The organism is Aneurinibacillus aneurinilyticus ATCC 12856, assembly GCF_000466385.1.
In the GTDB taxonomy this organism is placed as follows: Bacteria; Bacillota; Bacilli; order Aneurinibacillales; family Aneurinibacillaceae; genus Aneurinibacillus; species Aneurinibacillus aneurinilyticus.
The window spans coordinates 1-57,041 of sequence record NZ_KE952802.1; the positions used below are offsets into that span (position 1 = coordinate 1).

Here is a 57,041-nt window from a genome sequence, read left to right on the forward strand (position 1 = left end):
TGTTACTGTTCAGTTTTCAAGGAACTTTTCTTTCATACTTCACCGCGTCTCAGCGGCGACTTCTTTATCTTATTACGGATAACCTTTTTTGTCAACAACTTTTTTATTTTTACTTCTCAACAAAATTTTATGTGCCGCTCTCAAAAGCGACTTAACCAATATATCATGCGGACAAGCTGAAAAGCAAGCCTTTATTTTTATTTTATTAATAAATAATTTAGTCCAGGCAACATCTTTTCTTCTATAGCTACATTCCAAAAAAGAGGCAAGCTTTTACACTTGCCTCTCTTCTATACCATACTATGATTCTTCTGTAGCTTCTTCTTCTGCTTCTTCCTCCGCTACTGTGCGTTCACGCATGAGCGGGAACAGCAGCACATCACGAATCGACGGAGAATCAGTAAGCAGCATTACCAAACGATCAATCCCAATTCCTAATCCACCTGTTGGAGGCATACCATATTCCAATGATTCCAGAAAATCCTCATCCATCATGTGAGCTTCGTCATTTCCGGCTTCCCTCTCCAAAAGTTGCGCTTCAAATCGTTGACGCTGATCGATCGGATCATTTAACTCAGTAAATGCATTAGCATGCTCACGTCCTACAATGAATAGCTCAAAACGGTCTGTAAAGCGTAGATCTTCTTCGTTTTTCTTCGCAAGCGGCGATACTTCAACCGGATGTCCATAAATAAACGTTGGCTGAATAAGCTTTTCTTCCACAAAATGCTCGAAAAACTCATTAACAATATGACCATATTTAGCTCCTGGCGGCACTGGAACATTGTGTTTTTTCGCAAGCTCCACCGCTTCTTCATCGCTCATTTGTGGCCAGAAGTCTACACCTGTCACTTCTTTAATGGCTTCTACCATATGAATTCTCTTCCACTGAGGCTTCAACTCTACTTCATGTCCCTGATAATTAAATAGCGTTGTACCAAATACATCCTGCGCAATATGCGCAACCAATTCTTCTGTTAAGCGCATAATATCTTTATAATCCGCATATGCCTCATACAACTCAATTGAAGTAAATTCCGGATTATGGCGTGTAGAAATTCCCTCATTCCGGAAAATGCGACCAATTTCATATACTTTTTCAAGGCCTCCCACAATCAAGCGCTTTAGATGTAATTCTGTTGCAATACGCATATATAGACGCATATCCAAAGCGTTATGATGTGTAACAAAAGGACGTGCCGCAGCTCCCCCCGGAATGCTGTGCATAGTCGGTGTTTCCACCTCAAGATAACCACGCTCGTCCAAATAGCGACGCATTGATTGCAAAATTAAGCTACGGGCGATAAACGTATCCTTTACGTTCGGATTCATGATCATATCGAGGTAGCGTTTACGGTAACGAGTTTCCACATCTTTTAGTCCGTGGAACTTCTCGGGCAACGGACGAAGAGACTTACCCAATAAAGTGACTTCTTGTGCTTTAACACTTGTCTCTCCGGTTTTTGTTTTAAAAATAATTCCAGTTACACCAAGAATATCTCCAATATCACACAGCTTAAACATATTGTAAGCTTGTTCTCCAATCTGATCCTGCCGTACATAAATCTGAATGCGGCCACTTTGATCCTGTAGATGGGCAAACCCGGCTTTTCCTTGACCACGCTTCGCCATCATCCGGCCTGCAATCGACACTTTAATCCCTTGCTCGTCCAACCGTTCTTTCTCAAGCTCTCCATACGTATCTATGATCTCTTTGGCTGTATGGGAACGTTCAAACTTTTTGCCGAACGGATCCACTCCGTTTTCACGCAATGTATGTAGCTTTTCACGCCGAATTTGTTCCAGTTCGCTTAATTCTTCTTGTCGAGACATGCTTACGTTCAACTCCTCAAAGTCTTTTACCTTCATTTTAGCCTAAAACTGGCTAAAAGCTCCTACGAAATCGAAGGAGCTTAGCCAAAAACAGACATTTAGTCTACTTTAATCTCAAGAATTTCGTAGCGTACAACGCCTGCGGGAACGTTTACATCAACCGTTGAGCCTTTTGATTTGCCAATCAAAGCCAATCCAACCGGCGATTCGTTGGAAATTTTGTTTTGCATCGGATCAGATTCTGCAGAACCTACAATCTTGAACTCCATTTCCTCATTGAACTCCAGGTCTTTTACCCTTACGGTAGAACCAATGCTCACTATTCCAGTATCCAGTTCTTCGCCGGTAATAACGCGTGCGTTGCGCAGCATTTTTTCCAGCGTGATAATGCGTCCCTCAATGAAGGCCTGCTCATTCTTTGCTTCTTCATACTCTGAGTTCTCAGACAGGTCTCCAAAGCTAATCGCTTCTTTGATACGTTCAGCTACTTGACGGCGTTTCACCGTCTTTAACTGTTCAAGTTCTTCTTCGAGCTTCTGCAAGCCCGCTGCTGTTAAAATTACTTCTTTTTCAGCCATCTTCGCATTCCCCCATCATAATCCATTCTATTGTTTTCGTACGCCTGATGTATCGTAGAGTGTATGATAAAATTGTATTTTTTATGCAATTAACAAACATATATGAAACTGCCAGTGCATGCACTGGCAGTTTCTCATGCAGATATGAAGGTATTATATGGTAGCCTTTGACTAAATGTCAAATCCTACGGTTATACCGCCTCTACCTTCTCCTGCTGACGTTTGCTTTCATATTCTGCGGCCTTCGCTTCCACTCTTTCAAGATAGGATAACAAAAGATTAGCCATACCTTCCCGCGTTTCCTGTACATTAACTTCATCACGGATATGCGCTGATGCCGGTAAGCCTTTGAGATACCAGGCCGCATGCTTACGCATCTCCAGAACAGCAACCTTCTCACCCTTCACCTTAATCAGGCGATCAAGATGCAGCAACGCTATTTCAATCTTTTCACGTGGCGTTGGCTCTGTCGGCAGTTCACCCTTCGTAAGATACTCAACCGTGCGGTACAGCATCCACGGATTGCCCAGGGCTGCACGCCCAATCATCACGCCATCACAGCCCGTTTGTTCAATCATGCGCTTTGCATCTTCCGGTGTGGCTACGTCTCCGTTACCGATAACCGGTATGCTAACAGCTTCTTTCGCCTGACGGATATAATCCCAGTTCGCAGTGCCCTGATACATCTGCACACGCGTTCTGCCATGAACGGCGATAGCCTGACCACCTGCACGTTCTACCGCTTTGGCATTCTCCACTACGTAGATATGGTCCTCATCCCAGCCGATACGCATCTTTACCGTAACTGGCTTCGATACGTTCTCCACTACGGCAGATACCATTTCTTCGATTTTACCCGGATCAAGTAACCATCGTGCTCCGGCATCACAACTAACGATTTTCGGCACTGGACAGCCCATATTAATATCGATAATATCAGCATTTGTATGATCATCCACGTACTTCGCCGCTTTCACTAGCGTTTCTCTGTCACCGCCAAAAATCTGTAAGCTCAATGGCTTCTCGCGCTCATCTACATACAGCATCTCAAGCGTCTTCTTATTTCCGTGAACAATTCCTTTATCGCTAACCATCTCAGCGCAAACCAGTCCCGTTCCGAATTCCTTGGCAATCAGGCGAAAAGCCGGATTACATACACCAGCCATCGGAGCGAGTACCACGTTATTCTTAAGCTCGACGTTTCCAATTTTTAGGTTAGCCATATTTCCACCTTCCACATATACTTTGTGTAAAAAGCACGGGCTATTCCTTGTATAAGCAAAAAAGCCGTTAATTATTTCCCTATTTTATCATACGTTTTTTTCATTTCAACTATTTTCATCCTTTTCGTTCTTCAACCACATGTTTCCAGACAAGCTTTCCACACTGCCGCACACCTTCTGTGTCCTCCAGCTTCTCTAGTGCATCCTCTACACTTGTATAGCGAACTTCTTCCCCCGTTTTGTATGCAATGGGGGCTTCTGGTGCAATCTCAGCGAGTGGAACTAAAACAAACGCGCGCTCCATCATCCTCGGATGCGGAACTTGTAAATCTCCATGGTGAATATACTCATGTCCATACAACAGAATATCAATATCCAACGTGCGCGGGCCCCAGCGAATCATACGTGTTCTCCCCAGCAATGTTTCAATTCTCTGCATATGAGTCAACAATTCCTCCGGGGGTAGCGATGTCTCAATTTCGATTGCGATATTCAGAAATACGTCCTGCTCTGTATACCCCACCGGATCGGTTTCATAAAGGGAAGAGCTTTGCAGAACCTCTATCTCGGTTACTTGATGAATCAGATGCACTGCTCTCCCAAGAGTATATTTCCTATCACCAATATTTGAACCCAGACCTAGAAATGCCCGGTTTAGCCGATTATGCATTATGTCCCGCCCGACTGCGCCGAATCTCTATTGCTACAGATTCGTAATGACCTGGTATTGGAGGATCCGGCTTAGTTACACGGACAAGCACTTCATCAATTATCATATAGCCATCAAGAATTTTCGTTGCCAAACGCTCCGCAATAGCTTCCACCAATTCGTATTTTTCCTTCTCAACAATCTGCTGCACCGTCTTATAAATATCCGCATAGTTCACTGTATCTTCCAGATTATCACTACGGCCGGCCTTCGATAAATCAAAATAAAGCTCCAAATCTACATAGAAGCGCTGTCCAAGCTTGTTCTCTTCCTTGAAAGCGCCATGATAGCCCCAGAACTCCATCTTATTAAACAAAATCTTGTCCATTTAGCCTCACTCCTTCTGTTGCTGCCAGCCATATAGCATCGCATCCATCATGCGGCAGACACGCACGATCGGCTTTACGTCGTGTACCCGAACAATGCGGCACCCTCGTTCTACACCGAGCGCCACGGTCGCCGCCGTTCCCTCCATCCGCTCCGTTACCGGCATATCGCCAAGCGCTTTTCCTATAAACATTTTCCGTGATGTTCCCAATAGCACCGGGTATCCAAGTGATACAAGTTTGTCCATATGATACATCATTTCAAGATTGTGTTTGTATGTCTTCGCGAATCCAATACCTGGATCAAGAATGATATTATTATGTTCCACACCTGCTTCTTTCACCAGGTCAATGCATTCGTTTATATCATTCAGCACATCATTGACAAAATTCGTATATTGTTTATTATCACGATTATGCATCAATATGACTGGAAGGCCAGATTCTGCCATAACCTTCGGCATCATGGCATCAGCTTTGCCCCCCCATATGTCGTTAATAATACGCGCACCGGCATGAACAGCCTGACGAGCCACCTCAGCTTTATATGTATCGATAGATAGTGGAATATCTATTTCATCTGTTAACCTCTCAATAATTGGAATGACACGTTCCAGTTCCTCTTCAACGCTTACCGGATCATGACCAGGGCGCGTTGATTCGCCTCCAATATCAATAATATCGGCTCCGTCCTTTACCATCCGACGGGCATGTTCGAGCGCACGCTCCAGCGTATGATGATGACCTCCATCCGAAAAAGAATCCGGTGTAATATTGAGAATGCCCATAACCAGCGTTCGTTGATGGACAGGCAATTCATACGAGCCTGCCTGTATTCCTTGCTGCATACTTCTCCTTCCTCTCCATTGCGCTTTTGCTATCAGACAATATGTCTCCGATACAACTCAAGCAGTTGTTTGGTAACCGTTCCTATTGTACCCTGTCCAATTCTTGTTTCATTCACTGTATGAATCGGCACGATTTCCTGTATAGCATTCGTGATGAATACTTCATCTGCTACCATCAAATTTTCGATATAATACCAACCTTCCTGCACGGTAAAATCATGGGCTTCAGCCAATTCCATGACAAAGTTTCGTCTCGTTCCAGGCAGAATTCCCGTCTTCACATCAGGTGTGTAAATGACGTCTTCCACTACAAAAAACAGATTAGACACAATTCCTTCTGCAAGGCATCCATTCTCCGTAAGGAAAAGTCCTTCCACATCCGGTTCAGAACCAATTTCCATTTTACCGAAACGATTATTCATGTAATGGTGGGACTTGAAACGCCTCTCCCCTTCCGGTGAATTGCGCGGCCGCTTTAGTACCTGTAGCTTCTTTCCTGCTTCATACAAGGACGGAGGGAACTCAGGCAGCGGTTTGACGAAAATTAGCCAATGAGGCTCATCATACACCCCTGCATACGGACCCAATCCTTTATCCCCTGCTGTCAGATCAAGCCGCACATATGCATCGCTCAATCCGTTTGCGCTTAATGTTTCCAATATCGCAAACCGTAAATCCTCACGCGTCATCGTCACAGCAATACCCAGTTCTTCTGCCGCTTCGCAAAGACGATGATAATGTTGTTCCAAAAGCGCGATATGTCCTCCATATACCCGCATTGTTTCAAATAAACCCAGACCATAAAGAAAGCCGTGATCAAAAGGCGAGATCACAGCTTGCGTACTATCCATAATGCGCCCATCGAGAAATATTTTCACGATTCGCTCCTTGCTCCTTTATCTATATATTCTTAAGCGGGGCATAATGCGTCAAAAAATTGCGCAATAATTGTTTGCCATGCTCCGTCATAATTGATTCCGGATGGAATTGTACTCCTTCCACCGGCAATTCACGGTGACGAAGCGCCATAATTTCACCTTCTGCTGTCTCTGCCGTAATCTCCAGACAATCAGGCAGACTTTCCCGCTCCACAATAAGCGAATGATAGCGAGTCGCACGGAATGGATTAGGCAATCCTGCAAAAATACCTTTCCCGTTATGGAAGACCTGCGACGTCTTGCCGTGCATCAATCGCTCCGCACGAATAACGTTGCCACCAAATACTTGAGCGATGGACTGGTGTCCTAAGCAAACGCCAAAAACTGGAATCTTGCCTGCAAACCGCTCTATCGCTTCGAGACTAATTCCTGCTTCATTCGGTGTGCATGGTCCCGGCGAAATCATAAGATAGGAGGGTGCCAGCTCAGCAATCTCGTCGCACGTAAGCTGATCGTTGCGCACGACATGCAGCTCCTCTCCCATTTCCCCTAAATACTGTACCAGATTGTACGTAAACGAATCATAGCTATCAATCATTACAATCATACTCGACTCCCCTCTCTCATACTCTTCTCAACTCTTCGTTTGGCTTCAGCTAAAGAAAGCGACTTCCATAACACTTCCGCCTTCTTTAATGATTCATAATACTCTGCTTTTGGCGTGGAGTCAATCACAATTCCTGCTCCAGCTTGCACATGTGCCTCTTCATCTTTCAGGATTAATGTTCGAATAATAATGTTGCAAACAGCATTGCCGTCAAAACCCAGCACACACATAGAACCCGTGTATGGCCCTCTTGTCACCCTTTCCAATTCCTCAATAATTTCCATCGTTCGTACCTTTGGAGCCCCAGTAATTGTACCACCTGGAAATGCCGCAATAATTGCATCATACATATCCTTATCTTCCATCATCTCACCTACAACATTGGAGACAATATGCATAACATGCGAATACTTTTCCACCGCCATAAGCTCATCGACGTGTACCGTTCCGAAACGACTCACACGTCCTAAGTCATTTCGTTCCAAATCAACCAGCATAATATGTTCAGCAACTTCCTTCTCATTTTCCAACAATTCCCGTACGAGGGCTGCATCCTCTTCCTCCGTGCGACCACGGCGACGCGTACCTGCAATCGGACGTGTGCTAAGCCGGTTTCCCTTTACCTGTAGCAAAAGTTCGGGAGATGCGGAAACAAGCTGAAACTCTGGAAACCTGATTAATCCCATATAGGGTGATGGGTTAATGGTGCGTAATACTTCGTATATTTCTTCGGCTTCCGCATCTGTTTTCCTTGTCTGGCGAACCGACAAATTTACTTGAAATACATCACCTGCTGCGATATATTCCTGTACCCGTCTGACAGCATGTTCAAAATCCGCCTGTTCAAATGATGTGGTTACTTCTCCTAAAAAATCCTCTTCCATTTCTTCAATATGCAGCACAGGAGACTCTTCTATTTTACCTTTTGTTACCTCAAGCATTTCTTTCATTTCCCGCAGCCGTTTTTCTGCTTGTTCGATCATACCCAGACTAGCCCGCTCTCCAACGTGAACGATAATAAACACATCACCTGTCTCATGATCAAAAGCGTATAGCTGTTCCACCAGCATCAAATAAACGTCCGGCAGTTTTAGATCATCTTCTGCCGCGCGGGGCAACATCTCATAGTAACGTCCCATATCATAGCTTATATAACCAACCGAACCTCCTGTCCAATCCGGCAGTCCAGCCTGGGCCATCTCCCCTGCACTTGGGGAGAATTCATGTCCCATCCACCGACGTACCGTAGCCATCGGATCCGACAGCACAGGAGAAAAGGATTTTCCGTTCTCGCTTACTTGGCCATTCTTGTATGCCAGAGAAGCCACTGCATCCATTCCTACATACGTATAACGACCAATCCTTCCACTTTCCAGAATAAAAGCGTATGCACTTTGCTTCTGCAAGCTCTTATATAGCCGCCATGGGTCCTGACTCGTCCACTTTATTTTTTGCCACAGCGGTACGCGTTCATATTGTGTAAGCCATTGCTTAGTCCATTCTTCAGGCTTTCTCACTCATTTCCCTCCATCTGTTATCCCTTGCGCAAAATAAGCCCTTGCTCCAATGAGACAAGGGCTTTCTCTCTTTATTATACTCACTCTTCGTCAAATTGATAAAGAGGGGTGCTTAAATATCTTTCACCGTTGCTTGGGATGATGACAATAACATTTTTACCAGGCCCCAGCTTTTTTGCTACTTGCTTGGCTGCATAAATAGCCGCACCGGAAGAAATACCACCAAGGATTCCTTCTTTTCTAGCCACTAAACGGGCTGTAGCAAACGCATCTTCATTCTCCACTTTAATGATCTCATCGTATATTTCTGTATTCAGCGTATCCGGTACAAATCCTGCGCCGATGCCTTGAATTTTGTGTGGCCCAGGCTTTCCACCGGATAGTACAGGCGATGCAGCCGGTTCGACAGCCACAATACTAATATCCGGATATTTCTCTTTCAATACTTCACCGGCACCAGTAATTGTTCCTCCAGTACCGACTCCCGAGATAAATGCATGAGCGCCTCCAATTTGCTCAGCCTGCTCTAACAATTCTTTACCGGTTGTCTCGCGATGAATCTGCGGATTGGCGGGATTCTTGAACTGCTGTGGAATAAAGTAGTCTTTATTCTCACGAACCAACTCTTCCGCTTTGCGAATAGCGCCTCCCATTCCTTCTACACCCGGTGTAAGCACCAGTTCCGCGCCATATGCGCGAAGCAGGTTGCGTCGCTCCATACTCATTGTATCCGGCATAACCAGAACGGCACGATACCCTTTTGCCGCTGCTACCATCGCAAGACCAATGCCTGTATTACCGCTTGTCGGTTCTACAACGGTCATACCTTCCTTCAATGCGCCCTCTTTTTCCGCCGTCTCAATCATTGCCAGAGCGATACGATCTTTTACACTACTGCCCGGATTAAAAAATTCTAGCTTTAAGTAAATGTTTGCTTCATCTGCTTCTGTTACTCGATTCAACTTCACTAACGGTGTATACCCAATTAAATCGGTAATGGACTGAGCTACCCGCATCAAAACTCCTCCTCACCAAATCCCACTAATTAAATAGGTTTTATAAATATTATATCAATCGACCTATAGAAACGTCAATTGTCCCTTACAAATTTGTGCGAAGATTCCTTAAGTCCTCTTCATTCAGATGGTATCTTTCATTACAGAAATGACACGTAATCTCTGCCTCTCCTTGCTCCTCTATCATGGCGTCGAGCTCTTCTTTACCCAGGCTGATGAGCGCCCGATTTATCCGTTCGAGCGAGCAATGACAGCTAAATACGACTTCATGCTTATCTAGCAGGGTAAATTCTGTGCCCAGAATTTCGTGCAAAATCTCCTCTGGAGATAGCCCCTCATCAATCATAGTGGACACTGGGCGAATAGAGGAGAGTGTATTCTCCAACTTGGCAATGATGTCTTCCGGTGTGTTAGGCATTAACTGAATAATAAAACCACCGGAGGCTTTCACTGTGTTATCAGGATTCACCAGTACACCAACTCCGACAGCTGAAGGAACCTGTTCGGATACCGTAAGATAATATGTTAAATCTTCTCCAATTTCACCAGATACAATAGGACTTGTACCTTGATATGGCTCTTTTAGTCCCAAATCTTTCGTAACGGTAATACTTCCTTCTGTTCCCACAACCCGCCTGACATCAAGCTTGCCCTTCTCATTCATCTCATCATAATGAATATGCGGATTGTGCACATAGCCACGTACCTCTCCTTTTGCGTTGGCATCCGCTACAATTTGTCCCGCTGGTCCATTCCCTCGCACTACGATGGTCAGGCGTTCATTACCTTTTAGCATTGCTCCCATCATAGCCGCACCCGAAACCGTGCGCCCTACCGCTGCACTTACGATCGGCCAGGTATCCAGACGACGTTGAATTTCTCGTACTGTATCTGTAGTGCGAACAGCAAATGCGCGCACGAATCCATCATACGCAATCCCGCGGATTAAATAATCATTCATCATTCTTCCTCTTTCTTCCTTGGAATGTCGAGAATATTCATTCTCGCGCTCATACTCATTAGTGTACCACAAATAGAGAAGTAATAAGAAAAGACGGGAGTCATCCCGCCTTTTCTTTACTTCTTATTGCGATCATAAATCAGCCGCAAACCTTTCACCGTTAACCATGGGTCGACGATATCGATTTCATTCGACTCACTGCCAATAAGTTCAGCTAACCCGCCGGTAGCTATAACATTTGGTTTTTTATCCGACTCCATCTTCATGCGGCGCACTAGCTCATCTACCTGTCCGACAAAACCATAAATGATACCCGATTGCATAGCATGAATCGTATTGCGACCGATAACGCTCGGTGGCTTTATTAATTCAATACGAGGCAGCTTGGCAGCCCGGCTGTATAACGCTTCGGTAGAAATGCCAATCCCCGGGGCAATCGCTCCTCCATGATAACCACCCTGCTCATCAACAAAGCATAGCGTAGTGGCTGTACCAAAGTCTACAATAATTAGCGGAGTTCCATAATGATGAATGGCAGCTACGGCATTCACAATCCTGTCTGCACCGAGCTCTCGTGGATTCTCCGCCTTAATATTCAATCCCGTCTTCAAGCCCGGCCCGATTACCATCGGTTTAATATCGAAATATTTGCGGCACATTTTTTCAAGTGAGAACATCAACGGCGGAACGACGGAAGAAATAATAATGCCTTCGATATCCGCGAAAGTCATGCCCTTGTCGGCAAAAAGGCTCTTCACCAGCATACCGAATTCATCATCCGTCTTTCCTCGATCTGTGCTAATGCGCCAATTATGTTTTAATTCGTCACCTTCATACACGCCAAGCACAATATTTGTGTTCCCTACATCAATGACAAATAGCATCGAATCCCTGCCCTATCTTTTTCTTTCATTCAAGTCCAGACTAATATCCAGCGCCGTTACAGAATGTGTAAGGCTGCCTACAGAAATAACATCAACGCCGGTAGCAGCTATTTCTTCAACAGTATCAAGATTAACGCCGCCAGAGGCTTCAACAATCATACGGCCAGCAACACGCCGTACGGCCTCTGTCATCGTTTTCGTATCCATATTGTCCAGCATAATAATATCCGGCTTCGCCGCGATCGCTTCCTCGAGCTGTGCGAGCGTCTCTACTTCTACCTCAACCCGCATAGTATGTGGAATTGCAGCACGAGCATGCGATATAGCCTCATGTATACCGCCTGCCGCTTTAATATGATTATCTTTAATCATGACCGCATCAAACAGTCCGAGACGATGATTATGCCCTCCACCGATTGTTACCGCATATTTCTCAAGCATACGCAAACCCGGCGTTGTTTTGCGCGTATCAACAATGCGAACTTTTTCACTTACTCTCCGCACTTTTTCCACGTACCTGCTCGTCATTGTGGCGATACCTGATAAACGTTGCAATAAATTAAGCGCAAGACGTTCGCCGCCCAGCACACTCCGCACACGACCTTCCACCTGTGCGATAACTGCTCCCCTCTCAACGAAGGCACCTTCCGCCACTTTCGGTGAAAAAACAAGCTCAGCGTCGACAAATGAAAACACACGCTCGGCTACAGTCAGTCCCGCAATCACACCAGATTGTTTAGCATACAGGATACCTATCCCTTCTAGGTTCTCAGACACTGTTGAAAGGCTCGTTACATCTCCAAAGCCGATATCTTCTTGAAGCCACGCCTCAATCTGCCGCTCCAACAGTTGCTCATTTATCTTCATTTGCATTTCTCTCCTCTAAAACCCCATCTTCGATCGACTGCACAATATGCTTTCGCCATATAACATCATCCCGCTTCGAAAAGTCTTCCCGGTAGTGACCTCCACGGCTTTCTTTCCTAAATAATGCTGCGTTTGCAACCAGGCATGCGCATGTTAACAGATTCAGATACTCCATCTCTTCCGTTTTTTCCACTTTCATGCGGAATGCCTTTACATAGCGTTCCAGTTCTCGTACGGCCTTAGTCAGTCCTTTCTCGCCACGCTTCAAACCTACATGCGTAAGCATCAGCTTCTGTAAACGAAGCTTGCGTTCCATCACTGTATCATTGTTCATCGTCTGTTGGCGCATTAACGAAAAGGATACTGCAGGTACTTCATCGTCAATATCTTCCAACTGCCCTATTCTTTCAGCAATACGGCGTCCGAATACCAGAGCCTCCGCCAACGAATTACTGGCCAGACGATTTGCACCATGAACACCTGTGCAAGATACTTCCCCGCAGGCAAATAGACGCTTGGTCGAAGTCTCGCCATATAAATCAGTTTTAATGCCTCCCATAATGTAGTGAGCGGCAGGCGCAACCGGGATCCAGTCCGTAACCATATCCAGTCCATAGCGAAGACAAACTTTATAAATAGTAGGAAACCGATGTTTGATTAATTCTTCGGATTCGTGGGTAATATCCAAGTAAACGAACGTGGACCCAGTTGATTCCATTTCAGACACAATTGCGCGCGCAACTACGTCCCGGGGAGCCAATTCTTTCAATGGATGATATTTCTCCATAAAACGCTCTCCCTTTATATTACGCAGGACAGCTCCCTCACCGCGTACAGCTTCAGATATGAGAAAACGGGGAGCACCTGGGTAACATAACGCTGTTGGATGGAACTGGATAAATTCCACGTCTTTAATATAGGCACCAGCCCGGTATGCCATGGCCATCCCATCTCCCGTGGCGATTTCCGGGTTGGTGGTATAACGATACAATTGACCGGCTCCGCCGGTCGCCAATACAATGGCATTAGCACGTATATAGATAACTTGTCCGTCTGGCTTGCGGACAAGCGCACCTATACATTCTCCCTGATGAGTTACTAGATCAAGCGTAAAGTGGTTCTCCAAAATCGTAATCTTCTCATTCGATAGCGCACACTTCGAAAGAGCCCGCACAATCTCCGCGCCTGTCGCATCTCCCTGGGCATGAAGGATACGTCGCTGACTGTGAGCACCTTCTTTTGTTAGAGCAAAAACCCCGTCCTCTTCATCAAATTTGGTTCCATAGTGAATTAAATCCGTAATACAGGAAGGCCCTTCATTGACCAGTACTTCCACCGCTTCATTCAAACAAATACCTGCGCCGGCAATCAAAGTATCCTGCCTATGCAGCTCTGGTGAATCCGACTCAGCAGTAACAGCAGCAATACCACCCTGTGCATAACGGGTATTGCTCTGGGTCAGTGCGGTTTTACTAAGTAAAATGACATCCTTATTCTCACTGATTTTCAGTGCAGTATAAAGACCTGCAATCCCGGAACCAATAATGAGTACATCTGTTTTATACCTCTCAAGCTCGGTTAACTTAAAATCAATGACATAGCGTGGTACCATCTAACTTACCCTTCTTTCTGCATCCTTCGTCGTTTACTGAACTGCTTCCACAGACAGCATGCGTTCAAGGGAAGCCCGAGCATTATCCGCAATTTCTTCCGGCACATAAATCTGCGGTTGCATCGTTTCCAAACAATCAGCGATTTTTTTCAGGTTATTAACCTTCATATTCGGGCAAACCAGGTACTTCGAAGCAAAGATAAACTCTTTATCCGGGCTGTCCGCATGCAATTTGTATCCTACTCCATCCTCAGTTCCTACGATAAATTGTTTGTGATTTGATTCACGACAATATTTAAGAATACCGGTGGTACTACCAACGAAGTCTCCCATTGCTACAACTTCAGGACGGCATTCTGGATGCACAACAAATTGCGCCTCAGGATACTCTTCCTTTAACTTGCGAACATCATCTACTGTCAACTGGTCATGCGTATTACAGTATCCTTCCCAGATAATCATTTTCTTGTCTGTGAACTGCGAAACCCAGTGTCCAAGGTTCTTATCCGGTACCCAGATAATTTCTTCTGCATCAATCGATTCGATAACATTTTTGGCATTCGACGATGTACAGCAGATATCTGTTTCTGCTTTGACATCAGCTGATGTATTGATGTATGCTACTACCTTCGCATTCGGATGCTGGGCTTTCAGCTTTTTCAATCCGCTTACGTTTACCATATCCGCCATCGGACAACCGGCACGCTCATCCGGAATCAACACAGTCTTGTCCATGTTCAAAATTTTAGCGCTTTCACCCATAAAGTGAACGCCGCAGAACACAATAACATCAGCATCCGTAGTTGCTGCTTTTTGTGCAAGACCAAATGAATCACCGAGAAAATCCGCAATCTCTTGAATTTCAGGACGTTGGTAGTAATGGGCAAGAATAATTGCATTTCTTTCTTTTTTCAGACGCATAATTTTCTCCCGTAACTCCTGGTTTCGCTGTTCTTTCTTCGCTAAAGCTAACGCTTCCATAATAAGCAACCTCCGTTGTAAATCCTTAAGGTATTAAGTGCCTTCGAGACAACTATCAGAATATCTGTATCATACCGTTAAATCAAGAGGTTGTACACTCCTAAAGAAAGGCAAACACATGCCACCGTATTTAAATTAAGCATTATTAATAAATACAAAAAGCCCCCCTACAAAAAAGGGAGGCTTTACTCATATTCTTATGTGTCGCTTCTATCGCGTTCTTCACTATCGATCCCCGGTGTCGGTGCAATATCTTCCGACTTACCAGTGATTTGCACCTTAACATCTCCAGTGGTAACCTCTTCGACTTCGCCAACCTTGTTATTAAACGAACCGGTCTCGATAATGCTTTTAATTTGTTCAGCATCTAATGTCTCAACCTTAAGAAGCGCTTGTGCTACAGCTTCCAGCTTATCCATCTTCTCATTCAGCAGGTCTGTACAACGCTGATGACAATCGCGAATAATCGTCTGGATTTCCTGGTCGATTTGACGCGCTGTCTCATCGCTATAATTCTGTTCATGGCCAAAATCGCGTCCGAGGAATACCTGACCCTGGCTTTGACCAAACTGCATTGGTCCAAGGTTCGCACTCATCCCGAACTCCATAACCATACGACGTGCAATGCCTGTAGCACGTTCAAAATCATTATGGGCACCTGTGCTAATTTCCTTCAGTACAAGCTCCTCAGCTACACGTCCGCCAAGCAGACCCACGATCTTATCCAACAGGTCAGACCTAGTGGCGAAGAATCGATCTTCTTTGGGCAGCATAACAGTGTATCCACCCGCGCTGCCTCGAGGAATAATGGTTACTTTATGAACCATATCGGCATTTTTTAAGAAATAACCACAGATCGTATGACCTGCTTCATGATATGCCACAAGCCTCTTCTCATCATCACTGATGACACGAGATTTCTTGGCCGGTCCAGCGATAACACGGTCAATCGCTTCATCCACATCTGTCATATCAATCTTACGTTTATTCCGTCTTGCAGCAAGCAATGCTGCTTCATTCAACAGATTCTCAAGGTCAGCACCTGTAAAGCCCGGTGTGCGACGGGCGATAATATCAAGATCAACGCCTTCCGCAAGCGGCTTATTGCGCGCGTGTACGTGCAGCACCGCTTCCCGTCCCTTCACATCAGGACGGTCTACTGTAATTTGACGGTCAAAGCGGCCCGGACGCAACAGGGCCGGGTCCAGAATGTCCGGACGGTTGGTTGCAGCAACGATGATAATACCTTCATTTGCTCCAAAGCCATCCATCTCAACAAGCAATTGATTAAGCGTTTGTTCACGTTCATCATGTCCACCGCCAAGGCCGGCGCCACGTTGACGACCCACTGCATCAATCTCATCAATAAAGATAATGCATGGAGCATTTTTCTTCGCATTTTCAAACAAGTCCCGAACACGGGAAGCACCGACACCGACGAACATTTCAACGAAGTCAGAACCACTAATGCTGAAGAAAGGTACGCCCGCTTCTCCTGCAACTGCACGAGCCAGAAGGGTTTTACCGGTACCTGGAGGACCGACAAGCAGAACCCCTTTCGGAATACGTGCCCCCAATGTTGCGAATTTACGTGGGTCTTTCAAGAATTCTACAACTTCCACCAGTTCGGCTTTTTCTTCATCCGCTCCGGCTACATCATTGAAAGTAACCTTCTTCTTCTCATCATTATACAACTTGGCTTTACTCTTGCCGAAGTTCATAACCCTGCTGCCGCCGCCCTGGGCCTGATTCAGCAGGAAGAAGAACAAGATAAAGATAATAACAAAAGGAATAATCGAGGTAAGAAAAGTAAGCCAGACAGAATCACCTTTCTGTTCTAGATACTCTTCTTTCGCCAGATTCGCTTCTTCTATCCGTGTAAGCAACTGTTGATTGTCATAAAGCGGCCCATTCGTATAGAAGGGAGTCTGGTCCTTCAACTTACCCTGAATATAATATGTACCTCGGTCAGGACGAATCTGCAGTTCGGCAACCTTTCCCTGGTTAAGGTACTGACGGAACTCGTTGTAAGGGATTTTCGATGTGTCCGTACCCTGGTTGGTAATAAAATTGACAATCCCAACCGTTACTAAAATAATTAGCAGATAGAATCCTGTATTGCGGAAGAACCGATTCATTCCTTACCTCCTCTCGCGCTCAAAAACACCTACATTATTTTACCACATGAAACTCGGCATCTACAACTTGACAAGACTTAGCTATATACTTCGGATTTCAAGATGCCAATGTAAGGCAGATTCCGATATTTCTCCGCGTAATCCAATCCGTATCCGACAACGAAAGCGTCAGGAATCTGGAACCCGCAATAATCGGGTGTCAAGTCGACCGTACGCCGTGCCGGCTTGTCAAGCAATGTTACAACCTTCACAGATGCAGCATTACGGCGCTGGATATTATCGATTAAGTAGCTGAGTGTAAGCCCACTATCGATAATGTCTTCCACAATCAGAACATGACGTTCTTCCACGGAAGTATCCAAATCCTTCATAATCCGTACAACTCCAGAAGACTCGGTAGAAGCCCCGTAGCTGGAAACGGCCATAAAGTCCATCTCAAGCGGGATATCCATACGGCGCACCAGATCGGTCATAAAAGGGGCTCCTCCACGTAAAACACAAATAACGAGTGGGTTTTTGCCCGCATATTCTTTGGAAAGAATACGACCCAACTCGCGAATTTTGTCCATAATTTCTTCTTCTGTCAAAAGTACTTTTTCAATGTCTTTTTCCATGATGAACCTCCTGGTATGAACACGGTCACAAAATTGGTATTCCGCTGCCAATCATACCTCTCTTGCTACAATATGTATAAGCAGCAAGAAAGAGAATTGAAATTGTCATAAAAGCGACGATTCAAGCACTACATACAATACGACATCCGCTTCCTTCTTGGGCACATGCCATCTCGAACGCCTTACGCCGGGAATCCAGAGGACGTGTTCATCATCCATGAGAAGGGGGATTTGGTCTCGCTGCTGGCGGGGTATTTTCTTATCTATAAAAATATCCTTTACCTTCTTGCTTCCGTGCATGCCCAGAGGTACCATACGATCTCCGGCACGCCGCCTTCTTACGTATAGTTTACCCTTAACACTCGCCGGGTCAAACATGGCGAATGTGCCTTCCGCAAGCCGCTTCCTCTCATCCCTGTCCCCATAATAGCAACGAATCACCCGACCTATCTCTGAGATATAGGTCTGTCCGGGAATATCTAAAGAATATATGTAGGGGGGTATTGAAATTATGTTTGAAGAAAATGAAAAAATCACTCGTTGATACTCCCTATGCACCTGCACCCCCCCAGGTAAATGGGTACAAGCCGCCGGATGAGTATCTCCAATGATTTGCCGTATGTTTTCAATATGCACATACCCTATTTCTTTTATGTCGCTTTTCAGCAGATAACTTAATATTAGTTTAATCATCCTCCTTTGTAAAGCAAGGTGATGCATCAGGAAATCATTTTGTCTTATGATTATTGTATTCTCATTTTGTTTCTCTATGATGAGAGCAAGCTTTTCCATGCTCTCCTGACGCATATAATCGTTTTCTTCCCGCAGCACTTCCGCAAGGTGCACCGCAGCACTTGCTACATATGGATTTTCCTCGCGCATAAGCGGAATCCAATGCCGGCGAATCCGGTTACGCAAATACTTGTCGCTCCAATTACTGGCATCCTGGCGCGGTAAGAGCCCTTGTTCCTCACAATACTTCTCGATTTGATCCCTTGTTACTTCTAGCAACGGACGAATAATATCGATGTTTTCTTCGCTGCGACATAGCGGAATACCTGCCAGCCCTTCTACGCCGGTGCCGCGAACAAAACGCATTACCATCGTCTCCAGCTGATCATCCGCATGATGGGCCGTCGCCACTTTTGCGCCTCCCATCTTACCAGCCACCTGCTTCAGAAACCGATAGCGAACCTGCCGTGCTGCATCCTGAGGGTTTAAACCTGTTTCTCCAATAAGCTTCGGAACATCAATCGAATCGACAAAACAAGGAATTGCAAGTTCCTGACATAGATGCTGCACATAGTCACAGTCTTCATCCGCTTCTTCACCACGGAATTGATGGTTTACATGCGCAGCCGCTATCGTATATTCAAATTCCTGACGCAAACGGGTAAGCGCATGTAGCAATGCAACCGAATCAGGACCGCCCGATACGGCCACGACGATCGTATCCCCTGTCTTTAATAAACCATGAGCTTGTATCGTTTTTTTCAACTGTTCAAGCAAATATTCCACCTTCAATCATTCAGTCAGCAAAAGTCTGACCTATCTAGTATACGAACCGTACCAGCCACCGGTTTCAAAAATTTTCTGTTCAATATTAACTATAGCATAAGAAAAACTCGTGGGCATTGCCACTCGTCCTTTTGCCACAAAGAAGACAGACGGGCCGCCTGATGCCACGTCATACGCCCCGCGAGTTTCTTCAAGCGAGACACTCGGAAGAAAGTATATATCGCTACCTTACCTTGTAGCGATATATACTTTCTTATCCAAAAAAGCCTCGTCCCAACCGCTGCTAAGTCTGGGCGAGGCAAAAAGCAATTCGTATTAGCTTACGTAACGCGGCCGATCAATCTTTGGCGCATTTGGCACCGGAATTGTCGCCCACGGCAGCATGTAATGCTCAATACGTGCTACCATTACCGTCATGTCATCGTGGATTTCACCATAATGCTGACGAATAACAAGTTCAAGCAAGCAATCTGCCACCTCCTGAGGATGATTCGTTTTCAATTCGGAAATCTTCCGTTTTAGCCAGAGATTTTTATTCTCGACGCGAGGTGCCTCATAAATACCATCCGTCATCATAATTAACAAATCGCCCGGCTTGAGCTGATAGCTTACTACATCAACATCAATATCGTCGATAATGCCGATCGGCAAGTTGTTAGCCGAAATTGGAATCACTTCTTTGCCTCGTTTAATAAAGCTCGGTGTAGAACCTGTTTTAATGAATTTTGCCTGTCCTGTATGCTGATCGATTAACGCCAAATCAACCGTAGCAAACACTTCATCCGGTGAACGGAGGGATAGCACCGTATTCACAGACTTAATGCTTAATGTTTCCTCCATCCCGGATTCAAGTAATTGCTGCAATAGTTCCAGCGTTGAGGAACTTTCCAGATAGGCCCTCTCTCCATTACCCATTCCGTCGCTCATTGCAAGGGCCATTTTACCGCTGCCGAATTCCATAATCTTAAAACAATCACCGGATAATAACTGTCCTCCTTTAGCGGCACCGGCTACACCAGTATCGATTTCAAATGTTTGAGCCGAACCGAGGCACATATGGCACGTTCCGTCTGCAAGCGCCTGGCAGTCCTTATTTTTTACCGTAATCTTCTCACCAAGTATATCGGTCAGAAGCGGAGCAATGATCTTCGAGCATTCATCCCTGCCAGCGCAGGAAGGCTGTGTAATCTCGATATCTACTTTCCCTTCTTCAAGGTTCATAATATCTACGTTCCGTACGGATAACCCCACCCCCTCCAGCGCTCCTAGAATTTGCTGCTCCTGTACATGCAGATGGACACCCTCTCTTTGTATCTCATGAGCAAAGTTATGCATAACGCGTGAGACACCTGCCAGTTGCTCGGCTACGAGCCGTCGGCTTTCAGCGATTTGCTGTTTTAGGTGCAACTGATTCTGCCAGCGTATATATTCCTGCTCCATATATGTTAGCATCCGATCCTGCTTTACACATTTGCGCAGCCAATCCTTTGGCATTTCGTTAACATTAATTTCACCGTCTCGCTTCATCACACGCATCATTTCGTTCAATGCTTCATACGTATTATCAAAATCTCGACTCCAGCATTGCTCCCTTTTCCAGCAGCGCTGGCACGTATTCTTCGTCACCTCGCTCAAAAAATAGTCCTTTTGTAATTCGTCATCCGAAACATCCGCTAGATGCGGTACAGAAAATGTTTCCGACAGTTTCGTGAACAGCTGGGCGAACTGGTCCATTTTTCCGGCTGTTACATCACGCACCTTTCTTAAATATTGTTGTTGTGAATTAGTATTCTCTTCCGTACCCGGTATAAATTTTGAGATTTCCCTCATCACAAATCGCGGGGTCAGCAGGAAGAATAGAACAGATGCAAACGTCTCCAAAGATGATTGGAGAATTTCTCGCTGCTCGCCTACATAGATGGTCAGAATAGAAGAACCGATTAACAGGCCGATCGCCACGGTCCATTTTCTGCCCTCACGCAGTAAGCCGGCCAATAAGCCGGAGAAAGCTAGTAAGCTAATTTGATGAATAGCATCTATATTAGCCAGGCTTAAGACAAGCCCGGTTACTACCCCCACGGCAGCGCCTACCGTTCCACCGCCGACCGCAGCAAAAAGCAGAACAAGATAGCGTGCAAGCACATTATCCACAGATACATCTTGCACAAACCAGCCTACCGTTCCTGTCATAATTGACGCTAGAAGAATGATTAAACAAATAATTTCTTCCGTACGCAAGTTTTGCTGACTCCGCTTCGATGTCAGGATCGGAATCGCCTGTACAAAGATGAGCGTGAGAATTAAGCTAAGCAGCGCTGCTACGCCGGTCATAAACAGCGAATGCCAGGTTAGCTTGTTTAGAATGTATTCCACCATAGTTCCACTGAGGAGGACCGCGAGAAATGAAAGCAGTGGAGCGTAGTTTAACTCCATTTTTCGGCGCCTCTCCAATATGCTTGCCAGAACCAGCACTATCGCCATTCCAAGAAAATTTGCCGAAGCGATCTCCATCGACTGCATCGCGCTTCCGGCCATAATCGAAAACATGATAAGAAGCAGTCGATTTTTCTTTAGGGAATACATCACCGCAAAAAAAGGAATTGCGAATGGAGAAATCTCTTGCAGAATAACTGCACGCCCGAGCAAAAAACCCATCATCAGGTGCAGCACACTCCATTGATGCGAGACCGCATATAACCAATTCCCACCTCTTCTGTTAACATCCTCAACAGCAGATGCCATTTTTCCTGCCATCGTTACAGACTGATTGCGAATCATCCTCAGCACCACCTAACCTGAATTTTGTGATTCCCATTATAAGCACAGGTCAAAAACAAATTTTGTCAAAACAAGTAGGCGCCAAGCAAAAATTTTCCGACAATTAACTTCCTGTTTTTTGTTTGATGTCGACTTCCCTTTGTGGATGATAACGTATGAAAAGACAATAAAAAAAGGAGAGCAAGCGCTCTCCATCCCTTTTCATTATTGCTTTTTCTTGTTTTCATCAGGTGTCAGGAATATGATTTCCCCTTCTTTGGAAAGGAAGAAATTTTTTCTAGCCAACTCGCTGATATACTCCTGATCGTTCATTCTTTTTACCTGTAATTCGAGTTGTTTCTTATCTTCCTCCACCTTTGTCACTTCACGCTGCAAATTCACAAGTTCACTCTGTTTACTCGCCAATTGCTCACTCTGAGAATAGTATGTGTATCCCGCCCATGACAAAAACAAAACGACAATAATCTGCAAAAGACGCATCCTGCGTTTCCGACCGTAACTCGATGGCCTAGATTGCGGTTGTTGTTGCATATCGTTCACCTTTCCTGATTGATTATTTTACATTTTCTTACCTTTTATCCAGCCCGTCAAGGCTTGCCATCTTTTTCTCGCAATTTTCTTTGCTTTTTGCGTCGGTTTTTGCAGATATCCCGTCCATATCGGCGACCATAGCTTTCCTCCCAAAAACAAAAATGGCCGGGCAAGCCATTTTACAACAGTAAACAGTACAGAAAAGAGGAAAAGAGCGATAGCAACCAATGCCCGGTATAAAAAAAGGAGAGGAACGATGAGAATATAGTATCCGATTCTTAATGTGACCCGGTATAGCCATACAGAAAGGGCAATAAGCTTGTTCAAAATTCGAAGATACATACGCTGGAACAGCAGAAAATAAAAAATGATGCCAATACCTAATCCGAGAAAAATATAAATTCGGACTACACCTTCATTTATTCTTAAAAGCGTGCCAAATACAAGAAACGTACAGCTTATCCAAAAGAAAAAGTCGGATATCCATACCAGCCAGATAGGGAGATGGCATTTACGCTCCATTGTCCGGTATGTATCGTACAGCATTCCCATGACCAGTCCGCATAGCACCATCGCCAACATTGTTGTTGCTTGCCCGGTCAGTGTCACTTAAAGATCCGGCCAAAGATCCCTTTGGCTTTTTCTCCCTGGTAGGATTCGTCGATATATTCCATCGCGAATACCAAGCCCTCAATCGATACCTGTCCCGTTTCCAGGCTCAGGTTCTTCATATGCAGATTTTTCCCCTTTATCGTAAGAAAACCAGCCTCCGTGTGGAGCAGGAATTCTTCATGATCGAAACTTTCGACCTTAAGTACACCTGTTATATCAAGCTTTTTTCGGTTAATCATGACAACATCGTGACGAATTGTCTTCTTCGGATTTGTTTCCATCATTACGGCCCGCCCTCCTTTTTATCCCGCCTTAACGAGCAGTAATACCTCCACCTCAAGACTTGGAGAAATCGAGGAAATATAAGTGGAAGATAAACTGTCCCAAAAGGTCCGATACGTTCAACGAACACGCAGCGAGGTGTGAAAACCTCCCCGCTGAGTGAAGTTTCACTTTATACCATCCTATGGAGGAGAGACGTAGAATAGAACAAGAGAAAATCCGATTCCATGTTGTTCATGCAGATACCATTCTCTTCTTTACCAAATGGAAGATTGAGGCTCTTCCCGGTCATCGCGAGGTAGGTAGTCTTCTTTAATCATCGTGTAGAGAGTAGCCGCTTCATCCTTTTTAGTCGTATCGAGAAGCTTTTCCACCTTTACAGTAACAAGCTTATTTCCATAACGGACGGTAAGCTCGTCTCCTATTTTTACGTTGGCGCTGGATTTTGCCACCTGACCGTTAATGGTTACACGCCCTTGATCGCATACTTCTTTTGCCAGTGTACGACGCTTCACCAACCGGGAAACCTTCAAAAATTTATCGAGTCGCATCTTTATATCCCTTCTTCCTCTTTCTTTTTTCGTTTCGCTTCCTGCCACCAGTTCTCCATCTCTTCAAGTGATGTATTCTCGAATGTCCTACCTGCTTCCCTTACTTTTTGCTCAATATAGGAAAAACGGTAGTAGAATTTCTTATTTGCCAAAGCTAGTGCTTCTTCCGGGTCAATCTTCATGAAACGTGCGACATTAACGATGACAAACAGCAAATCGCCAAGCTCCTCCCGGCGATGCTCCGGTGTCTGCGCCTCCCTCAGCTCGTCCCATTCTTCTTTTACTTTATCAAGCACTTCGGATAGCTCGTCCCAATCAAAACCGACATCTGCTGCCTTCTTCTGGTATTTATATGCCTTAAGAATGGCGGGCAAATCACGCGGCACCTCATCAAGGCGAGATATCGTCTCTTTTTCTTTACCCTGTTTTTCTTTCTTTTTAATATCCTCCCAATTCTGCAATGCTTCGTCCGCGTCTTCCGCATTCGATGTGCCGAATACATGAGGATGTCGACGAATCAGTTTCTCATTCAGCCCGGCAATCACATCCTGAACAGTAAAATAGCCATCCTCTTCAGCTATTCGGGAATGAAGCATAATCTGAAGGAGCAGATCCCCCATCTCTTCGCACATTGCTTCCGGGTCCTCATCATCAATTGTTTCAAGCACCTCATATGTTTCCTCGATCAAATTCTTCCGAATTGATTGATGAGTCTGTTCCCGATCCCATGGACAGCCATTCGGACTGCGTAGAGTCGTAACGATTTCTCGGAGACGCCAGAACTGACGGTTCAATGCCATATCTTCCTCCGTCGGCGGTACATACACCGTCGTCAGATTGCTGTAGCTGTCCAGCCTGTCCAATTCATACAAAGGTATTGTCTGAATTCGCTCCTCTCCCACGATCCCCGCCGCAGTCACGACGGTAACGGGGTAATCATCCGGGTACGATTCCATCAATGTTAATTTCACATCCGAGGCAACAAACGCATCATATACCTGGCAGATTAGGTGATGCAAATTAGGCTGTACATGATGCTCTTGCAAATCTGTTCCATCTAATAGGACGAACCCTTCCACCGGATCGATTTTCAACGAGGCAAATACAGGGTCAAGAAAGCTCTGGCCACCTTTCACCTCAATTTCTACACCTTGTTCTTCGGCCCTACCCATCAGTAGCTGTACTGTACGCTCAGCGACAAGTGGATGACCCGGTACCGCATAGACAACTTCGTCTTTCTCCTGAACCATTCGAAAGAGGCGATCGCTAATTTCTTCGTACACTTCCGGAAACTGATCATGCGCTTCGTACACATCATCAAAACTCTCGTATGCTACTCCCTCTGCCAAAAGTTCGGCAACAACCGGATGTTTCTCGGTCCGCAAATAAAGATGGTTTGTTTCCTTTAGAATACGATAAATTCCAAGGGGAAGTCCTTCCAGGGTTCCCGCTCCAAGACCGATTACGATAATTTTCTTCATTATAATTGCATCCCCTTTCGAAGTCAGTCATGCAGAAGTTTCAGTTTTCTAAGCAGCGGTACGATTTTACGTCCGGCTTTTGTGCTTTCCAAATCGACTCGTCGTACGGTCCCGGACAGAAGAAGAGCGACAGCATACATCACAACGCCTGCACCGACAGCCAGCAGGCTTACCCCGGTATAATACAAACGGGCAGAAGCAAATAAGTCCGCAAGTCCTTGTTCTGCAACCTGCCGGGCAACAAATGCGGCCAGTGCCATCATCATTACCGCCATAAACGGTTTAATAAAGAAGTCTTTCAGACCAAACCGGGCGCCGGTTAGCTGATGCACTGTATACAAATTCAGCAATGTAGAAATCATATAGGCACATACAGTTGCTACAGCAGCGCCGGTAATGCCGAAGAAAGGAATAAACAGAATATTCAATATAAGCTTTACCACAACGCCAATCAGTAGGTTGCGAACCGGTAGGTTAACCTCTCCCATTCCTTGAAGAATTCCTGCTGATGTAATGCCCAGTGTAGAAAAGATCGTTGTAAATGCAAGAATGGTCAAAGCCATTGTGCCATTGTCGTTCTCATATAGCATTACATTCACCGGTCCGGCAACAATTGCAAGACCGATGGAGGCCGGCAATCCGAATAAGAACGTTAGACGCAGGGCCAATTCTGTCCGGGCAGCAATCAAACGATGCTGGTTCAACGCTTTGGCCTCGGCAATGGCCGGAACAAGCGATAAGGAAAGCGCCGTCGCGAAAAATGCAGCAAACTGCACCAGCGGCTGGCCCCGATCAAAAATCCCTTTCAATTCGTAGGCAGCTTCCGCGTCGCTTCCTCCGCGAATCAGCATACTGACGACGGTAAATGAATCGGATAGCTGCATCAGTGGAAGCACAAGCGAACCCAGGCAGATGGGAATAGCATAATAGAACAGCTTCCGCGCAATTTCCCCGATAGATTCCTGCCTATATGTATTTTTCAGCGATGTCTCGTCCCATACTTTCTGCTGCAACTTCTGGTTTCGCCTCCAGAAAAAAAGCATAAGAATAAATGCAAAAGACGCGCCGGTTACTGCGCCAAATACCGCACCTGACCCGGCGAGGTATACGTCGCCCGTTGTCTTCATAAACCAGTACGATAATATGATAATGGTAGCGACGCGAACAAACTGCTCACCTATCTGTGAAACCGCGGTAGGAACCATATTATGGTGTCCTTGAAAATATCCACGTATCGACGCCATAACCGGTACGATCAGAAGAGCGAATGATACGCTTCGAATCGGCATAACCAGTTTATCATCCCTCATAAATCCGGCCAACAGCGGTGCACCAAACCAGAGAAGAATAAAAAAGAGGAAGCCTGTCAGCGTTAGTACTCCCGCAGATACACGGAAGATTTTGCGCGCTCCATATACATCGCCTACTGCCAGCTTCTCTGCCACGAATTTCGAAATCGCTATCGGGAATCCGGCCGTCGCCAGAATAAGAAGGGCACTGTATAGCGGATATACCTGAGTGTAGACATAATAGCCGAGATCACCCGTAATGTTTTGGTACGGTATACGGTAGACAACTCCCAGCAGTTTGGATAATAGCGCACCCGCCCCCAGTATTGCAGCTCCTTTCAAAAAAGAAGCCCCCTGATTCTTAGACATAGATTCCCCTCTCTTTTCCCGGTAAATTCCTGCATAATTATATCATAAATTCAAGGCAGGGCGGGGTTCCGAAAGGCTTGCCCCATAAACTAGCTTATGCTGCTTATGGAACGAACTTTCCCAAAAAAAAGCTTCCTGGCAAGTGTTCTTACCGGAAGCTTGGTCATGCTTTTTACTGCTCCATCTGTTTTGCGAGAAAGCCTGCCGCAGTTTCTACAAGCTTGACTTCCAGGTCGCCCATCTTGGCCTGGTCATTCTTCGTCAGAAGAATCACTGAGCCAATCGGGTCACCACCTGCAATAATCGGAGCAATGACATAGGAGGAATAGTTATCTTCATTGTCGCGAATCATCTCATATTCCCCTGCACTGGTCTGTAGTGAAGTGCGGCGCTCCTCCATCGCAGACTCTACGATTTCACCAATAGCCTTATCCATGAATTCTTTCTTGGAGGCCCCGGATACAGCGATGATGGTATCGCGGTCGCTAATTAGCGTAATATGATTGGTGCTCTCATACAACGAATCAGCATATTCCTTGGCGAAATCGCCTAACTCCCCAATCGGAGAGTATTTCTTTAGAATCACTTCTCCGTCGCGATCCACGAAGATTTCCAGCGGATCACCTTCACGAATGCGAAGTGTACGGCGAATTTCTTTCGGAATGACCACACGCCCTAAGTCGTCAATCCGGCGTACAATTCCAGTTGCTTTCATAATTCTCGATGCCTCGCTTTCTTGAAGTAATTACATGACTGCAACTTATAATTAGCTTGCTTGTAGTATTTATCTCCTGCACGGAGAATATTCACCATCTTATCTCCCTCCATGCAAACTTTTTTGGCTAAAAAATTTATGCAGGTATAATTTTTTGCATATGTTATGCGTTTATTCATAATAACAGGCATTAAAACCCTTACATAAAATAATGCAGCTCAACATTCAATCGTTCTGCATATTCGGCATCTAATTTGCATTGTAATAAAGAAAAGACATCCTAATGCCAAAAGGAGACGATTATGCATGAACAGCAAGCAAGTATGCCAGAGATGCCATCGCGAGCTAAAGGCGCAGGAAACGAGCACCTCCAAAAAGGAAAATACAATTTGCCACCGCTGCCAGGATGTGCTGGAATTTGGCTATCCTTCTTTTCCGTTCTACAAGTTAAACGAATATGCAACGAAATAAAAAAGAGCTCTGCGCAGTTAATGCGCAGAACTCTTTTTTTACTATTTACTGCTTGGCTGTTGCGATTTGCCACCCTGAGGTTGCTCTGGTACAGGCATTGGTTGTTGCGTGCCTGGCACAGATTGTCCTGGCTGTTCTGACTGCCCCGGAATTTGCTGTTGTGGCTGTTCCTTAATCATATCAGCCGGAATTTTCTCTTCTTTAATGATACCTTTTACTTTTTGAGTGAAGAATTCATTCTCCTTCTCTTGTGCCAGCATCCGAGTGATGTCTTTTTTCACTTCATCATAAGGCTGATCCTGACGTTTCTCAACACGCATAATATGATATCCGAACTCTGTTTCAATCGGATCGCTAATTTTATTTAGCGGAAGTGTCTTAGCCGCATTCTTAAACGGCCCTACCATGCCTTCAAGAGTCAAGCCGTCCGGAGAAGGAAGTTCATACAATCCACCTGTCTCTTTCGTACCCGGATCGTCCGTATTCTCTTTGGCTAATTTAGCAAAGTCCGCACCGTTACGCAGTTGCTTTACGAGTTCATCCGCTTTCTTTTTCGCTTCTGCTTTCGATCTCTTCTCTGTACTAATAAGAATATGACGTACATTCGTTTGCGTCAAATAGCCTTCTTTCTTGGCCATATCATATTCTTTCTTTTTGTCTTCTTCTTTTACATCTTTGGAGAAGTACGAAATCATTTTCACCTGATCAAGAAAGAAATCCTTCATCTCGCTTTGGGTTACTTTACGATCCGCATAGTATTGCGTGAGCTTTTTATCCTGCCCGATTTGTTGTTTAACGAAATCCTCATATTGTGTAAAATTCTTTTCTGCTTCCTTCTTCATTTCATCCGTCTCTTTAACCTGAGCAGTCACATGCAGCGTCATTACCATATAATGAAGCGCAGCCGTAAGCGCTTCTTTGTTCCCTGAATCGATTGCCTGAGCCATGCTCGGCTCTATCGCTTTCAATACTTCTGTATAATTCTTGAATTGAGGTTCGGTAATCACTTTGCCTTCATCATACTTTGCAACTACCGGTCCGGTCTTTCCGCATCCTGTGAGTAGGACAACGAAAGAAAGAATACAAACCAAAGCAAGTCGCCCGTATTTCTTAATTGGCCACATCTGTTGCTTCCTCGCCTTCTTTTTTCTTTTTGAGTTCGTCGAATTGAATGAGGAAGCTTTCTACGAGTTCAATGCTCTCCTCAGGCTTCAACCCTTTCACCTTAATTCCAACAACTACCTGTTGTCCTTGCCGTGAAGGCGTGATGCGCCGCAGGAGAGGCCCTTTAATCTCATATAAGTCTCCCCAGTCCACTTTGGCGCTTTGATCTTCATGGAAAACCATTTGAATGGTTTCCGCTTTTTGTGCAATTTCCACAATGCGATGTCGAATCGCATACACCCGCAGACGAGACACAAGCAGCAGACTGCTTACACTCTGTGGAATGTTACCGAATCGGTCCATTAATTCCTCCGTCAAATCCTCGATTTCTTCGAATGAAGATACAGCGGCGAATTTCTTGTACATCTCGATCTTCTGTTTTCCATCCTGAATGTAATCAGAAGGAATAAACGCATCAATGGTCAGATTGATCTCAGGGTGTACCTCCTCTTCTTTCTGTGGCTCACCCTTCAATTCCTCAATCGCATCCTTTAACATCTGACTATATAAGTCAAAACCAACCGATGCGATAAAGCCATGCTGCTCCGCACCAAGTAGATTTCCTGCTCCGCGGATCGATAAATCTCGCATCGCAATCTTAAAACCTGAACCCAGCTCAGTAAACTCTTTAATCGCCTGCAACCTCTTCTCCGCTACTTCAGTCAGCACCTTATCCCGCTGATACGTGAAATATGCGTATGCAATCCGATTCGAACGCCCGACCCTTCCACGTAACTGGTATAACTGTGACAGGCCCATCCGGTCCGCATTCGTGACAATGAGTGTATTAACATTTGGAATGTCTACGCCTGTCTCGATAATCGTCGTACTAACCAGAACATCCGCTTCTCCTTCCAGAAAGCTCAACATCACTGATTCCAGTTCCGTTTCGTTCATCTGGCCATGCGCCACCACAACACGGGCATCTGGCACAAGCATACGGATTTGATCTGCCATCTGATCAATACCTTGTACCTGATTATACAGGAAATATACCTGTCCTTCTCGCGCCAGTTCTCGCTCAATCGCTTCCCGCACCAACCCAGCACTGTATTCCATTACGTATGTCTGAACAGGGAAGCGATTCTCCGGAGGCGTCTCAATAACGGAAAGATCGCGCACACCAAGCATCGACATGTGCAGTGTACGCGGAATTGGCGTTGCTGTCAACGTCAAAACGTCCACATTTGTCTTCAGACGCTTCAGCTTTTCTTTATGCGTAACGCCAAAACGCTGCTCCTCGTCAACGATGAGCAGGCCTAACTCTTTAAAAACAACATCCTTGGAGAGAAGACGGTGTGTTCCGATTACGATGTCAATCGTCCCATCCTTAAGCCCTTTGATCGTCTGTGTTTGCTCTTTCCGAGCCCGGAATCTGCTAATGACCGAAATGTTTACTGGGTAATCGGCAAATCTTTCCCGGAATGTCTCATAATGCTGCTGTGCCAGGATGGTCGTCGGTACAAGTACAGCCACCTGTTTACCATCCATTACTGCCTTAAATGCTGCACGAATCGCTACTTCAGTTTTTCCATATCCTACGTCTCCGCACAGTAAGCGATCCATCGGACGTTCTTTTTCCATATCTTCTTTAATTTCCCGGATCGCACGCAGTTGGTCTTCTGTTTCATCATACGGAAACATAGCCTCGAACTCGCGCATTTCCTCTCCGTCCTTCGTAAACGCATAGCCCTTCGCCTGCTGGCGTTCCGCATATAGACGAATTAAATCCTGAGCAATGTCTTGCACTGATGCACGAACTTTGCTTTTAACCTTTTTCCAATCCGTGCCGCCCAATTTGTATACTTTTGGCTCTTTCTCTTCACTACCGACATACTTCTGCACTTGATCAATTTGCTCAATAGGTACGTATAGCTTGTCATTTCCCGCGTATTTAACGTGCAGGTAATCCTTATGAATTCCATTAATTTCGAGCGTATCAATGCCTAGATATTTGCCGATACCATGGTTAACATGTACAACATAGTCTCCTACCTGCAACTCTGTATAGCTTTTGATACGTTCAGCATTGCTGATGTTCTTCCTCGTTTTGGATGCTTTTCGCTGTTTTTGAGTAAATACTTCACTTTCTGTAACAACGACAAGATGCTGCATCGGGATTTCAAAACCGCTCTGCAAATTGCCAATGGTAATAACCGGGCGGCTGCTCACAAGCGCTTTATCCGGTGAGAGAACAATATCTACTTCAATATCATAATCGTGGAACACTCTCTCCATCCGGCGGGCCCGCTCTTCGTCCGCAGCACAAAATACGACCACAGCATTCGACTTTTTCCACCGCTCTATTTCCGTTTTTAGTACGTTCATTTGACCATGGAAATTCTGCATGGCTTTGCAATTGAAATTAACAATATTTTGCGGATTGGTTTTCGGTACTTGCCGTAAAAACAAAGACGTATGCAGTATTGGCCATTTCTTCGGGGCAATAATGTTCTCCAGCGAGTGGGACAGATCTATATCCGGCAGAAATTCCCCCTCCTGTACCAGTGCCGTTTTCCACTCCGCTTCATCTTTATCCAACTGTGCTGCCGCTTCTACAATACGCGAAGGCTCATCAATGAGGACAAGCGGCTTCTCTTTTAAATAATCTATTAAAGTTTGCTGCGACGAATATAGAAAAGAAATATATTTATAGATTCCGGTAAACGAATGGCCCTGGCGCAACTGTTCGATTTCCCAACCTACTTTTTCGACAATAAGCTCCTTGACTTGTGCCGCTTTTACTTTAGGAAGTGTTGCATTCATATGCTGCTCTAGCTTTTCTGCTGCCTGCATGAAGATTTCCTGACCCCCAAACACTTCCCGTGTCGGACCGATTAAAATCTCTTGCAGATTCTCAATAGACCGTTGATTGGAAATATCAAATGTCCGAATGGAATCGACCTCGGTATCAAATAACTCAATCCGTACCGGATGAGACATATAGACAGGAAAAATATCGATGATTCCGCCCCGAACGCTAATTTCACCACGTGTTTCTACCATTTCAACGCGTTCATAGCCAAGCGCTATCATCTTCTCAAGGAAATTCTCCAATACAATTTCTTCGCCTATAGCAAGTGGGTACTGCGCCCTTTTCCACTCATCTACAGGTATGACGGTTCGACGAACACCTGCATATGGAACAACCAATACTCCTCTTTTGCCCGCAGCCAGCGCATTCAACACCTCAATGCGTTGACTGAGCGTTTCCGGGCTGGAAATAGATACTTCTGATAGTACCATCTCATTGGCCGGGTACAGCCATACTTCATCTGACGGCAACAACTGATTCATATCGTCATATATTTTCTGAGCTTGAAACATATTGTGTGTTACGATAACGAGAGGACGCGCCATCGTCTGATACAAAGCGGCATAGAATACCTGCCGGGCAGAATTGCTTAGCCCAGATGCAAGCTGTTCCCTTAACCCCCGTTTGTAACTGTCGACTATCGCTTCAAACTCGTCGTCGCGTTTAAATTTCTCTACCAGACCCTGCAATCGCTTTTCCTCCTCTCTTTGCGAATGCATCCGCAAATGCAAAAATAAGCCTTAGCAAAAAGCCAAGGCTCTGTATGCTGCTTTATTGTAAAGGATACATAAGCTCGGGGTAACGGTAAATGGCTTCACTACAGTATTCACATGTAACACTTGCCACCGTATCCCCATTTGCTTCATAGCTAATTATATGTTTCCTCTCTTCAGGGGTCAAGAAATGAAACCCCAATCTATCTTCTGTCGCCTCAGCATGTTCGATTGCCGCATGCTGTGTACCGCAATGCGGGCAGATATATCGTATCGCCATATGTATGCCCCCCGAAAAAGTATTATGCTTATATTTATTCTTTCCAGAAGGACGGCGTACCATACGAAAGCTAGTTAAATTGATTCATTACACGTAAAAAAGAAATCTCCATCCATGCTTTTGAAGCTTCAACGGATCGGTTTACTGCATCCTGCACATCGGCCAGCTCCTCTGGCGAAAATGTAGTTAATACATGATCCACTACTTTACGTCCAGGAGCAGGACGGTCAATACCTACTTTAATTCGCTTAAATTCCTCTGTACCCAGATGAGCAATCAATGATTTCATGCCATTATGGCCCCCGGAGCTTCCTTTTGTACGCAGGCGGATTTTGCCACATGGCAAATCAAGGTCATCATAAATAACCAGCAAATCTTCTTCAGCGTCCAGCTTATAGAAATTCAAAAGCGGGCCGACACACTCTCCAGATAGATTCATGTACGTCATCGGCTTAACCAACAGCACTTTTTCCATACCGATACGTCCCTCACCAATAAGTCCTTTGAATTTACCTGTCGATAGCGTAATATTCCAATCCTGTGCAAGTTTATCTATCGCCCAGAATCCGACATTATGCCGGGTCATTTCATATTGTTTACCTGGATTGCCCAGTCCTACAATTACTTTCATCATATTCTCCCCTTACCATATACACTGAAAAAGCGCAACCGGACGGTTACGCTTTTTCGAACGATTACATCGTTGAGCTTATGATTATTCGTTTTTATTTGGCTCTGCATCACCGGAGCTGTTCTCTTCATCGTTCGTCTCTGCAATACCGGCCTCCGTCTCAGCTTCTTCCCCGGCCATTCCTTCTACCGGTTCCGCCTGCGGTGGCACAATAGTGAGAACAACCGTATCCGGGCTGTCCAATATCTCGATATCGCCTGAAACGGTAAGATCAGCCACCGTTATCGTATCGCCGACAACAAGCTTTTCAATATTATATGTGATGCTGTCCGGGATTTTGTCAGGCAGGCAGCTAATGTTCAGCTCACGCAATGTATGCTGAAGCACACCGCCGTTCTTCACACCTTCCGCCTCTCCCTGCAGCACAATGAACACGCTTGTATCCGTCTTTTCATTCATATTAATTGTGCCGAAATCCAAATGCAGCACTTTATTCTTGAGCGGGTCACTCTGTAAGTCTTTAATCATGACATTAAGAGGCTTCCCGTCCACATTCAATTTGATTACATGATTCAAACCTTGTTGATTCACGAGTTGCTGAAAATGGCTTTCCTCAATCGCAATCGATTCACTTTCCACATCACTACCGTACAAAACGGCGGGAATTTTCCCTTTGCTGCGTAATTCGGTTAGCATAGACCGTGGTCCTACCTGTCGCTTTTGCGCTTGCAGTTCCATTGCCATATTATATTCCCCTCCTACTGTAAGGTTCGTAGCAACATCATTATCTACTTTACCCAATACAGTGAAGAGTCAATCATTAAGCTAGTGGAAATTAATCAAACAACTTGCTTACAGACAATTCTTCGTGCACACGAATAATCGCTTCCCCGATGATCGGCGCTACAGACAGCGCCTGAATTTTGTTGCTTTGCTTCTCCAGTCCAAGCGGAATCGTATTCGTTACAATTAACTCTTTGATGCTGGAATTTTCGATACGCTCAATAGCCGGTCCAGAAAGCACCGGATGCGTGCAGCAGGCATATACCGCTTTAGCCCCCGCCTCCATCAATGCGTTCGCAGCCAATGTGATCGTACCTGCCGTATCAATAATGTCATCAATAATGATAGCCGTACGACCTTCAATATTGCCAACGATATTCATTACCTCGGCCACATTTGGCTCTGGTCGACGTTTATCAATAATAGCGATTGGGGCTTCCAGACGTTCAGCCAATTTCCTTGCCCGCGTCACACCCCCGTGATCAGGTGATACAACGACTATGTCTTCAAGTTCTTTCTCTGCAAAGTGTTTTCCAAGAATCGGCACCCCTAGTAGGTGATCGACCGGAATATCAAAGAAACCTTGAATTTGTGTAGCATGGAGGTCCATAGTAATAACACGATGCGCTCCGGCTGTTTCAATTAAATTTGCAACCAATTTTGCAGTAATCGGATCGCGAGCACGCGCTTTACGGTCCTGACGAGCATAGCCATAATAAGGAATGACTACATTAATGCTTTTGGCAGAAGCCCGCTTCAGTGCGTCTACCATAACCAAAAGCTCCATCAGATGCTCATTCACAGGTGCGCTGGTGGATTGGATAACAAATACATCAGCGCCGCGTACGCTCTCGTTCAATTTAATCTGTACTTCTCCATCACTGAAATGCACAACCTGTGCATTTCCCATCGGAAGACCGATATGATCCACAATTTCTTTCGCCAAAGCCGGATTTGCATTACAAGTAAAGACTTTCAGTTTCGGGTCGCGATAATTCGCCATGACTGCTGTTAAACCTCCATACCTTTCATACTTGTTTATTTCTCTCTAATATTTTTTGCGTAACCTTCTTTGTTCGTCTGACGTTCACGAGCAATTGCCAGCGCGCCATCCGGCACATCGTCCGTCACCGTAGATCCAGCGGCCACATACGCACCTTCTCCTACAGTTACCGGCGCTACAAGATTCGCATTACAACCTACGAAAGAACGGTCCTTGATTACCGTTTTATACTTATTCACACCATCATAGTTTACTGTTACCGTACCACAACCTACATTTACATCGGCTCCCACTTCTGCATCACCCAAGTAGGTCAGGTGCGATACTTTGCTACCTTTGCCAAGCGACGTATTCTTAATTTCTACGAAGTCTCCCACCTTCGCGCCTTCGCCAATGTGAGAATTTGGGCGAATATACGCGAACGGACCAACCGTGGCCTCGCTGTCAACCCGACTATCTACCAATACAGATTGCTTGATTTCCACACGATCGCCTACCTGGCAATTCATAAGCTGTGTATGAGGGCCGATAATACACTCTTCGCCGATAACAGTCCCTGCGCCAATTAACGTACCCGGATAAATAATGCAATCGCGGCCGATAGCTACATCCGTTTCAATGTACGTATTGGAAGGATCAATAATTGTAACGCCTTCTTTCATATGCTTGGTAAGAATACGTTCTCTCATCATTGACTCCGCCTTGGCGAGCGCTACACGATCATTAACGCCGATGGTAATCTCTTCCGTAATGGAAGCCTCGATGCGTTCTCCCTGATTCTTTAGGATTTCAACCGCATCAGGCAAGTAATACTCACCTTGTGCATTATTGTTATCCACTTTTTCAAGAATGGCAAAAAGCTTCTCATTATCGAAGCAATATGTACCTGTATTGATTTCCTTCACACGCTGTTCTTCTTCTGTTGCGTCCTTCTGTTCAACAATGCGCTCAACGCCACCATCTTCACCACGAATAATACGACCGTATCCTGTAGGATTGTCCATCACCCGGGTAAGAATGGTCGCAGCCGCCTGGTTAGCCTCATGGTGCGCCACCAGTGCTTCTAGCGTCTCAGAGCTAATTAATGGTTCGTCACCGGAAAGGACAAGTGTCGTCCCTTTTCTCCCTTTCAAAATTGGAGCTACCTGCATCACTGCGTGAGCCGTACCCAGCTGTTCTTCCTGCATTGCATATTCGACATCGTTGCCCAGCTGCTCTTTCACCTTGTCTGCCCCATGGCCGACAACAACAACGATACGATCTGTTTGCAGTTCGTTCAAGCTGTCCACAACATGCTGAACCATCGGCTTGCCACAGACGGAATGCAGCACTTTATACAGCTTTGATTTCATTCGTGTTCCTTGGCCCGCAGCCAATACAACCGCAAATTTATCTGACATGGTACCCTCCCATTTCGATAAGTTCCACAATGACTATATCTTAATTAACTTTCTATTTCAAGATAAGTCGCAAAAGAGATGCAAAAATACAACATCCTTTTTCTTCAAATTGCAAAAGAAAAGAGGCCCCCTCTACAAAAGGCCCCTTTGATTTAGTGCAACTGAGAATTAAGCTCCCTCTTCAACTAGTTCTTCGGTTGTTTCTATTTCTCCTACGCGCTCATATTCAGCCAATACAGCGGCTTGAATCTTCTCGCGAGTAGACGAAGAGATAGGATGTGCGATGTCGCGGAATTCTCCTTCTGGTGTACGTTTGCTAGGCATAGCCACAAACATACCGTTGTTGCCGTCAATGACACGTATGTCATGCACCACGAATTCATTGTCGATCGTAATCGAGCAAATCGCTTTCATACGACCATCAGTGTTTACACGGCGGAGTCTTACGTCCGTTACTTCCATGTCTGCTCACCACCTTTTTCCAATTATCAGAAGCTTGATAACTGTAATTCAACAAAGGTGGAAAAAAATCCTTCTTCTATTTGAAAAATTTTTAGCTTTTTCTTAATTTTGGAACTTTACCCTACTGACATATTGTTAACATTCCAGGGCTGCTACCAGTTCAATCTCAAGCGATACGTCCTTCGGCAGTCTTGCAACTTCCACCAGAGAACGGGCCGGACGATGCTCACCAAAGTATTGACCGTAAATTTCATTAATCGCACCAAAATCATTCATATCCTTGACGAAGACCGTTACCTTTACTACATGATCCAGCGTCGCATTTGCAGCCGCCAATACTGCTTTAAGGTTAGCGAATACTTGATGCGTCTGTGTTACAATATCTCCTGTCACAAGCTCTCCTTCCGGCGTTAATGGAATTTGACCGGATGTATACAGAAAGTTCCCGACCTTAATGGCTTGCGAATAAGGACCGATAGCGGCCGGCGCTTGATTGGTAGATATTTGTTCCATGCAACATCCCTCCGGTTTATTCTTTATTCTTAAAATAATTACCTAACTCAAGGCGGATTTCCTTATCTCTCACATCCACCTCTGTCACACGGAGTAAAGAGACATAATCATCCACCAGACGTTCTTCTACATTAGCCGTTTCCATAAATACGCCCACGCCTACAACTTCGGCTTTGAACTCTTCGAGCAAATCCATCATGCCGCGCGCAGTACCGCCCGCCTTCATGAAATCATCGACGATAAGCACCTTGGAATTCTCAGGAAGACTGCGGCGTGCCAGTGACATCGTCTGAATTCGCTTGCTTGAGCCGGATACATAATTAATGCTCACAACTGAACCATCCGTCACCTTGCTGTATCGGCGAACAATTACAACAGGAATGTTTAAATAATACGCTGTTGCATATGCAAGCGGAATTCCTTTCGTTTCCACAGTCATTACATAATCTGCCTCGGATTCAGCGAACACTGTAGCAAATACTTTACCGATTTCCGTCAACACTTCCGGATCTCCTAGCAAATCAGCCATATACAAGTATCCGCCAGGAAGGAGGCGACCGGAACTTTCCAGTGTACGACACAGACGTTCCATTCCCCTTCGTGCATCTTCAATATTGGTCAGCGGAATGTATTTTACGCCGCCTGCCGCGCCTGCTACTGTTCTCAGCAGGCCGACTCCTTCCGATTCAAACAATTCTTTAATAATAGATAGGTCTTCACTGATAGAAGACTTGGCCGCCCCGTATTGTTCCGCAAAAAAAGTAAGTGGAATGAGTTTATGGGGACGCGCAAGCAAATGCTGCGTCATATCTACAAGCCGAGCACTTCTCCGTAACTTTTTCATGTACGTTCCTCCGTATTAAAAACCGAATATTATGAAGTGAATATACCACTTATGTACGGATTTACGCAAGTGTTACCGATTATTTTCCCCCAGAATACGGACCGCATACACTTCCTTGCAGAAGCCACGCAAGCCATTGTATATTCTGTTCATCCGCGACTCTCGTTCCGCCAGAGCAAATACGGTCGGTCCGCTTCCTGACATAAGAACACCATCCGCACCAAATCGCAGCATTCTTTCCTTAATTTGACGAACCTGTGGATGCATCTCTAGTGTAACAGATTCGAGATGATTACCCAATGCACGACATACTCCACCGAAGTCGCTTCGTTGAATGGCCGCGATCATCTCAGCCGACTTTCGCTCCTCTTTCCATTCATCGATACGCAATGCGCCGTACACTTCACCTGTTGAGACGCCAATCGGCGGCTTCGCAAGAATGACCCAGCAGGAAGGCGGGGACGGGAGAGGCTCGATTTTCTCACCGCGCCCACGAGCCAACGCCGTCCCACCATACACACAAAAAGAGACATCCGAGCCGACATGCGAACCCAGCTCGGCCATCTCCTCCACATTCATACCCAGATCCCATAATCGGTTCAAACCTTTAATCGTTGCTGCTGCATCGCTGCTGCCACCCGCCAAACCTGCGGCAATAGGAATTTGTTTATCAATATGGATGTGTACGCCGCTCTTAATACCAAATCGCTCTTTAACGAGCCGCGCTGCTTGATATACATGGTTTCGATCATCAAGCGGCAGATAACTAACCGTGCAATCAAGCGTAATTTTGTCTTCTTCCCGTGGATAAATAGTTAGTCTGTCGGCCAAGTCAATGGTCGTCATCACCATCTCAATCTCATGATAGCCATCCGGCCGTTTTGCCAATACATCCAATGTTAAGTTGATTTTTGCCGGGGCTTTGACCATAAGGCAAGCGTCGTTCACCAAGTCCTTCTTCCCTTCCATTTTATGCTTTGCTTATTTTAGCATTAATTGATAAGAAAATGAAGAACATAGACCTTAACATAAGCAAGGGAGACTTCGCTAACATTTTTTCTTTCCCAAAATAATAAAAGACCAGGCAGATTACCTGGTCCTTACCGGGAAAAGTTACTTTGTGGGATTCTGTTTCGCCAGCGATTCTTCCGCAAGCTGAATAGCTCGCTTTACCATATTTCCCGCATCGCGGGTGGTAATGCCGCCCCAGCCTTCACGCTGTACAGTTTCATAAAAACCAAGGTCCTTTGCAAGCTCATACTTGAACTGCTCTGACATAACGCCTCTTCTGCGTGCCATATATACAGCCCCCTTTATCTTTCCCGTGCGCATAGTATGTGCAGAAAAGAAAAATAAAAACAGCAGGATAAGATATCCTACTGTTCAAGGGCGATTCGAATATGTTCATCATCGCGGCAAATTGTAAGTTCCACTGTCTCTGTAAGCACATCTGCATAGCTGTACGACACGCGCTCGAAGGAATGCTTGTCCTCATCGAGCTTCACAATAAATACAGACGGGTAAGTTTCTTCAAGAACTCCCGTCCTTTCTACGGTCTTGCGACGGCCACCGTTCGCTCGGAGCAAAATCCGCTCGCCGATATGCCCATCCAAATTACGTTTTATATCGTGTAACGTATTTCTCGCCATTCAGACCACCTCACTATAGGTAAGTATAGCATCACTTCTATAGTATGTCAAATAAATTGATTATTATAGCAAGATTTTATGGATGATGTCAATATTTTTTTACCGGGAAAACGTTTTGAAATCTGAAAAATCAAAAAATGATAAAAAAGTCGTATCTGAATAAAATGGGTTCTTCAAGTCGACCTTTATCTTACGATAGAATAAAGGCCGACTTGAATAGATTTCCTCGCTATTTCCCGGTTACTCATCCTTATTATAACTACGGCTTTGGAATCCCGAAACGAAAGCATCCTTTCGACTCCAAGCCTCCTACTCCTTCAATACCCGTAATTGTATTTTTAACCATGTCAAAAACATTAATCGATTGCTGAATGGAGGTATACGCCACTTTTTCGGCTATGTATACCGGATCGAGCGTGTGGATATTAATTCGCTTCGGTGAACTCGCAAAATTCGCTCCCGCTCCTAGAATTGCTTCGAAATGCGATTGGCATGCCCCTGCAAAAATAACTAAACCATCCTTGCTCTGCTGAAACATCCGAGCCTTTTCGACTGCCTGAACAAAATATTTTGAGTGGCGATAGCTATTCAAATCATCCGCTGGTCCTCTTTTGCTCTGCAAAGCATCATGCCCCGTCAACACCAGAATATCCGGACTATGTTTGTTCAAAAGAGAAAGAATTACTTCTGGAAACTCTTTCTCAGGATAATGGTATCCAACAGTAGGCACTCTCAATTCCTGATAAACAGCCAGGCACTTCTTCAGATACCCTCTGTCTCCATCCACATGAAGAACCTTTCCCGGCCAGTCGAAGGACCCTCCTATGTCTTTTGTGTGGTTCACCTGGCGCCATGAGTTTTTCTCACGGGCCGAACGTCTTTCCTGCTGAATGAGCCGCATCGCTTCGAGGTGCTTCTGTTCGCAGGCGCTTCGCATCTTTTGCATCTCATCCTCATTCACTTTAACCAGGTCATCAAGTGGAGCGTCTGCCATGAGCCGATAGTCCAGGCCGATAAGTGCAGCGGTTTTATCTTCTTTGTCAATATCGAGAATCTGGAACAACATATCATAGCCATGCGATTTCCTTGTTACAATGTCACCAACTTTAAGCTTCGGATTCGTAAACACAAAAACCCCTCCTTCCCTAGACATCGTATGCTTGCCGGGAAAAAGGGGTTCTGCCTATCTGCATCTGATTTGGTACATCGTAGTCTCAGCGGTTGAAAGAAGGTGCATTAGCCTTTTCCCTACCTCGGACCGCCTTGCCCATATCAAGATATCAAACATATTCTATGTAGCAGCCTGGGAAATCAGGTTACTTAACCGGGCAAATTCCTCGAGCGAAAGCGTCTCGCCCCGCCTTGCCGGCTCAATGCCCGCTTCTGCGAGAATACCCAACATTTCTTCTTTACGTTCCTTGCCGAAGAGATTATTCAGCAGGTTATTTGATAACGTTTTACGGCGCTGTGCAAAGCTGGCTTTGACAACCCGGTAGAACATCGCCTCGCTCTCTACGGCCACGGCAGGTTTGTTCCGAATACGGAGACGAAGAACCGCTGAATCAACATTCGGCTGGGGAATAAAGACGCTGTGCGGCACAATAGTAACCACTTCCGCCTCTGCATAGAACTGTGCCAGTACACTTAATGCGCCGTACTCTTTGCCCCCTGGCCCAGCAGCGATACGTTCGGCTACTTCCTTCTGGATCATAACCACAATGTTTTCAAGCGGCAGCCGCTCTTCAAGCAATTTCATTAAAATAGCACTTGTCACATAATACGGCAGGTTTGCTACGACACTGACCTTCTCCTGCTCTGAAAATTTCTCCTGAATCAGCGTGCCCAAATCCATCTCTAGAACATCACCATGAACGATTTCCGTGTGCGGATACGAAGACAAGGTATCAGCCAGAATCGGTAACAGCCGCTGATCGATTTCAACAGCCACCACTTTACCCGCTCTGCGGGATAATTGCTCGGTCAGCGCCCCGATGCCCGGTCCGATTTCGATGGCACCCTTCTCTTTTGTTAACTCAGCAGCATCAACAATTTTACTTAAAATGTTCAAATCAACCAGGAAATTTTGTCCCAGACTTTTTTTAAACGAGAATCCATATTTCTTAAGAATTTCTTTCGTTCTTGTTGGTGTTGCAATGTCGCGCATTGTCATCTCTATTCCTCCTGCGCCAGAACCGAAGCAAGTGCCTCGACGAATTCTTCACGTGTAATCTGCAGCATGAGCATTCGCTTATGCAGTTGTTGAGCATTCGCGTAGCCGATACCTAGTTTCTCGCCCAGCAACGTCCGACGTCCTTTGGCTTGTGCTCCGCCGACCAAACCAGCATCAATCATATCCGCCATCGTAATCTGCTCCGCCGGGGCTTCTGCTTCTGTTCGAACCTCAGCAAGCGCTCTACGTATTACCTCTGGTGATGCATATTCCACCCCTAAGTTACGTTTGCCCTGCCCCTCAGCTTTTTTGATGAATGCATGCTTACAGCCAGGTACGGCTTGACTGATAATCTTACGGATGCGTTCTCCCTGATAGTCTGGATCAGTAAACACGATTACTCCACGGTTATGCTGAGCCCGCCGAATGCGGTCGATGACCCATTTCGGAATAGCCGAACCGCCAGTCTCAATCGTATCGGCCTGTACTGCACGCTTAATGGCGACTGTATCAGACTTTCCTTCTACCACAATAACTTCTTTAATCATCACGCTTATTTCCTCTTTTCAGAAATACACATATCCTGTTGGTTTTTAAAACACTAAGATACAAATCAACAGATGACGATGTGTATGCTAAATACGAAAAAGAAAAGACAGGGAAAAATAATTTCTCCCTGTTTGTATCATACCATTAATTTGGTTTATTCGGACCGATAACATGCACGGTTTTACGCTGGACACCAAAGTTCTGAACCTCGTCTTCAGATGCGAAGTATAAGTCCATTCTATTGCCTTTAATGGCACCGCCTGTATCTTCAGCCTTACGAAAACCATACCCTTCAATATAAACCCACCAGCCGAGGGGTACGACACTCGGATCGACTGCAATGGTTCTCCCTTCCTTCGCTGTAGTTCCTGACGCTGTAATCGCATAATCCGCATCTCCAGGATTTTTTCCTGTGGATGACGCATGTGGTGAATAAGCAGTCATTCTTACCTGAAGCGTTTTGCGTGGCGTAAAGTCTCCTCCCAATTCAGATACTCTGGATGCCCGATCGCTCTCGCTTCGTGATACAGCTGTCATTCGTGCCGTTCCAACCGCTACAATGTGATCTTTCCAGTCTTGCAGCTTTTCGGTTTCGACAAGCTTCTTTGACGTAGGTTTGCCATTGATATAGACAACCTCATATCGTTCCAGTACTTTTCCTTCCTGGCCCTGCTGAATAACCTTCTGCTGTCCTTGCAGCATGGTGCGGTCTTCCCGCTCTTTTGTACTGAAGGCTACCGTTTTCTCGTTACTCACCAATTTTTTGGTGATTCGTGTAACCGTTACTGTCTGATTTTCTTGTACAGGTTGATTGAGCGCTGGCTTAACCTTGTCTAACGGTCCAAGCACCACATGCTCCTCGGCAAGAATATCTTTTACCTGACGTTTTGCCGTCATAACTTGTTTTTTATGACCGGCTATGTTTATGTTTATCTTTCTTCCTGGTATGTAACTCACTTGCATACCGTCTGTCAATATTGTGTCTATCCCTACATTCAGCTCATCAAAATTTTCTAGTTTTATCCCTTTCTCAACCAGGAATTCTCCTAGCGTTTTCGCTTTTGTGGTTACGGCCATTGCTTTGCCGTCATTTATGAAAGTAAACTTCTTTGTTTGCAATGAATTAACCAAAAGCGCAAGACTTAAGAGAACAAGGATCGCAACAGCGGTCAGAAGAATCCACATTCGACCCTTCCAAAAATCCGACTGAATATGATTTTGCTTCAAAGTCTATCTGCCTCCTTCAACGGTTGAGAGTCATTGTAGTCGATCCTTTGAAAATTTGTCAAACCAATTTTTTACATCTTTTTCTACAAAGTTCGCAAATTTTCAATAGGCATTCAGACTCAATAGCTTGTCCCAACCGTTGATACATCTGAGACAGAAAATTTCTCTATTACTCAATCTATTCCTTTATATGGAATAAATTTTTAGCATTTGCCGTCGTAATTTCAGCTAATTGTTCGAACGAAATATTTTTTAACTCAGCGATTTTCTCGGCAACGTATCGAACATATGCGCTTTCGTTTCGCTTACCGCGGTATGGCTCCGGAGTAAGGTACGGACAATCGGTTTCGATGAGCAGGCGTTCAAGCGGTACCATCTCGGCTACTTCCTTCGGTTTCTTGGCATTTTTGAATGTTACCGGGCCACCTAATGAGATATAAAAATTCATATCGATACACTGGCGCGCCATTTCTGGGCTACCGGAGAAGCAGTGCATAATACCGCCAACCTCTTCCGCCTTCTCTTCACGTAAAATGTCGAGAATATCCTGATGTGCATCTCTATCATGGATAATAATCGGGAGTTTTAGTTTTCTTGCCAGACGAATTTGCTTACGAAATACATTCTGCTGTATATCTTTTGGCGAAGTATCCCAGTAATAGTCCAGACCGATTTCCCCAATAGCTACTACCTTGTCTTCTTCAGAGGCCAACTTCTCAATCCAGGCCAAATCTTCATCAGTCAATGTTTTTGCATCCTGCGGATGCCAGCCGATAGCTGTATAGATAAAATCATACGTACGGGTTAACTCGAGAGACGTCTCGATCGTCTCCCGGTTATACCCAATGTTACAAATATACGAAACACCGTTTTCCCTTGCTCTGGCAATGGTCTCTTCTCTATCATCGTTAAATTTTTCATCGTTCAGGTGGGCATGTGTGTCAAAAAGCACGCTCCCAGCTCCTTCCTTATGCGTTTCCGGCGTTTACTTTACAATTGCGCCGTTTGGCATACTTTCAGGTACGGTCGCAAGTGTTAGACTGTCCCCTTCAGAAGCGGCAAGAATCATTCCATTTGATATTTCGCCACGCAATTTTACTGGTTTCAAGTTGGTAACGCAGATGACTTTTTTACCAACAAGCTCTTCCGGACTATAGTATTTTGCAATGCCGGAGACGACCTGTCGTCTCTCAAAACCCAAGTCAAGCTGCAGCTTTAACAGCTTATCCGCCTTTGGAACTTTCTCAGCTTCAATTACCTGTGCTACGCGCAATTCCACTTTCATGAAATCATCAATGTTAATCTCAGCAGCCTCGTGCTTTTGCTCCGTTTTTGCCTGCTCTTTCTGTTTCCGGTTTTCTTCCGCCTGCTTACGTGCTGCAGCAGTTGTTTCATCAATGATGGCAATTTCTTTTTCCAGCTCCAGACGAGGGAACAAGGCATCACCACGATTTATTTTCGTATTAGCCAAAAGCTTGCCCCATTCTTTTGCTGCATCCCATCCGGTAATGTCCTCTCCTTCTGTAATACCCAATTGTGCCCAGATTTTATGCGGTGTATGGGTCATGAACGGTTGAATTCCGATGGAGATAATACGGATGCTTTCCGCCAAATTGTACATTACTGTGCCAAGACGTTCTTTGTTAGACTCATCTTTTGCCAGCACCCACGGCATCGTTTCATCAATGTATTTGTTTGTACGGCTGACCAATTCCCACAGATGAGAAAGCGCGCTGCCAAATTTCATCTCATCCATATTCTCTTCAAGTCCGACAACAGCTTTACGGGCTACATCCCGCAGCGTATCATCAAGCGCCTCTGGAGCACTTGGCGCCGGAATAACACCGTCGAAATATTTGTCGATCATGGCTACGGTACGGCTTACAAGATTACCAAGATCGTTGGCCAAATCAAAATTCAAGCGTTGAATGAACGCTTCTGGCGTAAACACGCCATCCTGCCCAAAAGCGATCTCACGAAGCAGGAAATAGCGAATGGAATCGGAGCCATAGCGTTCGATTAAGAATTTTGGATCGATGACATTTCCTTTTGATTTCGACATTTTACCATCCGGCATAAGCAGCCAGCCATGACCGAATACTTTCTTCGGTAGCGGCAGGTCAAGTGCCATCAAAATAATTGGCCAATAAATTGTATGGAAGCGGAGAATATCCTTACCAATCATGTGTACATCAGCCGGCCAATATCGATTGAATTTAGTTTCGTCATCACTCATATAACCAAGCGCTGTAATATAATTCGCAAGTGCATCAATCCATACATAGATAACGTGTTCCGGATCATTCGGCAGTTTGATGCCCCAATCGAAAGATGTTCGGGATACACTTAAATCTTCTAGACCCGGCTTTAAGAAGTTATTTACCATCTCATTGCGGCGCGATGCCGGCTGGATAAATTCCGGATGCTCTTCAATATGCTTGAGCAGACGCTCCTGATACTTGGACATACGAAAGAAATAGCTTTTTTCTTTAACAAGAGATACCGGTCGACCACAATCCGGACAAATATGCTCTCCGTCTTTTTTGGATTGATGCTCTGTCCAGAACGCTTCACAAGGGACACAGTAATAACCTTCGTATTCACCAAGGTAGATATCCCCTTTATCCACAAGCTTCTGAAAAATCTTCTGTACGGCATCCTTATGACGCTGCTGCGTGGTCCGGATAAAATCGTCGTATGAAATATCCAAACGTGCCCACAAATCTTTAATCCAATCGACAATCGGATCAATAAATTCAAGGGGCTGCTTGCCTTCTTCCGCTGCGCGTTGCTGTAGCTTCTGGCCGTGCTCATCCGTTCCCGTCAGATAATACACATCATAGCCACGCAGGCGTTTATAGCGGGCCAATGCGTCGCAGGCAATAGTCGTGTACGCATTTCCGATATGTAGTGTATTACTCGGATAATAAATTGGTGTTGTAATGTAGTAGGTCGGCTTACTCAACGTGCTCATCCTTTCACTAAAAAATGTCGTAAAAAACAAGAAAAACTTGCGGGCATAGCCGCTCGGAAGAAAGTAGATATCGCTTTCTTGTCCATTAAAAAAAGCTCTCTATCCCAACATGGGACGAGAAGCTCTCGTGGTACCACCCAAATTCCCTACCATTGTATCCTTCTATAGAAAAGATACAAACGGATAGGCTCTTATCCCATAACGCGGGAAACGTTGCCTCCTAACAAACGGCATGCTCGGAAGCAAAAACTCAGGGGCCATCTTCATCCCGCCGCCTCTACCGGTTTCCACCTTTGCCGGCTCTCTGTAAAAAAGCGCACGCAACTACTCTTCCCTTCATCGTCACGATACAATATTCATCTATAATCCTTACCTTTTCCCTTTTATTCTATACCCTACTATGGGCGTCTCGTCAAGTCGATAGTTTTTCTTGCATTCCCCTCCCTTTATTTTACTTATTTGTCGAATCAATAGCGAAATTTTTCTTTTTTTGTCGAAAAAAAGTGCGTGTAATAAAAATTCAAAAAACTATTTGTGAAAATATACTAAAAATATCTAGTTACATAGTAGATAAATCAATTTTAAATGTTATATAATCTTTGTATATATTACTTAAAACCCTCACTTTTGCCTCTTTAAGTAATTTTATTCCATAAAATGAGAATTTCTTATAAAGTAATCCCAGTAAATGGTTGACCTATAGTTAAAATCCTGTTAGGATAGTGTTTAAGAAAGATTTGTCGAATTTTGACGATAAAACAAGAATAAATTAATTCGTTATGAGAGGAGACGTAGTACACATGAAATCAACAGGTATTGTAAGAAAAGTAGATGAACTGGGACGTGTCGTTATTCCGATTGAACTTCGTCGCACACTAGGTATTGGGGAAAAGGATGCACTGGAAATCTACGTAGACGGGGAGCGCATCATGCTCAAGAAATATGAACCCGCTTGCATTTTCTGCGGTAGCACGGAAGAAACTGTAACATATAAAGGCAAAATCATCTGCGGAAGCTGTCTTTCCGAGATGCCTACTACGCAAAAAGCGTAAGCAAGCCTTACACATAGAAAAGCTTCCCCTAAAACCGGGGAAGCTTATTTTTCGTTCTGATGATACTCATTATATACTTCGCGTTTCGGCAATCCACGCTCTTCGGCTGTTAACTTTAATGCTTCCTTTTTGTTTGCACCTTTTTCAATATGAACGTTAACGTGAGTGACGATATCAAGCCCGCTCCACCAACTGTCCATTTCAGTCTCTTCCACCTCTGTGCTCCCTTCAACAATTAAGGTGAATTCTCCTCTGATCTCTTCCTGTTCCTCAAGAAAATGTAGAACTTCTTCCATACTTCCTCGAATGAATTCCTCGTACCGTTTGGTTAGCTCTCTTCCAAGCGCTATCTTTCTATCACCAAGAATCCCCATCATTTCATGCAATGTTTTGCTAATTCGATGAGGCGACTCATAAAAGATCAATGTCTCAGGATAGAGGCGTAAACGTTCCAGCTCTTCCCGCCGTTCTTTTTTATCTCGGGGCAAAAATCCGCGAAAAGCAAACCTATCCGTTGGCAAACCAGATACGATAAGAGCTGAAAGGCCGGCATTGGCACCTGGAATAGGTATAACTGTAATCCCCTCTTCTACCGCGGCACGCACCAAATCCTCTCCAGGATCGGAAATGGCGGGAAGACCGGCGTCACTAACGAGAGCCACTGATTTTCCTTCCATTAAAAGACGAAGGATTTCCGGTCCGCTCGCCGTTTTGTTGTGTTCATGATAGCTGATAAGCCTTGTCTCAATTTGAAAATGGGTTAGCAGCTTGCGTGTCTGCCTTGTATCTTCGGCAGCAATAATGTCTACTTCTCGCAGCGTATGAATAGCACGAACCGTCATATCATCAAGGTTGCCAATCGGTGTAGCCACAAGATATAGCTGTCCCTCTTCTTTCCCGGACACGAAGCTCTTCTGAACAAACATGATTAATCTTCCCTCCTGTCTCCGTAATAAATGGAATAAATTTCGTCACAGTATGTTCCGTCTTCATTATATACAACCAACGGCGGCAACACTTTTATATCCGGCTTTCCATCTCTTGTTCCTTCAATTAGCACCATATTGGCTTCTGTTCCCGGCTTCGGATAAACAAGCCTGATGCGTTTTGGCTCAATTCTGTATTTGCGCATCAGCGTCATGATATCAGCCATTCGGCCTGCACGATGGACATATGCCACTTTTCCGCCACTACGGACCAAGCGACTACTGGCCCGGATCATCTCTTCAAGCGTGAGCAAGATCTCATGACGTGCGATTGCTACATGACTGCTCTTGTTCTTATCTCCGCCTATGGCCGGCATATACGGTGGGTTACAGGTCAACACATCGTATCCCCCATTTTGCAAGAAGGTATGTGCGTCTTTCACATCACCATGATACACGTTAATACGCCCTGCCAAACCATTCAGTGCAACATTTCGTTGTGCCATATCGTACAACCGCTCCTGAATTTCCACTGCATCGATAAGACACTCTGTTCGTGTGCTGAGCAGAAGGGGAATTACACCATTTCCAGTACAAAAATCAATGAGCCGTCCCCTTTTCATCGGCAGGGACACGAAACGAGACAAAAGCACGGCATCCAGAGAGAAGCAGAACACTTCTTTGCTCTGGATAATCTTCATATTCTTTGTCAATAAATCATCTATCCGTTCATCCGGATACAGATGCACTCTTTCCATTTCTTGCGCTCGTTCCTTTCGCAAAAAACGACCCGCAATCGTATACGGGTCGTTGTTGTTATCCCTGTTTATTTAAGAATGCGAGGCAAAACAGACAATCTCCGTCTGTACGCAGGCTCCCGTAATGCACATTGCAAATATGGAAACCTTCTTGGTATAAACGTGCCAGATTGTCATACCCTTCTCCGACAACTGCCCGTTTCTTTTTATCTTTTTTTGCTTTTACCCCGCTACTTTGACGCTTCTCTTTTTTCTCAAGCTCTGTTTCGCGCTGCTGTAGACGCTCTCTAAGGTGTTGATTCTCTATCAAGAGATTCTTGTTTTCTTCCATAAGCTCCAGCAGCGCATTTTTCAAATGGCCGATTTCCTCATATAATCCGCCTACTTTTTCCTCAATTAACGCGAGCTGGTGAAACATGCTCTGTTTGTTCACAATCCCCACCTCAGTTATTCTCTACTGCACCTTCTCAACCACGCTAATTTCTTCAAGAGGCAGTTCCATAATCTGTTCGGCTTCATACATGTTTATCTGAACTTTGCGCTCCAGAATGTTCAAACCTACAACACGGCCATATCCCATTGGCGTTGCCACTTCCTTGCCAACATCCGGCAGCTCGTCCTTCGCGCTTTCATAATTATCATTTTCATATTTCAGGCAGCACATCAGCCGTCCGCACAATCCGGAGATTTTAGCCGGATTTAATGATAGGTTTTGATCTTTCGCCATCTTAATCGACACCGGTTCAAAATCTCCAAGGAATGTAGAGCAACAGAGGATACGGCCACATGGACCGATGCCACCGAGCATCTTCGCTTCATCACGTACACCGATTTGCCGAAGCTCGATGCGTGTGCGAAAAATAGCAGCTAAATCCTTAACCAATTCTCTGAAATCCACCCGACCATCTGCCGTAAAATAGAAAATGATTTTGTTCTTGTCAAACGTGTATTCTACATCAACCAGCTTCATTTCGAGCTTGTGGATAACAATTTTCTCCTGGCATGTGTTAAATGCTTCCTTCGCCAATTTATGGTTGTCTTCCACCTGAAAACGATCCTGATCATCCGCAATGCGAAGCACTTTCTTCAGTGGCAGTACGACATCATTATCGTCTACCTGCTTACGGCCGATAACAACTTGTCCGTACTCCACACCCCGCGCCGTCTCTACAATAACGTGGTCTTGGTTCTCAATCGGGAATTCTCCCGGATCAAAATAATATATCTTCCCCGCTTTTTTAAAGCGGACACCTACAACATCAAACAAAATGTTATCCCTCCTGCAGACGAAGCACCATATCTTCCAAGGATAACTGCAGGTTCGCATAGTGCGTAAGCCTGTTTTTCGTTACCAGGATTGTTCCCATTCCATCAACAAGTCTGCGCTGACTGATGCGTAATGCCTGTTTCTGAATGGGCTCCATCTGATCATTATTCGTAATCTGGGATTCCTGTCCCAGCAAAAAAAGCAATAAATCGCGGAACCAGAGCAACAATAAATCAAGAAACAGGTCAATTTTGTCAGGATCTTTTTCCTGCTTGAGAAGTTTATCATGAATGGTAACGAGAGCATATGTGCCTCGCTCCATTATATCCTCACTTAATTGTATCACTAGGCTTCTCAAATGCGCAAACGATTCTAATTGGCATAATGTGCGTGCTTCATCCATATCGTTAGCAATTCGCGCAGCTGCTCTGGCCAATCCTTGCTTTATCCCTTCCTGCTCAAGCCGTTCTGCGATGGCTTCAGATGAAGGAGCATGAAAGGAGACGATTTGGCAGCGGGATAGAATAGTAGGAAGCAAATCATGGATATTGCTGGTGAGCAGAATGGCAACAACTCCCTGAGGGGGCTCTTCCAGAAATTTTAGCAACCGGTTGGTTGCTTCCTGATTCATTTTTTCAGCTTCTTCCATTATATATACTTTATGACTCGATTCTGCCGCCCGGTAGGAGAACTTCTTCTGCAGATCTTCGATTTGTTTAATGCGGATGATATTTTTCTCGGGTTCAATCCAATGTACATCCAGATGATTGCCTTCTTCGATCAACCGACAGTTCTTGCACTCCCCACAACTATCGCCATCCCGCCGCAGGCAAAAAACAGCCTGGGCAAGATGCTTCGCCATTTTTCTTTTCCCGGCTCCTCTGACTCCAGAAAAGAGGTATGCATGTGAAAGTCGGTCATTCCTAAGGCTACGGTGCAGCAGCTCCGCGGCCTGCCTCTGTGCAGCAAACTCACTCCACATAATATCAGTCCACACTTCTTTCGCTGATTTATCACATATACATATTGATTAGCAAACCTCTAACTTCACCAATCGTATCAAGAATATTGATGCCTTTCTGCTCTTTTTGCAGCACTGCATCCGTTACTTCTGTCAGCTTTTTGTCTACTTCCGTAATAATTTTGTATACTTTACTGCGTCCACGCCGACTGAAGCCATGCCTCTCTTCCAGTGCAACACCGTTTTTTACCGCTTCTTCCATAAAGTTTTTGACTAAAGTCTTATATTCTTTTAAATCTTTAATCGTGCGTGATTTTGCAAGTCGCTCACCCTGCATATCGATTTGCTCAATAAGTTTATTAAATTTCTCAACATTAAGCTGCTGACTGCGATTTTGCATAACTTCGTCAAAATCGACATAATACTGGGGAAGCTCTTTCTGCTTTGGCTCAATTCCTAGCATTTTATCGATTGGCATGTTTTCTCCAATTCGCATGGAAACCATCCTTTTCATTAATTATTTTACAGTTTGCGTCTGTATGTTTACTATACGAATCGGCATTTTTCGGCCTGCTTGTAATAATGTTCATTCCCTTCCCAGCAAACATAAGAGGAGGGACTTACTGCTCATCTGATTGGGATAAAAAGGATGGAGTCAGCGTATTAGCAGCAAGATAGCTCAAAAAGTGGACACGAATAGCTTCATGCAAGGTATCAATATCGCGTGCCGCATTTATTTTAACAATCCGGTCCTCATTTTCGCTACAAATAGCAGAAAATCCCTGTTTTACCTTCTGATGATACTCATCTGGTTTACTTTCGATACGGTCCGGTCCTTCATGCAAGCTGAAGCGCCGCTGCAGCCGCTCCCTGCTAATCTCAGACGGTAAATCGAGAAAATAGGTTATATCCGGAGTCAAACCACCGGTTGCAAAGCGGTTAATTTCCATAATTTTTTCTAATGGAAGTTCGAGTCCGTACCCCTGGTAAGCCAAACTGGCATCTACAAATCGATCACACAGCACAATGACTCCCCGCTCAAGTGCAGGGATAATCTTCTCACGAACGTGCTGGGCCCGAGAAGCGGCGTATAGCAAAACCTCGGTCTCCTTCTTCATTTCACGGTTTTGCGGATCCAATAGCAAGGCTCGAATGCTATCGCTGATATTCGTGCCGCCCGGTTCTCTGGTGAGCATGACATCATAGCCTTTCTCTCGTAAAAAACTGTACAATAGTTTAATCTGGGTGGTCTTACCCGACCCATCAGTTCCTTCAAATGTAACAAAACAACCTCTCAACGGTTGCATCCTCCCTTGTTTTGTATGATGTTATCATAATCGAAAAGCTACAGGTTTACCAGTACGAACATCTTCTCCAGCTTCTCATCAGAAGCCCCCTGAAAGTAACCACCGGCCCTTTTAATGCGGCGGATGGCCTCGATATGTGCAGATGTTATAATTTCACCTGGTGTAAGCAAAGGGATTCCTGGTGGATACGGAATAATCATCTCTGCGCTATATCTTCCAATTGCCTCCTGAAGCGTTACTTCCTCACTCTTCTTGTAAAATGCTTCCCGAAGTGGGATGGCAGGTTCAATAAACGATTGAACACCCGATAACATTCCGGTTATATCCCACGTATCATCAGCTTGTGCCCTATCCCCTGCGAGCCGATGCTCCCCTATTTCTTCGTCTATCTTTCTAATTATTGATACCATTCGTTCAATATCCTCATCTCGGACATCTATAGAAAAAACAAGTACAACATTACGGACATCAGCCATTTCTGCTACGCAGCCTTTATCCTGAAGATATTCCAATAGCTGATACCCTGTTATGGAGCTATGTTTTGATTTTAGCACCCACTTAAGCGGATCCCGGTTGTGCACACAAGCAGTTTTGTCATTGGCTTGCTCCCATATCGAAAGATGTTGCAATTCTTTAGCTACATCAATTCTATAACGTTCCAGCTTTTCGACTGTATAGGAGAGTTGCGTGCGTCCCTGAATAACGAGATGACGGCGCGAAACATCTAGGGAAGCCATTAATGGATAAGAGGGGCTGCTTGATTGTACCATAGCAAGCACACCGGCAAGTTTCTCTCTTGGAATAAGCGTACCTTGAACATGCAACATGGAAGCCATCGTCATTGCAGTCAACATTTTATGCGTCGATTGGATAACAAGATCTGCGCCAACCTGCAAGGAGGAAGAAGGCACCACATCAGCCTGTCCAAAATGTGCCCCGTGTGCCTCATCTACGATAAGTGGAATCCCGGCCTGGTGGCATATATTCGCTAACTCAGCAACGTTCTGTCCCATTCCATAATAATTCGGGTTTGTAATCCAGGCCGCTTTGGCCTGCGGATACTTACATAAAGCTATCTGCAAGTGTTCGGGATTAATTCCTGCAGCTACCTGCGTGTCCGGTTCAATATCTGGAAGAACATATACCGGTTGAGCTCCGGCTAACATCAGACCATTAAATACGGATTTATGAGCGTTGCGTTGAACTAATATCACATCACCAGGATTACACAATGTAAGTGCCGCAGCTAGATTTCCTGCTGTTGAGCCTCCTATCAGAAAAAATGTGTGTTCAGCTCCGAACGCATCAGCTGCCAATTCCTGCGCCCTAGCAATTACCCCTGTTGGATGATGCAGATCATCCAGGCCGTTTATTTCTGTTGCATCTACCTTTAATATAGAATGGAAATGTAACATTGCTTCTCCATCAAACGTATTCCCATCCTTGTGCCCCGGCACATGAAGAGATTGATGACAATTCCCTTCATACATACATAGAGCCTCATATAATGGCGCTTCTTTATGATTCATTCCGATAGCCTCCTATACTGTTGAAATGTGTTTGTTCTCATAATTGTTCCATAAAATAAAACTTCTCTGAGTAGTCGTATTACCGTCCGTTAAAACAGATAAAAAAAACCCTTCTTATTTTCAAGAAGGGTTAAGCGTTTTGCTTTAGCCAAATGCTACGCATTTGCCTGATAAAGAAGCGATATTTATCTTCCGAAGCATCTGTTGTTACAATTTCCTGTTCACACCGCTGACAAACAAATGAATCAAAAATAAAGATACCCTGTGTCTCTTCATTGCCGCATACAATGCAGCTGCGGTTTTCCTGCTCCGTCATCATAATCTCACCTTCGTCTTTTTTACGCCATTCTTCCCCATTCTTTTCTATTTTATACATATGAATAAAAAGATTAGTAACACCTTCCATAACTTATATAATGATACCCAATGCTTTCTATTTCTTCAGGCTCATACAGACCGTACGGATCGATAAGTGTTGCATGACTCATCCTAACCATTTGCCTTGCCCATTCTTTTATGGGAATTTGAGAAACCGGCAAGCCGGGCGAAAGAATAAACAATCCTGATACCTCTTCTACAGCTTCCCATTTATCTTCGCATAATACAATATTTTTTTGGAGCGGATAAACAGTTTCTCTATTCTTTGTAAAAATTCGAAAACCATAATTCCGTTTGTTCAGCTCTTCTATAACATACTCCGTTAGTTTAGTTTTTGCGTCTTCCCAAATACCAAACATTACATCTTTTTTTAATGTTCGCCCTAACTTCTCTTCAAGGGAAGTTGAGAAAAAAATGGCTTGTTTCAGCCACTTTAGAGCTTCTTTTTCGGATATTTCGCTTCTCTTTTGCCCAATGCCCGGCTCTAGTCCAAGAGCACGACGTACGATTATGTAATCAGCTTTTCGATGCTTACATTCTTCATATAATAGTTCTTCATTGAAAAACCGGGTTGAAAGATAATTTTTATAAAAGGTACGCACTGTTTCCGCCTCTTTTATCGGCATGACAAGAATCGGGATACCGTATTCGCTAAATGTTCGTCGCAGATTAGCCCCCTTTTTCGTATGGGAAGAATCCACTCCCAGAACAATAGCTTGAGATTTTTCTTCTCCGATATAAATAACTGGAAAAATCAGTTCCAATGCAGTATGCAAAATCCTCCCTCCAAATCCGATAAAGGGAATAACGACCTATAAATCCATAAGACATAATAAATTAGACTTGATATTTATTGCACGAGGGAGTTCAAGGGATGAAGTCAGAAAAAATTAATAAGGGAAAATGGGAGAAACAGAATACAACAATTTACAGCTATACACTCCACTACCGATATCGCTGGAAATTATCTATGATCATAATACAGTTGTTTATTATTTTTGCTGCCGTATTTTTTGCGGAACAATATTTACAGATAACCAACCAAAATATTATACAATCGTTTGGTTATCTCGCGCTTCTTTGGCTGCTACAGGGATTTTCTTTTTTCTTATATTGCTTTATATCTTCGCTTTCGATGCGTTGGCACATTGATGCGTTCCTTTCCCCATGGGGAGGATGGCGAACAAAACTCCCACTTTCCATTTCTGATTATCAGCAGATTGAGTGGATGTTTTTCTTTTTTGGGAATGCTGCAGGGTTATTAGTAATGGCCTGGTGGGGCTTACAACACGGCTTTTTAATGCTTGTATTACATATTACTCTTAGTATTCCACGTTTGCTTACAGTGTTGCGTGTGCAAAAATGGAAAAAAGAACAAAAAGGATTTGTAGTAAAACATGAAAAACAAGGGATCGGCTTATATTCAACTTTCGGCTAATAACACACCATACATAAAACCCCCTTATCTGATTGCTCAGATAAGGGGGTTCATTTATT

General features: G+C 44.8%; 58 protein-coding genes and 1 other annotated feature. Of the genes, 3 read left to right on the forward strand and 55 right to left on the reverse strand.

What is annotated here, in order from left to right; translation table 11 throughout:
• Positions 1-300: 300 nt before the first annotated feature.
• The 26 genes from lysS to spoVT form a co-directional block, all read right to left on the reverse strand.
• Complete coding sequence (gene lysS / locus HMPREF0083_RS13345) at positions 301-1,833, reverse strand: lysine--tRNA ligase (RefSeq protein WP_051354656.1); 1,533 nt, start codon at positions 1,831-1,833, stop codon at positions 301-303.
• 98 nt (positions 1,834-1,931) lie between these two features.
• Positions 1,932-2,411 carry a transcription elongation factor GreA gene (greA, locus tag HMPREF0083_RS13350; protein ID WP_021621970.1) on the reverse strand — a complete coding sequence of 160 codons (480 nt, stop codon included), beginning with the start codon at positions 2,409-2,411 and terminating at the stop codon, positions 1,932-1,934.
• Positions 2,412-2,602: 191 nt separating this feature from the next.
• Entirely contained in the window at positions 2,603-3,634 is a 1,032-nt protein-coding gene (gene dusB / locus HMPREF0083_RS13355) for a tRNA dihydrouridine synthase DusB (RefSeq protein WP_040302740.1), read from the reverse strand.
• A gap of 115 nt (positions 3,635-3,749) precedes the next feature.
• On the reverse strand, positions 3,750-4,304 hold the full coding sequence (gene folK / locus HMPREF0083_RS13360) for a 2-amino-4-hydroxy-6-hydroxymethyldihydropteridine diphosphokinase (RefSeq protein WP_021621972.1): 555 nt from the start codon (positions 4,302-4,304) through the stop codon (positions 3,750-3,752).
• Complete coding sequence (folB, locus tag HMPREF0083_RS13365) at positions 4,297-4,671, reverse strand: dihydroneopterin aldolase (protein ID WP_021621973.1); 375 nt, start codon at positions 4,669-4,671, stop codon at positions 4,297-4,299. The genes folK and folB overlap by 8 nt, the downstream gene beginning before the upstream one ends.
• 6 nt (positions 4,672-4,677) lie before the next feature.
• Positions 4,678-5,517, reverse strand: a complete 840-nt coding sequence (folP, locus tag HMPREF0083_RS13370) for a dihydropteroate synthase (protein WP_021621974.1) — start codon at positions 5,515-5,517, stop codon at positions 4,678-4,680.
• A gap of 32 nt (positions 5,518-5,549) precedes the next feature.
• Positions 5,550-6,395: an aminodeoxychorismate lyase gene (gene pabC / locus HMPREF0083_RS13375; RefSeq protein WP_021621975.1), complete on the reverse strand. Its 846-nt coding sequence runs from the start codon at positions 6,393-6,395 to the stop codon at positions 5,550-5,552.
• Positions 6,396-6,417: 22 nt separating this feature from the next.
• A complete protein-coding gene (pabA, locus tag HMPREF0083_RS13380) occupies positions 6,418-7,002 on the reverse strand; it encodes an aminodeoxychorismate/anthranilate synthase component II (RefSeq protein WP_021621976.1) in 585 nt (194 codons plus the stop codon).
• The gene (locus HMPREF0083_RS13385; RefSeq protein WP_021621977.1) at positions 6,999-8,519 is read right to left on the reverse strand and encodes an anthranilate synthase component I family protein; all 1,521 of its coding nucleotides are present in this window, start codon (positions 8,517-8,519) and stop codon (positions 6,999-7,001) included. Before HMPREF0083_RS13385 ends, pabA begins: the two co-directional genes overlap by 4 nt.
• A gap of 80 nt (positions 8,520-8,599) precedes the next feature.
• Positions 8,600-9,538: a cysteine synthase A gene (gene cysK, locus HMPREF0083_RS13390; protein WP_167331566.1), complete on the reverse strand. Its 939-nt coding sequence runs from the start codon at positions 9,536-9,538 to the stop codon at positions 8,600-8,602.
• A gap of 82 nt (positions 9,539-9,620) precedes the next feature.
• Positions 9,621-10,496 (reverse strand): Hsp33 family molecular chaperone HslO, encoded by an 876-nt coding sequence (gene hslO, locus HMPREF0083_RS13395; protein ID WP_040302742.1) that lies wholly within the window; start codon positions 10,494-10,496, stop codon positions 9,621-9,623.
• A 116-nt stretch (positions 10,497-10,612) separates the two neighbouring features.
• Entirely contained in the window at positions 10,613-11,380 is a 768-nt protein-coding gene (locus HMPREF0083_RS13400; protein WP_021621980.1) for a type III pantothenate kinase, read from the reverse strand.
• Between the two features lie 12 nt (positions 11,381-11,392).
• Positions 11,393-12,247, reverse strand: coding sequence for a carboxylating nicotinate-nucleotide diphosphorylase (nadC, locus tag HMPREF0083_RS13405; protein ID WP_040302744.1), 855 nt, complete (start codon positions 12,245-12,247; stop codon positions 11,393-11,395).
• Positions 12,234-13,859 carry an L-aspartate oxidase gene (gene nadB, locus HMPREF0083_RS13410; protein ID WP_021621982.1) on the reverse strand — a complete coding sequence of 542 codons (1,626 nt, stop codon included), beginning with the start codon at positions 13,857-13,859 and terminating at the stop codon, positions 12,234-12,236. Before nadB ends, nadC begins: the two co-directional genes overlap by 14 nt.
• 33 nt (positions 13,860-13,892) lie before the next feature.
• Complete coding sequence (gene nadA / locus HMPREF0083_RS13415; RefSeq protein WP_021621983.1) at positions 13,893-14,840, reverse strand: quinolinate synthase NadA; 948 nt, start codon at positions 14,838-14,840, stop codon at positions 13,893-13,895.
• Between the two features lie 197 nt (positions 14,841-15,037).
• Complete coding sequence (gene ftsH / locus HMPREF0083_RS13420; protein ID WP_021621984.1) at positions 15,038-16,978, reverse strand: ATP-dependent zinc metalloprotease FtsH; 1,941 nt, start codon at positions 16,976-16,978, stop codon at positions 15,038-15,040.
• Positions 16,979-17,055: 77 nt separating this feature from the next.
• Positions 17,056-17,592, reverse strand: coding sequence for a hypoxanthine phosphoribosyltransferase (hpt, locus tag HMPREF0083_RS13425; RefSeq protein WP_021621985.1), 537 nt, complete (start codon positions 17,590-17,592; stop codon positions 17,056-17,058).
• 105 nt (positions 17,593-17,697) lie between these two features.
• Positions 17,698-19,101, reverse strand: a complete 1,404-nt coding sequence (tilS, locus tag HMPREF0083_RS13430; protein ID WP_040302746.1) for a tRNA lysidine(34) synthetase TilS — start codon at positions 19,099-19,101, stop codon at positions 17,698-17,700.
• Between the two features lie 324 nt (positions 19,102-19,425).
• Positions 19,426-21,888, reverse strand: coding sequence for a stage II sporulation protein E (gene spoIIE, locus HMPREF0083_RS13435; protein WP_021621988.1), 2,463 nt, complete (start codon positions 21,886-21,888; stop codon positions 19,426-19,428).
• Positions 21,889-22,092: 204 nt separating this feature from the next.
• Positions 22,093-22,419 (reverse strand): FtsB family cell division protein, encoded by a 327-nt coding sequence (locus HMPREF0083_RS13440; protein WP_040302747.1) that lies wholly within the window; start codon positions 22,417-22,419, stop codon positions 22,093-22,095.
• 27 nt (positions 22,420-22,446) lie between these two features.
• A complete protein-coding gene (gene yabQ / locus HMPREF0083_RS13445) occupies positions 22,447-23,028 on the reverse strand; it encodes a spore cortex biosynthesis protein YabQ (RefSeq protein ID WP_021621991.1) in 582 nt (193 codons plus the stop codon).
• Positions 23,025-23,315, reverse strand: a complete 291-nt coding sequence (yabP, locus tag HMPREF0083_RS13450) for a sporulation protein YabP (protein ID WP_021621992.1) — start codon at positions 23,313-23,315, stop codon at positions 23,025-23,027. The genes yabQ and yabP overlap by 4 nt, the downstream gene beginning before the upstream one ends.
• A 255-nt stretch (positions 23,316-23,570) precedes the next feature.
• Positions 23,571-23,864 carry an RNA-binding S4 domain-containing protein gene (locus HMPREF0083_RS13455; protein ID WP_021621993.1) on the reverse strand — a complete coding sequence of 98 codons (294 nt, stop codon included), beginning with the start codon at positions 23,862-23,864 and terminating at the stop codon, positions 23,571-23,573.
• A 2-nt stretch (positions 23,865-23,866) separates the two neighbouring features.
• Positions 23,867-25,345, reverse strand: coding sequence for a bifunctional methyltransferase/pyrophosphohydrolase YabN (gene yabN / locus HMPREF0083_RS13460; RefSeq protein ID WP_021621994.1), 1,479 nt, complete (start codon positions 25,343-25,345; stop codon positions 23,867-23,869).
• A 23-nt stretch (positions 25,346-25,368) separates the two neighbouring features.
• Positions 25,369-26,976, reverse strand: coding sequence for a putative polysaccharide biosynthesis protein (locus tag HMPREF0083_RS13465; protein WP_327848947.1), 1,608 nt, complete (start codon positions 26,974-26,976; stop codon positions 25,369-25,371).
• 199 nt (positions 26,977-27,175) lie between these two features.
• On the reverse strand, positions 27,176-27,718 hold the full coding sequence (spoVT, locus tag HMPREF0083_RS13470; protein ID WP_021621996.1) for a stage V sporulation protein T: 543 nt from the start codon (positions 27,716-27,718) through the stop codon (positions 27,176-27,178).
• Between the two features lie 306 nt (positions 27,719-28,024).
• Between spoVT and HMPREF0083_RS28100 the strand changes: the two genes are divergently transcribed.
• A complete protein-coding gene (locus tag HMPREF0083_RS28100) occupies positions 28,025-28,189 on the forward strand; it encodes a hypothetical protein (RefSeq protein ID WP_021621998.1) in 165 nt (54 codons plus the stop codon).
• A 41-nt stretch (positions 28,190-28,230) separates the two neighbouring features.
• Here the strand turns inward: HMPREF0083_RS28100 and HMPREF0083_RS13475 are convergent, their stop codons facing one another.
• The 19 genes from HMPREF0083_RS13475 to metG all read right to left on the reverse strand — a co-directional run bounded on the left by HMPREF0083_RS13475 (position 28,231) and on the right by metG (position 47,366).
• Positions 28,231-29,313 carry a peptidylprolyl isomerase gene (locus HMPREF0083_RS13475; RefSeq protein ID WP_021621999.1) on the reverse strand — a complete coding sequence of 361 codons (1,083 nt, stop codon included), beginning with the start codon at positions 29,311-29,313 and terminating at the stop codon, positions 28,231-28,233.
• Entirely contained in the window at positions 29,300-32,857 is a 3,558-nt protein-coding gene (gene mfd / locus HMPREF0083_RS13480; RefSeq protein WP_040302750.1) for a transcription-repair coupling factor, read from the reverse strand. The genes HMPREF0083_RS13475 and mfd overlap by 14 nt, the downstream gene beginning before the upstream one ends.
• 82 nt (positions 32,858-32,939) lie before the next feature.
• Complete coding sequence (locus HMPREF0083_RS13485) at positions 32,940-33,161, reverse strand: anti-sigma-F factor Fin (protein ID WP_040302751.1); 222 nt, start codon at positions 33,159-33,161, stop codon at positions 32,940-32,942.
• A gap of 70 nt (positions 33,162-33,231) precedes the next feature.
• The gene (pth, locus tag HMPREF0083_RS13490) at positions 33,232-33,792 is read right to left on the reverse strand and encodes an aminoacyl-tRNA hydrolase (RefSeq protein ID WP_040302753.1); all 561 of its coding nucleotides are present in this window, start codon (positions 33,790-33,792) and stop codon (positions 33,232-33,234) included.
• 84 nt (positions 33,793-33,876) lie between these two features.
• Positions 33,877-34,536, reverse strand: coding sequence for a 50S ribosomal protein L25/general stress protein Ctc (locus HMPREF0083_RS13495; protein WP_040302754.1), 660 nt, complete (start codon positions 34,534-34,536; stop codon positions 33,877-33,879).
• A 91-nt stretch (positions 34,537-34,627) separates the two neighbouring features.
• Entirely contained in the window at positions 34,628-35,578 is a 951-nt protein-coding gene (locus HMPREF0083_RS13500) for a ribose-phosphate diphosphokinase (protein ID WP_021622004.1), read from the reverse strand.
• 35 nt (positions 35,579-35,613) lie between these two features.
• Positions 35,614-36,978, reverse strand: coding sequence for a bifunctional UDP-N-acetylglucosamine diphosphorylase/glucosamine-1-phosphate N-acetyltransferase GlmU (gene glmU / locus HMPREF0083_RS13505; protein ID WP_021622005.1), 1,365 nt, complete (start codon positions 36,976-36,978; stop codon positions 35,614-35,616).
• A gap of 168 nt (positions 36,979-37,146) precedes the next feature.
• Positions 37,147-37,440, reverse strand: coding sequence for a septation regulator SpoVG (gene spoVG, locus HMPREF0083_RS13510; protein WP_021622006.1), 294 nt, complete (start codon positions 37,438-37,440; stop codon positions 37,147-37,149).
• A gap of 135 nt (positions 37,441-37,575) precedes the next feature.
• The gene (locus HMPREF0083_RS13515) at positions 37,576-37,953 is read right to left on the reverse strand and encodes a RidA family protein (RefSeq protein ID WP_021622007.1); all 378 of its coding nucleotides are present in this window, start codon (positions 37,951-37,953) and stop codon (positions 37,576-37,578) included.
• Positions 37,954-37,969: 16 nt separating this feature from the next.
• Entirely contained in the window at positions 37,970-38,797 is an 828-nt protein-coding gene (gene purR / locus HMPREF0083_RS13520) for a pur operon repressor (protein ID WP_021622008.1), read from the reverse strand.
• A 72-nt stretch (positions 38,798-38,869) separates the two neighbouring features.
• Positions 38,870-39,727 (reverse strand): 4-(cytidine 5'-diphospho)-2-C-methyl-D-erythritol kinase, encoded by an 858-nt coding sequence (gene ispE, locus HMPREF0083_RS13525; RefSeq protein WP_040302771.1) that lies wholly within the window; start codon positions 39,725-39,727, stop codon positions 38,870-38,872.
• A gap of 183 nt (positions 39,728-39,910) precedes the next feature.
• Positions 39,911-40,096, reverse strand: coding sequence for a small, acid-soluble spore protein, alpha/beta type (locus HMPREF0083_RS13530; protein ID WP_040302756.1), 186 nt, complete (start codon positions 40,094-40,096; stop codon positions 39,911-39,913).
• Positions 40,097-40,173: 77 nt separating this feature from the next.
• Positions 40,174-40,446, reverse strand: coding sequence for a biofilm formation stimulator Veg (veg, locus tag HMPREF0083_RS13535; protein WP_021622011.1), 273 nt, complete (start codon positions 40,444-40,446; stop codon positions 40,174-40,176).
• A gap of 259 nt (positions 40,447-40,705) precedes the next feature.
• Positions 40,706-41,575: a sporulation peptidase YabG gene (gene yabG, locus HMPREF0083_RS13540; protein ID WP_040302757.1), complete on the reverse strand. Its 870-nt coding sequence runs from the start codon at positions 41,573-41,575 to the stop codon at positions 40,706-40,708.
• Positions 41,576-41,737: 162 nt separating this feature from the next.
• Complete coding sequence (gene rsmA, locus HMPREF0083_RS13545) at positions 41,738-42,616, reverse strand: 16S rRNA (adenine(1518)-N(6)/adenine(1519)-N(6))-dimethyltransferase RsmA (RefSeq protein WP_021622013.1); 879 nt, start codon at positions 42,614-42,616, stop codon at positions 41,738-41,740.
• Positions 42,617-42,618: 2 nt separating this feature from the next.
• Positions 42,619-43,164, reverse strand: coding sequence for a ribonuclease M5 (gene rnmV / locus HMPREF0083_RS13550; RefSeq protein WP_021622014.1), 546 nt, complete (start codon positions 43,162-43,164; stop codon positions 42,619-42,621).
• Between the two features lie 145 nt (positions 43,165-43,309).
• Positions 43,310-44,392: a 3D domain-containing protein gene (locus tag HMPREF0083_RS13555; protein ID WP_051354655.1), complete on the reverse strand. Its 1,083-nt coding sequence runs from the start codon at positions 44,390-44,392 to the stop codon at positions 43,310-43,312.
• Between the two features lie 178 nt (positions 44,393-44,570).
• The gene (locus HMPREF0083_RS13560; RefSeq protein ID WP_021622016.1) at positions 44,571-45,344 is read right to left on the reverse strand and encodes a TatD family hydrolase; all 774 of its coding nucleotides are present in this window, start codon (positions 45,342-45,344) and stop codon (positions 44,571-44,573) included.
• A 33-nt stretch (positions 45,345-45,377) separates the two neighbouring features.
• The gene (metG, locus tag HMPREF0083_RS13565) at positions 45,378-47,366 is read right to left on the reverse strand and encodes a methionine--tRNA ligase (RefSeq protein WP_021622017.1); all 1,989 of its coding nucleotides are present in this window, start codon (positions 47,364-47,366) and stop codon (positions 45,378-45,380) included.
• 107 nt (positions 47,367-47,473) lie between these two features.
• Positions 47,474-47,715, reverse strand: a binding site (T-box leader).
• A 451-nt stretch (positions 47,716-48,166) separates the two neighbouring features.
• On the opposite strand from metG, the gene HMPREF0083_RS13570 reads away from it, so the two are divergent.
• Positions 48,167-48,418, forward strand: a complete 252-nt coding sequence (locus tag HMPREF0083_RS13570; protein WP_040302760.1) for an AbrB/MazE/SpoVT family DNA-binding domain-containing protein — start codon at positions 48,167-48,169, stop codon at positions 48,416-48,418.
• Between the two features lie 44 nt (positions 48,419-48,462).
• Here the strand turns inward: HMPREF0083_RS13570 and rsmI are convergent, their stop codons facing one another.
• From rsmI to HMPREF0083_RS13620, 10 genes are all read right to left on the reverse strand, one after another.
• The gene (gene rsmI, locus HMPREF0083_RS13575) at positions 48,463-49,344 is read right to left on the reverse strand and encodes a 16S rRNA (cytidine(1402)-2'-O)-methyltransferase (protein ID WP_021622019.1); all 882 of its coding nucleotides are present in this window, start codon (positions 49,342-49,344) and stop codon (positions 48,463-48,465) included.
• A 2-nt stretch (positions 49,345-49,346) separates the two neighbouring features.
• The gene (locus HMPREF0083_RS13580) at positions 49,347-50,102 is read right to left on the reverse strand and encodes a tRNA1(Val) (adenine(37)-N6)-methyltransferase (protein ID WP_021622020.1); all 756 of its coding nucleotides are present in this window, start codon (positions 50,100-50,102) and stop codon (positions 49,347-49,349) included.
• A 58-nt stretch (positions 50,103-50,160) separates the two neighbouring features.
• Positions 50,161-50,535 carry a DNA replication initiation control protein YabA gene (yabA, locus tag HMPREF0083_RS13585; RefSeq protein ID WP_040302761.1) on the reverse strand — a complete coding sequence of 125 codons (375 nt, stop codon included), beginning with the start codon at positions 50,533-50,535 and terminating at the stop codon, positions 50,161-50,163.
• A gap of 21 nt (positions 50,536-50,556) precedes the next feature.
• Complete coding sequence (locus HMPREF0083_RS13590) at positions 50,557-51,369, reverse strand: PSP1 domain-containing protein (RefSeq protein WP_021622022.1); 813 nt, start codon at positions 51,367-51,369, stop codon at positions 50,557-50,559.
• Between the two features lie 4 nt (positions 51,370-51,373).
• Positions 51,374-52,351: a DNA polymerase III subunit delta' gene (gene holB, locus HMPREF0083_RS13595; RefSeq protein ID WP_021622023.1), complete on the reverse strand. Its 978-nt coding sequence runs from the start codon at positions 52,349-52,351 to the stop codon at positions 51,374-51,376.
• Positions 52,352-52,382: 31 nt separating this feature from the next.
• Positions 52,383-52,826: a YaaR family protein gene (locus HMPREF0083_RS13600; RefSeq protein WP_240961428.1), complete on the reverse strand. Its 444-nt coding sequence runs from the start codon at positions 52,824-52,826 to the stop codon at positions 52,383-52,385.
• A gap of 124 nt (positions 52,827-52,950) precedes the next feature.
• The gene (gene tmk, locus HMPREF0083_RS13605) at positions 52,951-53,628 is read right to left on the reverse strand and encodes a dTMP kinase (RefSeq protein ID WP_148315971.1); all 678 of its coding nucleotides are present in this window, start codon (positions 53,626-53,628) and stop codon (positions 52,951-52,953) included.
• A 47-nt stretch (positions 53,629-53,675) separates the two neighbouring features.
• Complete coding sequence (locus HMPREF0083_RS13610; protein WP_021622026.1) at positions 53,676-55,166, reverse strand: aminotransferase class I/II-fold pyridoxal phosphate-dependent enzyme; 1,491 nt, start codon at positions 55,164-55,166, stop codon at positions 53,676-53,678.
• Between the two features lie 130 nt (positions 55,167-55,296).
• Entirely contained in the window at positions 55,297-55,572 is a 276-nt protein-coding gene (locus tag HMPREF0083_RS13615) for a sigma factor G inhibitor Gin (RefSeq protein ID WP_021622027.1), read from the reverse strand.
• Positions 55,556-56,320, reverse strand: coding sequence for a hypothetical protein (locus HMPREF0083_RS13620; RefSeq protein ID WP_040302763.1), 765 nt, complete (start codon positions 56,318-56,320; stop codon positions 55,556-55,558). The genes HMPREF0083_RS13615 and HMPREF0083_RS13620 overlap by 17 nt, the downstream gene beginning before the upstream one ends.
• Positions 56,321-56,418: 98 nt before the next feature.
• On the opposite strand from HMPREF0083_RS13620, the gene HMPREF0083_RS13625 reads away from it, so the two are divergent.
• Entirely contained in the window at positions 56,419-56,982 is a 564-nt protein-coding gene (locus HMPREF0083_RS13625) for a hypothetical protein (protein WP_021622029.1), read from the forward strand.
• The last annotated feature ends 59 nt before the right edge of the window (positions 56,983-57,041 follow it).

What these genes read in the sequence shown, in the direction of transcription:
- HMPREF0083_RS13515 (WP_021622007.1), bottom strand. Translation starts at nt 37,953, where the DNA reads ATGGAACAAATATCTACCAATCAAGCGCCGGCCGCTATCGGTCCTTAT.
- HMPREF0083_RS13570 (WP_040302760.1), top strand. Translation starts at nt 48,167, where the DNA reads ATGAAATCAACAGGTATTGTAAGAAAAGTAGATGAACTGGGACGTGTC.
- pth (WP_040302753.1), bottom strand. Translation starts at nt 33,792, where the DNA reads ATGAAAGTAATTGTAGGACTGGGCAATCCAGGTAAACAATATGAAATG.
- ispE (WP_040302771.1), bottom strand. Translation starts at nt 39,727, where the DNA reads ATGGTCAAAGCCCCGGCAAAAATCAACTTAACATTGGATGTATTGGCA.
- veg (WP_021622011.1), bottom strand. Translation starts at nt 40,446, where the DNA reads ATGGCGAGAAATACGTTACACGATATAAAACGTAATTTGGATGGGCAT.
- greA (WP_021621970.1), bottom strand. Translation starts at nt 2,411, where the DNA reads ATGGCTGAAAAAGAAGTAATTTTAACAGCAGCGGGCTTGCAGAAGCTC.
- rsmI (WP_021622019.1), bottom strand. Translation starts at nt 49,344, where the DNA reads ATGTTTGTTCAGAAGAGCTTCGTGTCCGGGAAAGAAGAGGGACAGCTA.
- HMPREF0083_RS13475 (WP_021621999.1), bottom strand. Translation starts at nt 29,313, where the DNA reads ATGTGGCCAATTAAGAAATACGGGCGACTTGCTTTGGTTTGTATTCTT.
- spoVT (WP_021621996.1), bottom strand. Translation starts at nt 27,718, where the DNA reads ATGAAAGCAACTGGAATTGTACGCCGGATTGACGACTTAGGGCGTGTG.
- HMPREF0083_RS13580 (WP_021622020.1), bottom strand. Translation starts at nt 50,102, where the DNA reads ATGGAAAGAGTGCATCTGTATCCGGATGAACGGATAGATGATTTATTG.
- dusB (WP_040302740.1), bottom strand. Translation starts at nt 3,634, where the DNA reads ATGGCTAACCTAAAAATTGGAAACGTCGAGCTTAAGAATAACGTGGTA.
- folP (WP_021621974.1), bottom strand. Translation starts at nt 5,517, where the DNA reads ATGCAGCAAGGAATACAGGCAGGCTCGTATGAATTGCCTGTCCATCAA.
- HMPREF0083_RS13610 (WP_021622026.1), bottom strand. Translation starts at nt 55,166, where the DNA reads ATGAATCATAAAGAAGCGCCATTATATGAGGCTCTATGTATGTATGAA.
- HMPREF0083_RS13400 (WP_021621980.1), bottom strand. Translation starts at nt 11,380, where the DNA reads ATGCTATTTGTCATTGATGTAGGGAACACAAATATTGTGCTTGGCGTG.
- HMPREF0083_RS13495 (WP_040302754.1), bottom strand. Translation starts at nt 34,536, where the DNA reads ATGGCAATGGAACTGCAAGCGCAAAAGCGACAGGTAGGACCACGGTCT.
- HMPREF0083_RS13625 (WP_021622029.1), top strand. Translation starts at nt 56,419, where the DNA reads ATGAAGTCAGAAAAAATTAATAAGGGAAAATGGGAGAAACAGAATACA.
- nadB (WP_021621982.1), bottom strand. Translation starts at nt 13,859, where the DNA reads ATGGTACCACGCTATGTCATTGATTTTAAGTTAACCGAGCTTGAGAGG.
- HMPREF0083_RS13455 (WP_021621993.1), bottom strand. Translation starts at nt 23,864, where the DNA reads ATGCGACTCGATAAATTTTTGAAGGTTTCCCGGTTGGTGAAGCGTCGT.
- nadC (WP_040302744.1), bottom strand. Translation starts at nt 12,247, where the DNA reads ATGAAGATAAATGAGCAACTGTTGGAGCGGCAGATTGAGGCGTGGCTT.
- nadA (WP_021621983.1), bottom strand. Translation starts at nt 14,840, where the DNA reads ATGGAAGCGTTAGCTTTAGCGAAGAAAGAACAGCGAAACCAGGAGTTA.
- HMPREF0083_RS13485 (WP_040302751.1), bottom strand. Translation starts at nt 33,161, where the DNA reads ATGGCGATACGATATATCTGCCCGCATTGCGGTACACAGCATGCGGCA.
- HMPREF0083_RS13440 (WP_040302747.1), bottom strand. Translation starts at nt 22,419, where the DNA reads ATGCAACAACAACCGCAATCTAGGCCATCGAGTTACGGTCGGAAACGC.
- lysS (WP_051354656.1), bottom strand. Translation starts at nt 1,833, where the DNA reads ATGTCTCGACAAGAAGAATTAAGCGAACTGGAACAAATTCGGCGTGAA.
- yabN (WP_021621994.1), bottom strand. Translation starts at nt 25,345, where the DNA reads ATGAAGAAAATTATCGTAATCGGTCTTGGAGCGGGAACCCTGGAAGGA.
- HMPREF0083_RS13500 (WP_021622004.1), bottom strand. Translation starts at nt 35,578, where the DNA reads ATGGCGAATTATCGCGACCCGAAACTGAAAGTCTTTACTTGTAATGCA.
- holB (WP_021622023.1), bottom strand. Translation starts at nt 52,351, where the DNA reads ATGTGGAGTGAGTTTGCTGCACAGAGGCAGGCCGCGGAGCTGCTGCAC.
- HMPREF0083_RS13530 (WP_040302756.1), bottom strand. Translation starts at nt 40,096, where the DNA reads ATGGCACGCAGAAGAGGCGTTATGTCAGAGCAGTTCAAGTATGAGCTT.
- rsmA (WP_021622013.1), bottom strand. Translation starts at nt 42,616, where the DNA reads ATGACAATGCGCGACATTGCAACACCAACAAGAACGAAAGAAATTCTT.
- pabA (WP_021621976.1), bottom strand. Translation starts at nt 7,002, where the DNA reads ATGATTGTAATGATTGATAGCTATGATTCGTTTACGTACAATCTGGTA.
- ftsH (WP_021621984.1), bottom strand. Translation starts at nt 16,978, where the DNA reads ATGAATCGGTTCTTCCGCAATACAGGATTCTATCTGCTAATTATTTTA.
- folB (WP_021621973.1), bottom strand. Translation starts at nt 4,671, where the DNA reads ATGGACAAGATTTTGTTTAATAAGATGGAGTTCTGGGGCTATCATGGC.
- hslO (WP_040302742.1), bottom strand. Translation starts at nt 10,496, where the DNA reads ATGAATGATTATTTAATCCGCGGGATTGCGTATGATGGATTCGTGCGC.
- spoVG (WP_021622006.1), bottom strand. Translation starts at nt 37,440, where the DNA reads ATGGAAGTAACGGACGTAAGACTCCGCCGTGTAAACACTGATGGTCGT.
- rnmV (WP_021622014.1), bottom strand. Translation starts at nt 43,164, where the DNA reads ATGATTAAAGAAGTTATTGTGGTAGAAGGAAAGTCTGATACAGTCGCC.
- yabP (WP_021621992.1), bottom strand. Translation starts at nt 23,315, where the DNA reads ATGATGGAAACAAATCCGAAGAAGACAATTCGTCACGATGTTGTCATG.
- folK (WP_021621972.1), bottom strand. Translation starts at nt 4,304, where the DNA reads ATGCATAATCGGCTAAACCGGGCATTTCTAGGTCTGGGTTCAAATATT.
- spoIIE (WP_021621988.1), bottom strand. Translation starts at nt 21,888, where the DNA reads ATGATTCGCAATCAGTCTGTAACGATGGCAGGAAAAATGGCATCTGCT.
- hpt (WP_021621985.1), bottom strand. Translation starts at nt 17,592, where the DNA reads ATGGAAAAAGACATTGAAAAAGTACTTTTGACAGAAGAAGAAATTATG.
- HMPREF0083_RS28100 (WP_021621998.1), top strand. Translation starts at nt 28,025, where the DNA reads ATGAACAGCAAGCAAGTATGCCAGAGATGCCATCGCGAGCTAAAGGCG.
- HMPREF0083_RS13615 (WP_021622027.1), bottom strand. Translation starts at nt 55,572, where the DNA reads ATGGAAGGTGTTACTAATCTTTTTATTCATATGTATAAAATAGAAAAG.
- metG (WP_021622017.1), bottom strand. Translation starts at nt 47,366, where the DNA reads ATGAGCACGTTGAGTAAGCCGACCTACTACATTACAACACCAATTTAT.
- HMPREF0083_RS13600 (WP_240961428.1), bottom strand. Translation starts at nt 52,826, where the DNA reads ATGCGAATTGGAGAAAACATGCCAATCGATAAAATGCTAGGAATTGAG.
- glmU (WP_021622005.1), bottom strand. Translation starts at nt 36,978, where the DNA reads ATGTCAGATAAATTTGCGGTTGTATTGGCTGCGGGCCAAGGAACACGA.
- purR (WP_021622008.1), bottom strand. Translation starts at nt 38,797, where the DNA reads ATGAAAAAGTTACGGAGAAGTGCTCGGCTTGTAGATATGACGCAGCAT.